The organism is Ruegeria sp. CDSA077, assembly GCF_059612265.1.
Map to the genome: position 1 here is coordinate 1 of NZ_JBXWQG010000014.1, position 55,798 is coordinate 55,798.

Annotated in this window: 57 protein-coding genes and 1 pseudogene (1 of these 58 cut by a window edge); 27 read left to right on the plus strand and 31 right to left on the minus strand. The window is 54.4% G+C overall.

Going from position 1 to position 55,798, the window contains the following annotated elements:
* Window positions 1–183: 183 nt before the first annotated feature.
* A complete protein-coding gene (locus AC2FLE_RS18550; protein ID WP_496698877.1) occupies window positions 184–1,488 on the minus strand; it encodes a tetratricopeptide repeat protein in 1,305 nt (434 codons plus the stop codon).
* A 135-nt stretch (window positions 1,489–1,623) separates the two neighbouring features.
* On the opposite strand from AC2FLE_RS18550, the gene AC2FLE_RS18555 reads away from it, so the two are divergent.
* The 5 genes from AC2FLE_RS18555 (at window position 1,624) to AC2FLE_RS18575 (ending at window position 7,423) form a co-directional block, all read left to right on the plus strand.
* Window positions 1,624–1,902: a hypothetical protein gene (locus tag AC2FLE_RS18555; protein ID WP_142639695.1), complete on the plus strand. Its 279-nt coding sequence runs from the start codon at window positions 1,624–1,626 to the stop codon at window positions 1,900–1,902.
* A 1-nt stretch (window position 1,903) separates the two neighbouring features.
* Window positions 1,904–3,541, plus strand: a complete 1,638-nt coding sequence (locus AC2FLE_RS18560) for a sulfatase-like hydrolase/transferase (RefSeq protein ID WP_281973730.1) — start codon at window positions 1,904–1,906, stop codon at window positions 3,539–3,541.
* 102 nt (window positions 3,542–3,643) lie between these two features.
* Window positions 3,644–5,311 (plus strand): sulfatase-like hydrolase/transferase, encoded by a 1,668-nt coding sequence (locus AC2FLE_RS18565; RefSeq protein WP_496698879.1) that lies wholly within the window; start codon window positions 3,644–3,646, stop codon window positions 5,309–5,311.
* A gap of 44 nt (window positions 5,312–5,355) precedes the next feature.
* Window positions 5,356–6,600 (plus strand): DUF3179 domain-containing (seleno)protein, encoded by a 1,245-nt coding sequence (locus AC2FLE_RS18570; RefSeq protein WP_496698881.1) that lies wholly within the window; start codon window positions 5,356–5,358, stop codon window positions 6,598–6,600.
* A 70-nt stretch (window positions 6,601–6,670) separates the two neighbouring features.
* Entirely contained in the window at window positions 6,671–7,423 is a 753-nt protein-coding gene (locus AC2FLE_RS18575; RefSeq protein ID WP_496698882.1) for an outer membrane protein, read from the plus strand.
* Window positions 7,424–7,818: 395 nt separating this feature from the next.
* Here AC2FLE_RS18575 and AC2FLE_RS18580 read toward each other — a convergent pair whose 3' ends face one another.
* From AC2FLE_RS18580 to AC2FLE_RS18605, 6 genes are all read right to left on the minus strand, one after another.
* Complete coding sequence (locus tag AC2FLE_RS18580) at window positions 7,819–8,292, minus strand: GNAT family N-acetyltransferase (RefSeq protein WP_010443838.1); 474 nt, start codon at window positions 8,290–8,292, stop codon at window positions 7,819–7,821.
* A 76-nt stretch (window positions 8,293–8,368) separates the two neighbouring features.
* Entirely contained in the window at window positions 8,369–8,740 is a 372-nt protein-coding gene (locus tag AC2FLE_RS18585) for a VOC family protein (RefSeq protein ID WP_496698885.1), read from the minus strand.
* Window positions 8,741–8,788: 48 nt separating this feature from the next.
* Window positions 8,789–9,445, minus strand: a complete 657-nt coding sequence (locus AC2FLE_RS18590) for a methyltransferase domain-containing protein (protein ID WP_496698887.1) — start codon at window positions 9,443–9,445, stop codon at window positions 8,789–8,791.
* A gap of 50 nt (window positions 9,446–9,495) precedes the next feature.
* Entirely contained in the window at window positions 9,496–9,915 is a 420-nt protein-coding gene (locus AC2FLE_RS18595) for a DUF6326 family protein (RefSeq protein ID WP_496698888.1), read from the minus strand.
* A gap of 62 nt (window positions 9,916–9,977) precedes the next feature.
* Complete coding sequence (locus AC2FLE_RS18600) at window positions 9,978–10,634, minus strand: DUF2306 domain-containing protein (RefSeq protein ID WP_496698890.1); 657 nt, start codon at window positions 10,632–10,634, stop codon at window positions 9,978–9,980.
* Between the two features lie 34 nt (window positions 10,635–10,668).
* Window positions 10,669–11,289, minus strand: coding sequence for a class I SAM-dependent DNA methyltransferase (locus AC2FLE_RS18605; RefSeq protein ID WP_496698892.1), 621 nt, complete (start codon window positions 11,287–11,289; stop codon window positions 10,669–10,671).
* 189 nt (window positions 11,290–11,478) lie between these two features.
* Here AC2FLE_RS18605 and AC2FLE_RS18610 point away from each other — a divergent pair, with 189 nt between their 5' ends.
* Window positions 11,479–12,393 (plus strand): LysR family transcriptional regulator, encoded by a 915-nt coding sequence (locus AC2FLE_RS18610; protein WP_171329874.1) that lies wholly within the window; start codon window positions 11,479–11,481, stop codon window positions 12,391–12,393.
* A gap of 211 nt (window positions 12,394–12,604) precedes the next feature.
* On the opposite strand, the gene AC2FLE_RS18615 is transcribed toward AC2FLE_RS18610, so the two are convergent.
* Window positions 12,605–13,237 carry a tyrosine-type recombinase/integrase gene (locus AC2FLE_RS18615; protein ID WP_496698894.1) on the minus strand — a complete coding sequence of 211 codons (633 nt, stop codon included), beginning with the start codon at window positions 13,235–13,237 and terminating at the stop codon, window positions 12,605–12,607.
* A gap of 364 nt (window positions 13,238–13,601) precedes the next feature.
* Between AC2FLE_RS18615 and AC2FLE_RS18620 the strand changes: the two genes are divergently transcribed.
* Window positions 13,602–15,290 (plus strand): adenylate/guanylate cyclase domain-containing protein, encoded by a 1,689-nt coding sequence (locus AC2FLE_RS18620; RefSeq protein WP_496686430.1) that lies wholly within the window; start codon window positions 13,602–13,604, stop codon window positions 15,288–15,290.
* 71 nt (window positions 15,291–15,361) lie between these two features.
* On the opposite strand, the gene AC2FLE_RS18625 is transcribed toward AC2FLE_RS18620, so the two are convergent.
* Window positions 15,362–15,775: a cupin domain-containing protein gene (locus AC2FLE_RS18625; RefSeq protein WP_010443737.1), complete on the minus strand. Its 414-nt coding sequence runs from the start codon at window positions 15,773–15,775 to the stop codon at window positions 15,362–15,364.
* Window positions 15,776–16,148: 373 nt separating this feature from the next.
* Complete coding sequence (locus AC2FLE_RS18630) at window positions 16,149–17,033, minus strand: LysR family transcriptional regulator (protein WP_496698896.1); 885 nt, start codon at window positions 17,031–17,033, stop codon at window positions 16,149–16,151.
* A gap of 108 nt (window positions 17,034–17,141) precedes the next feature.
* Between AC2FLE_RS18630 and gstA the strand changes: the two genes are divergently transcribed.
* From gstA to AC2FLE_RS18650, 4 genes are read left to right on the plus strand one after another with little or no spacing between them, the layout of a single operon-like run.
* A complete protein-coding gene (gene gstA / locus AC2FLE_RS18635; RefSeq protein ID WP_496698897.1) occupies window positions 17,142–17,753 on the plus strand; it encodes a glutathione transferase GstA in 612 nt (203 codons plus the stop codon).
* Window positions 17,750–18,130 (plus strand): nuclear transport factor 2 family protein, encoded by a 381-nt coding sequence (locus AC2FLE_RS18640; RefSeq protein WP_496698898.1) that lies wholly within the window; start codon window positions 17,750–17,752, stop codon window positions 18,128–18,130. Before gstA ends, AC2FLE_RS18640 begins: the two co-directional genes overlap by 4 nt.
* A gap of 3 nt (window positions 18,131–18,133) precedes the next feature.
* A complete protein-coding gene (locus AC2FLE_RS18645; protein WP_496698900.1) occupies window positions 18,134–18,355 on the plus strand; it encodes a tautomerase family protein in 222 nt (73 codons plus the stop codon).
* Window positions 18,352–19,311 (plus strand): NAD(P)H-dependent flavin oxidoreductase, encoded by a 960-nt coding sequence (locus tag AC2FLE_RS18650; protein WP_496698902.1) that lies wholly within the window; start codon window positions 18,352–18,354, stop codon window positions 19,309–19,311. The genes AC2FLE_RS18645 and AC2FLE_RS18650 overlap by 4 nt, the downstream gene beginning before the upstream one ends.
* A 177-nt stretch (window positions 19,312–19,488) precedes the next feature.
* Here AC2FLE_RS18650 and AC2FLE_RS18655 read toward each other — a convergent pair whose 3' ends face one another.
* Entirely contained in the window at window positions 19,489–21,009 is a 1,521-nt protein-coding gene (locus AC2FLE_RS18655; RefSeq protein WP_496698903.1) for an SNIPE associated domain-containing protein, read from the minus strand.
* A 238-nt stretch (window positions 21,010–21,247) separates the two neighbouring features.
* On the opposite strand from AC2FLE_RS18655, the gene AC2FLE_RS18660 reads away from it, so the two are divergent.
* From AC2FLE_RS18660 to AC2FLE_RS18680, 5 genes are read left to right on the plus strand one after another with little or no spacing between them, the layout of a single operon-like run.
* Entirely contained in the window at window positions 21,248–22,123 is an 876-nt protein-coding gene (locus AC2FLE_RS18660; RefSeq protein WP_496698904.1) for a radical SAM protein, read from the plus strand.
* A complete protein-coding gene (locus AC2FLE_RS18665; RefSeq protein WP_496698906.1) occupies window positions 22,120–22,902 on the plus strand; it encodes a class I SAM-dependent methyltransferase in 783 nt (260 codons plus the stop codon). Before AC2FLE_RS18660 ends, AC2FLE_RS18665 begins: the two co-directional genes overlap by 4 nt.
* Window positions 22,902–23,795: a glycosyltransferase family 2 protein gene (locus AC2FLE_RS18670; protein WP_496698908.1), complete on the plus strand. Its 894-nt coding sequence runs from the start codon at window positions 22,902–22,904 to the stop codon at window positions 23,793–23,795. Before AC2FLE_RS18665 ends, AC2FLE_RS18670 begins: the two co-directional genes overlap by 1 nt.
* A complete protein-coding gene (locus AC2FLE_RS18675) occupies window positions 23,788–24,630 on the plus strand; it encodes a glycosyltransferase (protein WP_496698910.1) in 843 nt (280 codons plus the stop codon). The genes AC2FLE_RS18670 and AC2FLE_RS18675 overlap by 8 nt, the downstream gene beginning before the upstream one ends.
* The gene (locus AC2FLE_RS18680; RefSeq protein WP_496698912.1) at window positions 24,572–25,660 is read left to right on the plus strand and encodes a radical SAM protein; all 1,089 of its coding nucleotides are present in this window, start codon (window positions 24,572–24,574) and stop codon (window positions 25,658–25,660) included. Before AC2FLE_RS18675 ends, AC2FLE_RS18680 begins: the two co-directional genes overlap by 59 nt.
* A 325-nt stretch (window positions 25,661–25,985) precedes the next feature.
* Here the strand turns inward: AC2FLE_RS18680 and AC2FLE_RS18685 are convergent, their stop codons facing one another.
* Entirely contained in the window at window positions 25,986–26,417 is a 432-nt protein-coding gene (locus AC2FLE_RS18685; protein ID WP_496698914.1) for a RidA family protein, read from the minus strand.
* An 85-nt stretch (window positions 26,418–26,502) separates the two neighbouring features.
* Here AC2FLE_RS18685 and AC2FLE_RS18690 point away from each other — a divergent pair, with 85 nt between their 5' ends.
* On the plus strand, window positions 26,503–27,222 hold the full coding sequence (locus AC2FLE_RS18690) for a helix-turn-helix transcriptional regulator (protein WP_496698916.1): 720 nt from the start codon (window positions 26,503–26,505) through the stop codon (window positions 27,220–27,222).
* Window positions 27,223–27,318: 96 nt separating this feature from the next.
* Here AC2FLE_RS18690 and AC2FLE_RS18695 read toward each other — a convergent pair whose 3' ends face one another.
* A complete protein-coding gene (locus AC2FLE_RS18695; protein ID WP_496698918.1) occupies window positions 27,319–27,750 on the minus strand; it encodes a helix-turn-helix domain-containing protein in 432 nt (143 codons plus the stop codon).
* Between the two features lie 81 nt (window positions 27,751–27,831).
* Between AC2FLE_RS18695 and AC2FLE_RS18700 the strand changes: the two genes are divergently transcribed.
* Complete coding sequence (locus AC2FLE_RS18700) at window positions 27,832–28,323, plus strand: DUF2938 domain-containing protein (protein ID WP_496698920.1); 492 nt, start codon at window positions 27,832–27,834, stop codon at window positions 28,321–28,323.
* Between the two features lie 217 nt (window positions 28,324–28,540).
* On the opposite strand, the gene AC2FLE_RS18705 is transcribed toward AC2FLE_RS18700, so the two are convergent.
* Both AC2FLE_RS18705 and AC2FLE_RS18710 read right to left on the minus strand, forming a co-directional pair.
* A complete protein-coding gene (locus tag AC2FLE_RS18705) occupies window positions 28,541–29,296 on the minus strand; it encodes a hydrolase (RefSeq protein WP_496698922.1) in 756 nt (251 codons plus the stop codon).
* A gap of 26 nt (window positions 29,297–29,322) precedes the next feature.
* A complete protein-coding gene (locus AC2FLE_RS18710; RefSeq protein ID WP_496698924.1) occupies window positions 29,323–29,754 on the minus strand; it encodes a VOC family protein in 432 nt (143 codons plus the stop codon).
* A gap of 85 nt (window positions 29,755–29,839) precedes the next feature.
* Between AC2FLE_RS18710 and AC2FLE_RS18715 the strand changes: the two genes are divergently transcribed.
* Both AC2FLE_RS18715 and AC2FLE_RS18720 read left to right on the plus strand, forming a co-directional pair.
* Window positions 29,840–30,736: a LysR family transcriptional regulator gene (locus AC2FLE_RS18715; protein ID WP_496698926.1), complete on the plus strand. Its 897-nt coding sequence runs from the start codon at window positions 29,840–29,842 to the stop codon at window positions 30,734–30,736.
* A gap of 469 nt (window positions 30,737–31,205) precedes the next feature.
* Window positions 31,206–31,601, plus strand: coding sequence for a hypothetical protein (locus AC2FLE_RS18720; RefSeq protein WP_496698928.1), 396 nt, complete (start codon window positions 31,206–31,208; stop codon window positions 31,599–31,601).
* A gap of 295 nt (window positions 31,602–31,896) precedes the next feature.
* Here the strand turns inward: AC2FLE_RS18720 and AC2FLE_RS18725 are convergent.
* The 3 genes and pseudogenes from AC2FLE_RS18725 to AC2FLE_RS18735 form a co-directional block, all read right to left on the minus strand.
* Window positions 31,897–33,036 (minus strand): annotated as a pseudogene (locus AC2FLE_RS18725) (DUF3604 domain-containing protein).
* Window positions 33,037–33,138: 102 nt separating this feature from the next.
* Window positions 33,139–33,903 carry a hypothetical protein gene (locus AC2FLE_RS18730; RefSeq protein WP_496698929.1) on the minus strand — a complete coding sequence of 255 codons (765 nt, stop codon included), beginning with the start codon at window positions 33,901–33,903 and terminating at the stop codon, window positions 33,139–33,141.
* Window positions 33,900–34,772 (minus strand): hypothetical protein, encoded by an 873-nt coding sequence (locus tag AC2FLE_RS18735; RefSeq protein WP_496692139.1) that lies wholly within the window; start codon window positions 34,770–34,772, stop codon window positions 33,900–33,902. Before AC2FLE_RS18735 ends, AC2FLE_RS18730 begins: the two co-directional genes overlap by 4 nt.
* 369 nt (window positions 34,773–35,141) lie before the next feature.
* Here AC2FLE_RS18735 and AC2FLE_RS18740 point away from each other — a divergent pair, with 369 nt between their 5' ends.
* From AC2FLE_RS18740 to rpsU, 4 genes are all read left to right on the plus strand, one after another.
* Window positions 35,142–35,978, plus strand: coding sequence for an amino acid ABC transporter substrate-binding protein (locus AC2FLE_RS18740; protein WP_496698931.1), 837 nt, complete (start codon window positions 35,142–35,144; stop codon window positions 35,976–35,978).
* 190 nt (window positions 35,979–36,168) lie between these two features.
* Window positions 36,169–37,497: a DUF3300 domain-containing protein gene (locus AC2FLE_RS18745; protein ID WP_496698933.1), complete on the plus strand. Its 1,329-nt coding sequence runs from the start codon at window positions 36,169–36,171 to the stop codon at window positions 37,495–37,497.
* Between the two features lies 1 nt (window position 37,498).
* Window positions 37,499–38,395, plus strand: a complete 897-nt coding sequence (locus AC2FLE_RS18750; protein ID WP_496698935.1) for a DUF2950 family protein — start codon at window positions 37,499–37,501, stop codon at window positions 38,393–38,395.
* Between the two features lie 480 nt (window positions 38,396–38,875).
* On the plus strand, window positions 38,876–39,076 hold the full coding sequence (rpsU, locus tag AC2FLE_RS18755) for a 30S ribosomal protein S21 (RefSeq protein WP_040700433.1): 201 nt from the start codon (window positions 38,876–38,878) through the stop codon (window positions 39,074–39,076).
* Between the two features lie 206 nt (window positions 39,077–39,282).
* Here rpsU and AC2FLE_RS18760 read toward each other — a convergent pair whose 3' ends face one another.
* Together AC2FLE_RS18760 and AC2FLE_RS18765 are read right to left on the minus strand one after the other, a co-directional pair.
* A complete protein-coding gene (locus AC2FLE_RS18760) occupies window positions 39,283–39,936 on the minus strand; it encodes a DUF2461 domain-containing protein (protein WP_496698937.1) in 654 nt (217 codons plus the stop codon).
* Window positions 39,937–40,130: 194 nt separating this feature from the next.
* Window positions 40,131–40,301, minus strand: a complete 171-nt coding sequence (locus AC2FLE_RS18765) for a hypothetical protein (RefSeq protein WP_496698939.1) — start codon at window positions 40,299–40,301, stop codon at window positions 40,131–40,133.
* A 49-nt stretch (window positions 40,302–40,350) separates the two neighbouring features.
* Between AC2FLE_RS18765 and AC2FLE_RS18770 the strand changes: the two genes are divergently transcribed.
* Window positions 40,351–41,106 (plus strand): SDR family oxidoreductase, encoded by a 756-nt coding sequence (locus tag AC2FLE_RS18770; RefSeq protein ID WP_496698981.1) that lies wholly within the window; start codon window positions 40,351–40,353, stop codon window positions 41,104–41,106.
* 622 nt (window positions 41,107–41,728) lie between these two features.
* Here the strand turns inward: AC2FLE_RS18770 and AC2FLE_RS18775 are convergent.
* The 6 genes from AC2FLE_RS18775 to AC2FLE_RS18800 form a co-directional block, all read right to left on the minus strand.
* Window positions 41,729–42,907 (minus strand): acyl-CoA dehydrogenase family protein, encoded by a 1,179-nt coding sequence (locus AC2FLE_RS18775; RefSeq protein ID WP_142638596.1) that lies wholly within the window; start codon window positions 42,905–42,907, stop codon window positions 41,729–41,731.
* Between the two features lie 121 nt (window positions 42,908–43,028).
* On the minus strand, window positions 43,029–44,120 hold the full coding sequence (locus AC2FLE_RS18780; RefSeq protein ID WP_496698941.1) for an AraC family transcriptional regulator: 1,092 nt from the start codon (window positions 44,118–44,120) through the stop codon (window positions 43,029–43,031).
* A gap of 128 nt (window positions 44,121–44,248) precedes the next feature.
* On the minus strand, window positions 44,249–45,433 hold the full coding sequence (locus AC2FLE_RS18785; protein ID WP_142638594.1) for an acetyl-CoA C-acyltransferase: 1,185 nt from the start codon (window positions 45,431–45,433) through the stop codon (window positions 44,249–44,251).
* Window positions 45,430–47,550, minus strand: a complete 2,121-nt coding sequence (locus tag AC2FLE_RS18790; protein WP_496698943.1) for a 3-hydroxyacyl-CoA dehydrogenase NAD-binding domain-containing protein — start codon at window positions 47,548–47,550, stop codon at window positions 45,430–45,432. The genes AC2FLE_RS18785 and AC2FLE_RS18790 overlap by 4 nt, the downstream gene beginning before the upstream one ends.
* Before the next feature lie 11 nt (window positions 47,551–47,561).
* Window positions 47,562–48,248 carry a dimethylsulfonioproprionate lyase family protein gene (locus tag AC2FLE_RS18795; protein ID WP_058277181.1) on the minus strand — a complete coding sequence of 229 codons (687 nt, stop codon included), beginning with the start codon at window positions 48,246–48,248 and terminating at the stop codon, window positions 47,562–47,564.
* Window positions 48,245–49,870, minus strand: a complete 1,626-nt coding sequence (locus AC2FLE_RS18800; protein ID WP_496674466.1) for a fatty acid--CoA ligase — start codon at window positions 49,868–49,870, stop codon at window positions 48,245–48,247. The genes AC2FLE_RS18795 and AC2FLE_RS18800 overlap by 4 nt, the downstream gene beginning before the upstream one ends.
* 216 nt (window positions 49,871–50,086) lie before the next feature.
* On the opposite strand from AC2FLE_RS18800, the gene AC2FLE_RS18805 reads away from it, so the two are divergent.
* Entirely contained in the window at window positions 50,087–51,010 is a 924-nt protein-coding gene (locus tag AC2FLE_RS18805; protein WP_058277183.1) for a LysR substrate-binding domain-containing protein, read from the plus strand.
* A 33-nt stretch (window positions 51,011–51,043) separates the two neighbouring features.
* On the opposite strand, the gene AC2FLE_RS18810 is transcribed toward AC2FLE_RS18805, so the two are convergent.
* From AC2FLE_RS18810 to AC2FLE_RS18820, 3 genes are all read right to left on the minus strand, one after another.
* Window positions 51,044–52,102: a quaternary amine ABC transporter ATP-binding protein gene (locus tag AC2FLE_RS18810; RefSeq protein WP_058274115.1), complete on the minus strand. Its 1,059-nt coding sequence runs from the start codon at window positions 52,100–52,102 to the stop codon at window positions 51,044–51,046.
* 12 nt (window positions 52,103–52,114) lie between these two features.
* Window positions 52,115–53,143, minus strand: coding sequence for an ABC transporter permease (locus AC2FLE_RS18815; RefSeq protein ID WP_058274114.1), 1,029 nt, complete (start codon window positions 53,141–53,143; stop codon window positions 52,115–52,117).
* Between the two features lie 67 nt (window positions 53,144–53,210).
* On the minus strand, window positions 53,211–54,182 hold the full coding sequence (locus tag AC2FLE_RS18820; RefSeq protein ID WP_142638587.1) for an ABC transporter substrate-binding protein: 972 nt from the start codon (window positions 54,180–54,182) through the stop codon (window positions 53,211–53,213).
* A 484-nt stretch (window positions 54,183–54,666) separates the two neighbouring features.
* Here AC2FLE_RS18820 and AC2FLE_RS18825 point away from each other — a divergent pair, with 484 nt between their 5' ends.
* Window positions 54,667–55,128, plus strand: coding sequence for a hypothetical protein (locus AC2FLE_RS18825; RefSeq protein WP_496698946.1), 462 nt, complete (start codon window positions 54,667–54,669; stop codon window positions 55,126–55,128).
* Here AC2FLE_RS18825 and AC2FLE_RS18830 read toward each other — a convergent pair.
* Both AC2FLE_RS18830 and AC2FLE_RS18835 read right to left on the minus strand, forming a co-directional pair.
* Complete coding sequence (locus tag AC2FLE_RS18830; RefSeq protein WP_496698948.1) at window positions 55,112–55,312, minus strand: hypothetical protein; 201 nt, start codon at window positions 55,310–55,312, stop codon at window positions 55,112–55,114. The genes AC2FLE_RS18825 and AC2FLE_RS18830 overlap by 17 nt on opposite strands.
* A 114-nt stretch (window positions 55,313–55,426) precedes the next feature.
* Window positions 55,427–55,798 carry the 3' portion of a glyoxalase superfamily protein gene (locus AC2FLE_RS18835; RefSeq protein ID WP_496698950.1) on the minus strand. The gene runs 60 nt beyond the window's last position, so only the last 372 of its 432 coding nucleotides appear in the window; its start codon lies beyond the right edge, outside the window — the gene reads right to left on this strand; its stop codon occupies window positions 55,427–55,429.

Genomic DNA, 55,798 nt, shown 5'->3' on the forward strand with positions numbered 1-55,798 from the left:
ATCCCGCTGGATGCGGCACGATAGTGCTTGGAGGCCACTAAATGACTATTACCGATACACCTGCGCAGTCCGAGGGCGGCGCAAACAAACTCTACTTCGCGGCATGGCGCTGGCATTTTTACGCTGGTCTTTATGTCATTCCAATCTGAGAAAATTGATTGTGACACATCCTACTGCGTAGAATCAGGGCCTGACGGTTCCTGACCAACCCGCAGCCTTCATTGCACTGATCAGCTCTTGAACTGGCTGCGGGTCTACAAACACTCGAGCCTTCAGTGCTTCGAGAGGGAAGCTTGGCCAAGTGTCCGAAAACACTTTTGCAAGTCGCTGTGCCTCTGCTTGTTCTCCGTTCCTCCAGTGGGCTGCCATAAGGTAAGCTGCGGAAATTGGTCCGAACGGCCCACCGCGCGATATTGTTTCATCAAACGTCCGGATTGCGGCAGCATAGTCTCCCGTATGGAACTGAGCCGCACCCAATGCATTGTCAAATACAAGTCCCCCTCCTTGTGGGGCCAGGACTCTATATCGCGCTGATTGAGACAAAACTCGTTCAAAATCAGATGTATAAAGGGAAATCAAGGCATCGAATTCAGCAACATGTGAATCATCGGGTGCCAAACCTACGGCCCGTTGGGATAATCGAACTGCGCTATCGTAATTGCCCACCCCAAATTCAAACCAGGCTCGCGCTGAAAGCGGCCATGCTGCATCCGGAGCCAATTCCAAAGCATAAGCACTATTCTTGTCGGCCGCGTGCAAAAACTCATCAGAACCGGGATCGCCAGATTTCATGATGGCGAACATGGTTTCGACCTGAGAAGCGCCAGCATACCCCCCGTAATAAAACGGATCTCGTTCAATTGCTGTTTGGAATATTAACAACGCAGGTTGAAGGCGTGCCAAATCTGTAACCGGAAAAATCAGATCCCGGCCTGCGTTGCTTAGGTTCATTGCTTCGACGCGGGCTGGCGACACGTCGTAGATCGCAGTTTTGCCAGTTTTTGGAGCAACAGATTGCGAACTGCGGCCGATCAGAACACCGACTAGAATACCGGCTACTAGAAGTGAAAGCGAAATAACGACTGCGTAAGCCTGTTGCCTTCCGCGTAATGGTTGTCTGCTTCGATTGGAGCCCGGCAAAAACTCGGGTGCGTAACTTCCGACAGGCAATGAGATTACCAATTTGTCAGCAATCCCATTACTTTCATAATAAGCTTGGAGTTTTCGCCGAACACGTCCCGCATCCACGCGTACGACGCCTTCGCGTTTCAATAGCTCATCCGCGTCGTATCCATAAACATCCATCGCAATGGTTTTGGCGCGTATCTCGTTGGAACGACCCTCGAGCGATTCCATCACAACATAAGACAGAAAAGACCGCATGCGGGCGGACCCTTTGAATTCATCTGACTTCTGAACCCTATCCAACGCATCGCGCACCTGCTCGGCCGAGAACTGTTGAGTGTCATTCTGTTCCTGATCGTCCATGCTGACGGTCAAAGAACTATCCTTTCGCAATAAGGGTTTGTCGCCATGGTGCTACGGTAGCATGCGGCTTTATACGTTCAATACATATTCTGTTGGATGCATGCTTGGCAAACGAATGCCTGAAGGGCGCTGCCAATGACGGATGATGAGTTCTTTGAATCCCAATTTCCCGAAGCGGGTCGCCTGCTGCAGGACCTGCGGGCAAAAGACCAAGAGTTTGATCGAATTTGCCGCGACTACAAAGAGGTCTTCGCCGAACTGGCGGTGCCGCCAAGGTCGCAGTCTGTTCTTCAGATGCGCTATCTCGCCGATCTGGCAGAAAGCCTTTCGGACCTGCGCAGCAGTATTGACGGACGGTTGCAGGCGCATGGCCTTGATTCGGAATCGGTACGGAACAAAGATTTGGAGGTTTGACATGAGACTTAGATACATTTTGCCTGCGTTGTTGATTGGTGCCGGCTCCGCGCTTGCTCAGGAAACCCCGATTGTTCATGACGGCGAGTTCGAATTCCTTCGCGCGCAGTTTGGTGAGGCATGGGATGCGCAAGACGTTGAAGTCGACGCCAAGCTGACCGAAATTCGTGCGGCCAATGGCGGCAAGCCTCCTAATTTCCTCTACATCTTGATCGATGATGTAAGCTTTGGTCAGATGGGTGACCGCAAGATGAATTACGTCATGGGGATCGAGACACCCAGCATCAATCAGTTGGCTACCGAAGGCATGTCGCTGATGCGCATGTATACCGAACCCTCTTGTACTCCCACACGTACCGCCATGCTGACAGGGCGCCACCCAATACGCGCCGGTGTCGAAGAGGTCAAAGTGGCTTTGGTTGGAGAAGGTCTTCCGACCAGCGAAGTGACACTGCCGGAGATACTGAAACAAGTCGGCTACAATACGGCGCATATCGGCAAATGGCACCAAGGTGACATTGAGCAATCGTACCCACACAATCAGGGATTCGACTGGGCCGCATTTCCACTACACCAGCAAGTGCAGCTGAGCCTCATGATCCCCGAGGCAATGAGGTCCAACGCCATGCTCGGCTACGTGCCCGAGGGGCAGAACAATCAGTTCCTGCTGGATGAGCGCTTCAAGCCATATGGTCTTGTCACCGGTGTCGAGGCCGAAGCCGGTGGGCCCGCCCTGGAAGTAGACATGTCAGCCGGTGAGGTTTGGACGCAGGCCAAATATGAAGAGATGAACGAACGATATCAACGGCAGGCGCTGGAGCAACTCGAACGTGTAGCCTCCGAGGATGCGCCGTTCTTCTTGCAATACTGGCCGCTGTACCCGTTGAACTTCGTCTACCCGGATCAGGCAATTTCACGAAATGGCGGGTTTCATGCAGACAAGCTGCAACTGCTTGATGGATGGATTGGAGATCTCTTGGCCAAGCTTGAAGAAACCGGCACGGCAGACAACACAATTGTTGTTCTGATGGCAGATAATGGTCTGATGTATCACTATGAAGGCTCATCCGGCCTGAACCAACTAATCTATCGCGGAGGCAAAACTCAGCATCTTGAAGGCGGAGTAAGAACCGATGCATTCATTCGCTGGCCCGGTGTGATCGAACCCAACAGTGCAGCTGGCGACATCGTTCATGTTTCAGATATCTTCACCACAATGGCGCGAATTGCCGGAGCCACCGCCTTTATCCCAAGGGACCGTGTGATAGACGGCATTGACCAGACGGCGTTACTGTTGAACGGCGAGGGGAACGGTCGGCGCGACTATGTCTATGTCTACGAAGGTCCTGTCTTGCGCTCGGTCGTTAAACAAGAATTCAAGATGCACCTTCCTGCCCCTGGTCAACCCGGCGCGGCTGCTCCAACCTATAACATCTATCGGGACCCTCGTGAGGAACACCCGTTGGTTGGCTACTCGCTTTGGGCCGGTGCATCTTTTCAGGATATGATAAAGCGCCACCAGAAGATGATCGCCAAATATCCACATTCAGAGATCGGCAAAGGTACCCCCTATGAGGGCATCGAAAACCTGCGTCCGGAAACTGAACTGACCCGTGATGTATTCATGAGCTGGCAGTGACGTCGCAAATTTAAGTAAATATTTGAATATAACGATGTTACAAGTGGTTAACGCATCTAAGATCAAACACCGAAGCTCGGCTTCAAACCTGGGGGAGACGGAATGAAACTACAATGGCTTCTGGTTTTTTGTGCAGGCGTTACGGCACCACCTTTGCAAGCGCAGGAAGACCCAATCCAACACGATGCTGAGTTTTATGTTTTGCAGGCACAACACGCGGATAAATGGGTGCAAGATGACATCGCTGTTGATGAGGCTCTGGCGGCTTTTCGAGATAGGAACAAGGGGCAACCCCCAAACATAGTCAGTGTCTTGATCGATGATCTTGGCTTCGGAGATATGGGAATACCCGAGTTGAATGCCGTCCGGGGCTATGAGACGCCCAACATCAATGATTTCTCTGATGAAGCGATGCGTATGGTTCGGATGTATACCGAACCGTCCTGCACCCCGACCCGCGTTGCCCAAATGACCGGGCGGCTACCCGTCCGTATGGGAATGGGCAACACACAGGTTGATATCGCCGGGGAAGGCCTTCCAGGGGAAGAGGCTACACTGGCGGAAGTACTAAAACAGGCTGGATACTCTACCAGCCACGTTGGCAAATGGCACATGGGGGATATTTCAGAAAGCTGGGCGATGAATCAGGGGTTCGATTATGCCCAGCATGCAATCCACCAACAGGGGCAACTAACGATCTTCCATGATGACGCGATCAAGGAACAGGTTTCGGTGGCTATTCGGGACTACGATGATAAGTACACCATCGACCAGTGGTTCCGTCCTGATGCCTCGGCCATGATGACCGTTATTGAAGGCGAAGCTGGCGGCCCGATCCGCGAAATCCGAATGGAACCTGGCGAGCGCTGGAACGCCGCAAAGTATGACGAGATGAACCAAGCCTTCCAGGACAAGACCATGGACGAATTGGAGCGTTTGGCTGGCGATGAAGAACCATTCTTCCTGCAATACTGGCCAATGATTCCGCTAGACAACACACGAACCGGCAGAACGGGTCCTAAAAGCGCTAACGGCGGACTTTATGTCGACAAGATGCAGTTGCTGGATCAATGGCTTGGTGATCTGTTCACCAGAATTGACGAGCTCGGCTTAGCTGAGAATACAATCGTTATAGTAATGGGCGACAACGGTCATTTCACCAAGTACTCACCGCAATCAGGGTTCACTCCGATGATCTTTCGTGGCGGTAAAGCCGATACCACCGAGGGCGGTGTACGGGTTGATGCATTTATCCGGTGGCCCGGCATGATCACAGCAGATGGCCTTCTCAACAGCATCATCCACATCTCCGATCTCTATACAACGATGGCTCGCTTCGCCGGTGCCGATCAGTTTGTCCCACGCGATCGCTTGATTGACGGCGTGGATCAATCTGCTGCATTGCTTTTCGACGACGAAGCAAAATCGCGCCGCGACCACGTGATCATCTATTCAGACAAAAAACCCGAAGCCGTCGTCAAAGATCAACTCAAACTCATCTTGCCGCCACCTGGCAAAAACCCCATCGCCGCCGAATTCTTTGACCTATATCGCGACACTCGCGAAGAATTTTCAGTCTCAACCGAGGTTGGCGCCTGGGGTGGACAGGAGTTTGTGCGAATTCTGGGCCGACACATGGCCCGTAAAGAGAAATATCCAGATAGTCCGCCGGCCTATGGCGTGCCCTATGAAGGGATTGAAAACACGCGCCCAGAATCGCGACAAGCGGTTGAGGCGTTCCTGATCAAACGCCAAGCCCCGCAGCAATAACACCGATAACGGCAGCGACGCACCAAAGCCTTTAGGATCATCACATGATTGGACTACTTTTCTTTGCACTGGGTTTGATCACATCCCTTGGGATCGGCTTTGTCTATTTCAGAGACCTTGGCGACGTCTCTCAAATGCTGCTGAAGGTAAAGCGCGAGAATATGGTGCGCTTTATCCGCAATGAATATCGCCTGATCGGTATCGGACTTGGCGGGTTTGCAGCGGCAACACTTGCGCATTTCCTTTTGGGCGGTGGCCCTTTCTGGCTTTGGCTCATAGCGGCTGTGCTTACTCTTCTTCTTTATGGGTTTCCCTACGTTTGGGTGCATTTGGGTCTAAGGAACCAGCTCAATGACGCACAGTACTTTCCAATTGAAGAAGCCCGCAAATATGTCGGACCAACTGCGCCCGTCATAGTCATCGAAAACAACGGCCAAGCCCGCGCGCACCCGGATGCGCAGATTATGCGCCCTCATCTGGCCGGGAATGTAGATGGCTTGGGTGGTGAAGACGTGGTCATGACCTATTGTGCTATGGCCAATTTGGGTCAGGGTTACATTCCGCGAATAGAAGGACGACGGTTGAATCTCGAGGTTTTGGCCCAGCATGGCAATAACCTAATCCTGCGCGATAACGACACGGGCGAGCCGATCCAGCACATCTATGGTTTCCGCGAGGCGGACCGCGACCCTAACTCCGACGGTCCTGCCTGCCCTCTTCGACCCGAAGCGCAAATGGAGCCCTGGCCAACCTTTCGAATGACGTTCCGCGGGTTTCAGAAGGCCTATCCTGACGGTGAGGTATTTCTGAACAAGCCATCCCCGAACCCATTTTTGCGCCTGCTGGATATGATGACCGAGATCACGTTTGGCTGGGGCATCGGACGCCAGCATCAGGAAGACGCGCCCGTGATGGACAACATGGATCGTTCAGACGATCGGTTACCAAATAAAACCTACGTTTGGGGAATTACGATCGGTAAGGATGCGGTTTGCTGGACTGATGATTTCATCGTCGAGAACGAGTGGATCGTGAATGCCAATGTCGGCGGACGAGATGTCGTGGTCAGCTTGGATCCAAAGTATGAAAGCCTAGGCGTTTGGTACAACGACTTTGGTCAACCTGTGAGCCAATGCGATTTTTGGGGCCATTCAGATCAGGGTCAGCTAAAACGTGTCGAAACCCTGCGCGCAGGCACATTCTGGCATGTCTGGTCCGAGTTCTTCCCGAACACAGATATTAATCGTGTCGGCAGCGGTTCGATGGCAACCGAAGGAGCTGTAGAATGAGGCCCATAGCCAAACAACCACAAACCAAAGACCATTTATTCAAACTTGATTGTTTGACGGGAGGGACAGAATGATTTCGTCAATTTGGGTGAAAAGCTACGCTTGCGGAGTAGCTTTTTTTGCATCTGTGGCCACAGCGGCTTCGGCACAACAATCAGATTGGTCATATGAGGCCACAATCTACCTGTTCATGCCGGAAACAGAGACTACATTGGACACACCTTTGGGCACTCTGGACGGTACGCTCAGCTTTTCGGATGCGTTGGAAAACCTCGATTTTGCCTTTATGAGTGCGTTCTCGGCCACCAACGGACGTTGGCTGATACTTGCAGATTACAACTACACAGACTTATCTTTCAGTAACAGCGCTCCTGGACCTGTCGGCTCGGGTCTGGAGACATCATTTACCACACAATACCTGAGTGGCTATGTTGGCTACAGAGTGTATGAAGCGCCAACTATCACCGTTGACGTCGCCGGGGGTTTCCGGTGGTTCAGCACCGAAACGGAATTTACCCTTCTACCCGGCGCGGCACCGGGGCGCACAACAACGGCAGACGATAGCTGGACCGACCCTGTCATCGGCGCCAGAGCACGGGTACAGTTCTCGGATAAGTGGTCGGGCTCCGGTTTTGTCGACTACGGAGGCTTCCGCAGCGACAGTGAAACCTGGCAGATTCTGCTGACGGCAGATTACGCAATCAACGACAGGTGGCTGATCCGCGGTGGTTATCGCTATATCTCATTCGATCATGAAATCGACGGCAACGATTTTACATTTGATCAGTCGGGGCCTGTGCTAGGCGCGACTTATCGGTTCTAAAATTTTTTGTTGGCGAACCCGAGACAAGGTTGTGATGTTACGAACGTCGTTTGATTGGCGCGATTCAATTGTAAAAAGGTTTAGAGAATCAAATTCGCATGTGTCCTCAGATTTGTTTTCGTGCCTGGCCCCAGATCTTGACCCCCGGCATCGATAGCTGGTTGGAGTTTGTTGTAGCCTTCGAAACCTAGCAATGAATGAGACAAGTCTGAGGTAGAGATGCCACTTTCGACCGCGGAGTGAGAATTCACCTAGACTAGCCTTCGCAATCGCAGCGAATGTCTGAAATGCGGGCTGCTAACGCAGTATTTCAAAGGGCTGATGGATGTCGGCTAAGGGCCGCGAGTTACAACACACTCTGGAGCTGGCGATGTACCAGAAATCGGACAATGCTGTCACTCTGTCGCAAGTTGAAATTTGAGGAAGGTCGCCCCGTCATAGTCGACTTCGCCAACCCGCCAAGCACCAAGTCTGTCGAGTGCCCGCAGGTTCGTGCGTGACGGTGGTAAAAGGAAGGTCACATACGGGATGCGTTCATCGGAAATTGCAAAGTCGATCGCCTTTCGCGAGATGCGCGGCCCGAGGCCAAACGTGTCGGGCCGCAAGACCAGTCCGAAATCCCACTCGGCTCCTTCTTTTTGAAATCCACCCCAGCCGACATATCGGTCATCGGACAAGAATGCCCAATGTCCAAGTCCGTCACGGTGCCAACACTCTTCCTTTTTGGCGACAAACCGCGCCACTGTCTCGGCATTCCAAGTAAATCTCAGAAGCGGCATATGCTCGGCGACACGAGGGTCGGACATGTGCGCTAAGATTTCGGTTGGGTCGATTTCCGACAATCGGACGAATTTTATTTCAGATCTCATTGCGGCGTCTTTCGATGTGCTCGTCTCTCATTGTCCGCTGGACGCGATATTTCAACAGCCAACTCTTTGCCTGCTGTCACGCTGGGACATACGCATTCAGTTTGTTGCCATCCAGATCCCGGAAATACCCTCCGTAGAAACCATGATCTCCGCGTGTGCCGGGGGGTCCCTCATCTGTTCCGCCAAGTTCGAGGCACTTTGCGTGAAGCGTATCGACGGCTTTTCTGTTGGTCATTTTCAAAGCGACCATCACCCCGTTTCCAACGCTTGCCGGTGCCCCATTGAATGGACAAGCAAGGCATAACGCAGGCTCGGCCCTTGAGCGGCCCCATGCGGCCATATCGCCCTGTTTCCAAAGACGGTTTGCGCCCACGCTCGAAAACAAGGCGTCGTAGAATTTCAGCGCGGCCTCGAAGTTGTTGGTTCCGAGGGTAACATATCCAATCATGCTTGATCTCCGTAATTCTGTGGTCGTCATTTTCAACTTTAAGCCCGGCTACAAAGACCCCTGGGTTGCTGCGCCAGACCGCCTAGCAAGTAAGGTCGAGGCCGGACCATGGCTCGGAATTGCCCGCACTTCAAAATTTTCGAAACGCTCGATTGCCTGCATCAATCGGGAGCGGGACATAAATCGGCCGGTCCCGCGAAACAAAAGCGCCTGGCGCATGAGGCTGCCGGCAAGACCACGGGCAGGCTCATCCGCGCAAAACGCGAGACAAAGCGCGCCGCCGGCTCGAACAACCCTGCAAAGCTCACTCAAAGCCAGGTGGGGATCGGGGACGGTTTCCAAAGCCCAAGCACACGTCACAAGATCGAACGTGCCATCTTCAAACGGCAGGGACTCCAACCGTCCTTGTATCTTCGGCACAGGAATGTCGGCACAGCGTGCAAGCATCGCTGCGGACGGGTCGAGAAGGGTCATCAAATTCGGCGGCATGCCCTCGGCGATCAGTCTACGTGCCAGGTTGCCGGTGCCGCAGCCAGCATCCAAAAGCCTCGAATTCGGCGTCGCAAGTGCACGCACCAGACCTTCCAGGGCGGCCTGCGCCTCGCCGCCTGCATGACGCAGCCAGCGATGATGAAGTTTGTCGTAGCGAGGTGCGAGCTTGTCATAAATATCAAACGCATCGTCTAAAGGCGTTTCTTCCAACATCTATTTGGTCCTATTATTCATTCATCGTGTCCGCGGTGCGCGCACGTTTTTTACGGAGAACTTGCGTCGGATTGCGGCGCGGTGTGTTCGTCCTCGGGCCACGTCCATGCGGTCCAGAGAATTGCGATTAGAGCCACGATCTCGATGACGAGGTGGAAGGTGTCATCCATGTCGGTGGGGGCCGAGGAAAGGAGCGTACCGGTTGTGACGATCGCTGCAAGAAAGGTGACAGGGCGACCAATCCTGCGGGTTAGCAGGAGCGAATAGAGCACCATCGCAATCGGCACTTGGACGAGGAAACCGCCCAAAAGCATCAGCCCTTCGGTGATCTCGATGCCGTTGTAATGGCCTGTCAGCAGCATCTCGATATGGGACGCGAGGACAAACTGGTGAATATCGCGAAAGATGATGTTGAGCAGTATGAACAGCCACAGGGCCGACAGAAGAATACGGGGATCGAGCCGTCTCATTTTGGCGTCTTCTTTCTGTGTTTCTGGAGTTTGCCGGTATCAGGTCGGGAGCACGACCGGGTTCAGATCACCGCGCCGGATGTGCGCGTTGCAAAGGCGCGGCGGATAAGGAGTTCCGCAATCGCAAGGTTGATGGCCCACGCCCCAACCATCAGGAGGTCTCGCGAAAACCCCTGCAGTTCGGTGTCAAAGAGGGCCATTGCGACCAGAAAGAGCGCGGTTTGCGTTGAGGCCCCTTGGCCGATGGCATAGGCGCGCAGCATCGCGGCGCGGTGCGCGGCGACGTTTCGCGACCGGATCGCGACGATGGCCCATGCGATGAGGGTGACCATCGCGAGGCCGAGCGTGACCCTTGCCCCGTAAAGCACTGGTCCCTGCAGGGCATCGGGAAATGCGTAGGACACGGTCATCCAGAGCCCGGTTAGTGCGCTGATGCATCCCGCTGCCGCCACAATCCGCCCGAGGGTCCTGTGCAGGGCCGGGCGGTAGCGCCTCAGGCTCGGGAGGAATTGCACAGCCCCCACAAGGCAGAAAACTGAACTGCCGAGGATATGCAATGTGATCGGGAGGGGATCGAACACCGCACGCGGGTTCGGCGGGATGATCGCCCGAGCGCCGAGAAGTTCCGGAAGCCGGACCAGCCCTACGACTGCCGGAATGAAAGAGTAGAGGAACACGAGGGCAAGGAACGCCCATTCGCGACGGCTTATAAAGTGCATGCTTCGGTCTCTCAGAATAAGGCGTCGGTCTGCCTCAGGCGGGCTTGCGCGCGACGATAAAGGGGCTCAGTCGGTTCTTTCCGAAGTACCGCGTCTGCTCGATTTCGAACCCGGCGCGGATCAGGTGTCGGGTCAATTCAGCGCGACTCAAGATGATCACATTAGGCGCGATCCGCGCGGCCATGAGCACGCGAACCATGGCTCGCATCCAACGCGGCGCGTCCTTCAGACAAACCGTCTTTGATATGAAGTGACCGCCGGGTTTCATTTGGTGGAATGCTGCATCCAGTACGGTGGGTATGTCGTCCACCAGGTGAAGCAAGCTGAACGCGCAAATGGCGTCGAACGGTTGGCTAGGAATGTGTTGCGCCGCCTCCGCCTGAAGAAATTCTGGTGTTCCCGCGGCATCGCCACCTGATCGTGACCGGGCGATCCGGATCATCTCGGCAGAGAGGTCGGTTGCGGTCACATGAGCGACGACAGGCGCGATCTTCCTGGCTGTGCCGCCTGTGCCGCAGCCGATTTCAAGAACGCGATCGGTCGATCGAAGAAGCGCAGTGACGCATTCCAGCTTTTCTTCGTAGGCGGTGACATCGGCAATAGGTTTCTTGGCGTACTTGGGCGCATGCCGGTCCCAGAAGGCTTGGGCAGTCATGTCGGTTTCCTTTGCGCGTTGCACTTCAGGTTTGAAGCGGCGCGGATGCGCCAGTCGTAAGAAACTGCGGAATGCATTGTGTCGCTTTCGATTGCAGAGACCGGGCCGATCTCGTTTCGCATCCGGTATCATCCATGCGCTCATAAAGGGTCGATTGCTTAAATTCGTCCACCTGCTATACGCTCATGAATGAACTGGCAGGCCGTTTCCTTCGATTGGAACCAGGTACGCGCCTTCCTCGCGACAGCGGAGGAAGGCTCGTTCAGCGGCGCGGCGCGCGTGCTGAAGACAACGCAGCCGACGATAGGGCGGCAGATCGGTGCGTTGGAGGAGGCACTTGGCGTCACGTTGGTAGAACGCAGCGTCCGTGGTCTTACCTTGACGGAAGCAGGGCGCGACCTGATTGATCACATGCGCACGATGGGCGAGGCTGCGACGCTCATCTCGATGGTGGCCGACGGTAAATCTCAGGATGTCACCGGAGAGGTCACGGTCACGGGAACGGACCTCTTGTCAGCAGCGATCCTGCCGGGCGTGCTCAAGCCGTTGAGACAGATGGCGCCGGGCATCCGCGTCCGCATTCTCGCGTCGAGTGAGATGCAGAATTTGACGCAGCGCGAGGCAGACATCGCGATACGCCACGTCCGCCCAGATCAGCCGGACCTGATCGCACGGCACTTGGGCGACTTTCGCGCCACTCTCTATGCCGCGACCGACTATCTCGATCGTGCAAGCCGCCCACGGACACCGCGCGATGTGGCTGCACTCGATTTCGTCGGCAATGCCGACCCCGAGAGGCTAATGGCCCCACTGCACAACATGGGCGTGCCCGTTCGCGCAGAGAGCTTCGTGATGTCGAGCGAGAGCGGTGTCGTCGCATGGGAATTGGTGAAAGCGGGCTACGGCGTCTCTATGCAGCCCGAAACGTTGGGCGAGGCTGAATCTGGCATAGAGAAGGTCTTGCCGGATTTCCCTTCGCTTGAGTTTCCAATCTGGCTGGTCACCCATCGGGAGTTACAGACCAGCCGTCGTATCCGGATCGTATTCGACCTGCTGGCCCGGGGTCTGTCAGACGTTGCGAAGCGCCGAAGTGGTGGCGATTAACAGGTGCAAAAGCGCCGAACCCGGAGCAAGTAAGGTCGCGTGGCAATAGTTGAAGCTGCGCTTGCACGAGTTCGTTTTGTCCGATGAGTGTACGTTAATGTTGGAAATGCTGCGCAATCGATCAACTTCCGCTTTGGGGAAGCTGCAATGCGGCAACTTATCTCGCGATGAACGGCTGGTTTGGGCCGCCCGCGAGAGCGGCCCGTTGACTTTAGATCTCTATCGCTTCGGCGATTGCTAGGGCATCCTCGAGTTCGACGCCGAGATACCGGACTGTACTGTCCATCTTAGTATGGCCAAGCAGAAGCTGAACAGCGCGTAGGTTTCCGGTCTTCTTGTAGATCTGAGTGACCTTGGTTCTCCTCATGGAATGGGTGCCGTAGGCGCTTGCTTCGAGGCCGATCGACGTGACCCAATCGCGGACAATCCGTGCATATTGGCGTGTCGAGATGTACAGGCGTTCATGAAATCGGCCGGGCCAAAGGTACTCCGAACCGACCATCAGCTCATCTTCCATCCACTTCTCAACAGAGGCACGTGTGCCCTCTGATATCTCAAAGCGCACGGGTTTCTGCGTCTTGCTTTGAAGGACCGAAGCCCGTTCCTTAATCTGACCCGATGACATGACATCGGCGACCTTCATCTTCACCAGATCGCAGCCGCGAAGCTTACTGTCGATTGCCATGTTGAAGAGCGCAAGATCGCGATGATTTTCGGCAAGCTCGAGGCGAACTCGGATTGCCCAGACATGTTTTGGTTTCAGCGGTCGCTTCTGGCCGACGATGCGTCCTTTGTTCCAGGCTGGGCGAAGAGCACGAACGGCAGGTAAGTTTGGTGTTTCCATGGTTGATCCTCCGATCCGCCATGCCCGCCCACAACGACAACCCGACGTTGACTGGAAAATTTTATCACAGCATGCCGCGCTGCCTCCAAGGTCCGCGATGAGCCCAAAGCGGAATTGCTTTGCCACGAACATTGGCAGCTAAAGAAACGCAAGTAACTAACTCCGCGGATATGAAGGTGACCGTTTGCTGAATGCGCGACAGGTATTTGAGCATTACCTTTTTAGTTGTGCGTGTATGCCTGTACCTGTGCTTTCTATTCATTAAGGCTTTTCAAAATCTGACGAATGGGCTGACAGAAGCAACCCACCGAGCTAACTTCATTGCAAAGAGGAGGGGTGAATGGGAAGACGTCTCACGACGGTATTGGCCGCCGACATTGTGGGCTATTCCGGGCTGATGGATCAGGACCGTACTGGCACAGTCGCTGCATTAAAGACCTTCCGCGAGGACACGTTTCTCCCGATCGTGGAAGATACCAATGGTTCACTGATCAAAAGCATGGGCGACGGCTGGATCGTCGAGTTTCAATCACCATCTGAAGCAGCAGCTTGCGCGATTGCAGTTCAGTCCGCCCTCAAACCTGACCACATCAAACTGCGCATCGGGGTTCACACAGGGGAAGTGGTAACCGATGGCGATGACATTTTCGGCGACGGCATCAATGTTGCGGCGCGTCTGGAGGCTCTCGCGAAGCCGGGACAAGTGCTCTTTTCGGATACGTCACATAACAGCCTTGACCGTAACGATGCGGGATTATTCGACGGCGGAGAGCAAACCGAACTGAAAAACATCACGCGGCATGTTGGAATCTGGTGTTGGCCAAAGGGTACGAAAGCCAATCTCGCGATCAAAGCGGATGTGAGGCCGGGAATCGCAGTGCTCCCATTCGACAATATGTCGGGTGATCCGGAGCAGGAGTTCTTTGCCGATGGCATAACGGAAGACATCATAACTGAGCTATCTCGGTTTCGTTGGTTGATGGTCGTCGCACGAAATTCTTCTTTTGCTTATAAGGGGAAAAGCACGGACATCCGCGACGTGGGCCGCGACTTAGGGGTTCGGTATGTACTGGAAGGCTCCGTTCGGCGTTCCGGGCAGCGCGTCCGCATCACGGGACAGCTCATAGATACCGAAAATGGGAGCCATTTGTGGGCGGACCGCTTTGACGGTGTGCTCGACGACATCTTTGATCTTCAAGATCAAGTCACCGAAGACGTAGTTACAGCTATTGAACCATCGGTGCGGCACGCTGAAACAAATCGTGCGCGTGCAAAACCCACCAAGGACTTACAGGCATACGAGCTCTACCTCCGAGCTTTATCACATTTCCACTTGCTGACTGACCAAGACAACATAGAGGCAATACGACTGACAAAACTGGCTTTGGATCGAGATCCGGAATACGCCTCCGCAGCGGGCTTGCTAGCATGGCTTCATATCCAACGTCTTGTGCAAGGTTTGGAACCTGTAGATCAGGGACCCAAGTCAGCTGTCGCGGCCGCAGAGCAGGTGCTGCGGAGCGATCGCGCGGACGGCATTGCAAAGGCTTATGCCGCACATTCGATCTCTATGCTGGCACAAGACCTGTCCCGCGCGCGGACAGCCTTTAAGGAAGCATTGTCGGAAAATCCCAACGCGGCGACGGTCCACATGCTCGCCGCTGCAAATCTTTATTTGCTGAATCGCCCTGACAAGGCGCTGGAACATGCAGTCCGGTCTGTCGAACTCAGCCCGGGTGATCCATTGCGGCACGCCGCTTTCATGGGACAGGGTGCCGCCTTGTTTCACTTGGGACGTTATGAGGAAGCCGCGCAGGCCTGTCGCGAAGCCTTGTCTGTGCGTGCAACCTTCCTGATGAGCCACCTGATGCTGATTGCCTCGCTCGCTGAGCTCGATGACATAGATGCGGCAAAAACAGCGGCTGTCAAATTGAACGAAATCGCTCCGAATGCGGCTTCGATAACCGAGACAACACGTTTACCATTATTCTCTATTCCAACCTGCGCTGATCGCTGGCGCAGCGGGTGGAAAAAAGCAGGGTTGCAAGTGTGAAGACAAACGGCACCCCCCCGGTTCCGACAACCATGCATTCGGTAAAGGATATTTCGCCTTTGTCTTGAAAATCAGTTGCTGACCAAAACTCTGCCTGGCTGGCCCTCCTCATGGACACGGAACACCAAAATGGTTGCCCCTTCGTCCCCTGACCGAGCGGTGTGCACTTTTTTCAACGGAACGATGCCTACGTCACCTGAAAAAGCTTCTTGTTCGCCTTCGCCGTCTAGGATGAGGGTGACGCTGCCCTGCAGAATGTAGGCAAATTCTTCACCGGGATGCCAATGCATTGGTAAAGTGAGGTTTGGTGGTAGGGCAACATGGCTCACGACAACCTCCAAGCCCTCAGTGCTTTTGAGCGACTCGGTTAGCAAGTCCTGAATAAGCGGTTTTTGCAAAGTCGCTGGATCCCGCACATCGTGCGACATAGCCGCAGCGGCACCAGTCACGACAATCAAAAAAGCAAATATGATTGGTTTCCACATCTAATCCCCTCCTACTTTTAGAAGATGATGGCATTGGGACCTTTTCGAAATCAATGCTGGTGTGCACGCGGTTAACTGCGGCGTTCCAAATTGTTGTGTCAAAGGCTGTTCCAGGGTCCGCAAAGTTCGCGGAGCGCTTCTTAGTGGACGGTGCGGCGAGTGGCGGCTTAGTCCTGCGATCTGTGAATTCGAACCAGACCAGATTTTGCGCTTGCAGCGAATGACCGCAAAGCGGGCTGCGACCGCAGAATCTTGCCTGGGTGCTCAGTGTCCGGAATGGGCCGACCCCGTCATCTGGAGAAGCGCCTTTTACCTCAATATGATAGCGGATCACCTCAGCTGTAGAGGAACAGCTGTCGTCGACAATTCCTGCTTAAGGCCGACTTGGCAGCCCGATTTTGTTCCAGAGCTCATCGGCAACAACGCCTATTGCCTGGTCCCGGCGCCTCATCTTGAAGATCATAGTCCGGCGAAACGGGAACCCTTCCAGGTTCAGGGAGAGTAACGTCCCGGACCGCCTCTCTTCCTCTGTCATATGGTCGGGCAAGCCGCCCCAGCCGAGGCCGGCGAGGATCACTTTCTTCTTGGCTGCGAGGTCTGAAACCGTCCATTTCAGCCCACCCGGCAGCAAGTCCCGGCTCTGTTCATGCGCAGCGCCGCCTGTGCCGGCAGCAACCACCTGCACATGGCTTTGCATTTCGGATGCGGACAATGCGCGGGAACCGGCGGGCAGGCCCAAGCCGGGGCTGGCCACTGGCCGGATCGTGACCTCAGCAATCGGCTCTGCCTCAACTTCGTCCAGTGGCACCCCATCAAGAGACGCGACTGCGATATCTGCCTTACCCTCCATCAGCCGGGCAATCGGGCCGCCCATCATTTCCATCCGCAGCCGAAGGTGGGTGGCAAGGTGGCGCCGCCCTGTATGCGCAAGCGCGGGCAGCAAGGGGTCCAGATCCACTGTTGCGCTGACAGCTATTGTCAGTTCCGGCTCTTCGCGGGCGCGCAGCCGGGACGCAGTGGTGCGCAGCCCCTGCATCTGCCGCAGCACCCGGGACGCTTCGCGGTAGAAAATTTCGCCTGCAGGGGTGAGCGAGGGACGGTAGGCTTCGCGGCTGAACAACTCCAGCTCCAGCTCCTCTTCCAGCTGACGGATTGTGTGGCTGATGGCGGACTGCGATTTGTGCAACCGCTCGGCTGCGCCGCGAAACGTGCCGGTTGCGACAATGGCATCCAGGGCAATGAGCTGGTCGTGTTTCATGGGCTTCCAACATGATCGAATTTATTAATCATTATACTGAGAACACAATATTATCAATCAATCATGCCAGCAGGTAGTCATTGGACATCACCAACACAGGAGACTGTCATGAAACTCTACTACAAACCCGGAGCTTGCCCGCTGGCAAGCCATATAGCCCTGCATGAAACTGGCCGCCCGTTTGAAATCGAAGCTGTCGATACCGCTGCAGGTCTGACCGAAGGCGGTGCGGACTACCGCGCGATCAACCCCAAGGGTTATGTTCCGGCCCTGGGCCTGGAAGACGGCGGCGTTCTGACCGAGGGGGCGGCTATATTGCAGTATATCGCAGACAGCAGCCCTGAAGCAGATTTAGCGCCGGTGGCAGGCACACTGGCTCGCGCCCGGATGCAGGAACATCTCAACTGGATCGGGACCGAGCTGCACAAGGCATTTGGCCCGCTGTTCCGCGAGGGTACGCCTGAGGCCGGGAAAGATGCGGCGCGCGCCGCTGTTGCGGACAAGTTCGATTTCATTGAGACGCATCTGGAGGATGGCCGCGAGTGGCTGGTCGCGGATCAGTTCTCGGTGGCGGATGCCTATCTGTTCGTGGTCTCGAACTGGGCCAATTTTACAGGTATCGACCTGGCCCGCTGGCCCAATCTGGCCGCCTTTGTGAACCGCAGTGCTGCTCGCCCGTCGGCACAGGCAGCGATGCGCGCCGAGGGGCTGATTCAATGACGCCCTCCGACCACAAACAGGTCGGCGATCTGATGGGGGCCTATTTCGAGGGCCTTCATCAGGCCGACAGCACCATGCTGCGCGAGGTCTTCCACCCGCAGCTGGCCTATGTCTGCGCCACCGAGGACGATGAGTTGTATCTGGATCTTGAGACCTACATGAACCGCGTGGACGGGCGCGAGCCGCCCGCCAAACGCAGTGACCCGCGGGATGAGGAAATCCTGGAGATTGCCATTGTCAGCGACCGGCTGGCCCGCGTCAGCGCCCGGATGACCATGATGGGCCGAGATTTCCATGACCTCCTGACCCTGGTCCGATACGGAGCCGAATGGCGCATCGTTGCGAAGGTGTTTTCCTATGTGCCGCGAAAGGACTGACTGATGCCCTATGTGAATATCAAGGTGACCCGCGAAGGCGGGCCGGATAGCAAAGGCCCGAGCGCAGAGCAGAAAGCGCAGCTGATTGCCGGGGTCACCAGCCTTTTGCAGGACATTCTGGGTAAGAACCCGGCGACGACCTTTGTCGTGATCGACGAAGTCGCGCTGGAGGATTGGGGTATCGGCGGTGTGCCGGTGCAGGAATACCGGAAGCAGGCGCAATGAAGACGCGGCTGACAGAGGCGCTTGGGATCACTTTTCCGGTGATCCAGGCGCCAATGGCATTTGCTGCGGGCGGCGCGCTGGCCCGCGCCGTCTCCGGCGCCGGAGGGCTGGGTATGATCGGAGGCGCTTACGGAGATGCCGAGTGGATCGAACAGCAGTTCAGCATAGCTGCGGGAGCTCGCGCGGGCTGCGGGCTGATCACCTGGAAACTGGCGGAACAGCCGCACCTGCTTGACCAGGTGCTGGCGCATGATCCTGCGGCGGTTTTTCTGTCTTTCGGCAACCCGGAGCAGTTTGCGTCTGCGATCCGAGATGCCGACGTGCTGCTGATCTGCCAGGTACAGACCCTGCGTGATGCTCGGCAGGCGCTGGACTGCGGCGCGGACATCATTGTTGCGCAAGGAGCGGACGCCGGCGGCCATGGCGAGGCGCGCGGCACCTTTGCGCTCGTTCCCGAGATCGCGGACGAGATCGCACGCCAGAACAGCCAGGCACTTTTGTGTGCCGCAGGCGGTGTCACCGACGGGCGCGGTCTGGCCGCGGCCCTGATGCTTGGGGCGGACGGGGCGGTGATTGGCACCCGGTTCTGGGCCTCGCACGAGGCGCTGGTGCATCCGCACATTCTGGACCGCGCACTGCGGGCAACCGGGGACGACACAATCCGCACCCAAGTGGTTGACATGGTCCGCGGTTTTGATTGGCCCAGCCGCTACAACGGCCGTGTTCTGCGCAACCCGTTCATTCAGAAATGGCACGGCTCAGAAGACGCCTTGAAGCTGGAAGCGGGCGTTGAAGCGGCAAAATGGGCGGCAGCTCAGGATGCCGGAGATCCTGATGTTGCAACTGCCTTCGCAGGCGAGGGCATCGGTCTGATTAGCTCTGCGGCACCTGCCGGCGATATTCTGGCGAAGCTCATGGCGGATGCGCAGCGGTGTCTGGCTGGGGCGGTTGCATAACGCGGTGATCCGGGAAGAGCCAGAAACACTTGAGCTGGAGTAGGCGATGGCATGTTTACCGCCGCCTACTTTGTTGCGTCCTGTACGAAGGTCCGGTTCGGGGAAGAACGTTGGTCAACTTGCCGGGTCTACGAATGTCGGCTCAGGGCCGATGCCAGATTTGGCTGAGTCGGCGAACTAAATCTCAACAGGCAGTTCTCTTGCATCATTTTCAGCGAGACGCTCAGCAAGTTCCTTTCGCTTCGCCAAGGTTTCATAGAATTCTTGCGCTTCGATGTCGGTGTGAAAATCTGCGTCAGGGGCCAAACGCTGCACAGCTTCTTCGACCTCAGCTAGGGTCACTCGAAAGAACTCCTTGCGCATATTCGCTGCGTTAATCCGTTGTTCGGCAAACTCAGTGTGCAAGGCCGCTTCGAGTGCAGGTGCCTCTTCGGAGTATATCATCGCATGTGTGTCGAACAAAAACGGCACTGACGCATCGCCCAGCTCACGTACGCGGTCAGAGGGGTCCAGCCTTCTTGTTAGGCCAATCTTTACAACATCTTCCCCAAACGAACCGATGTTGGAAATGACGTAAACAAAACCGCTTTTAGTCTTTTCAGCCATGGCTTGCGCTCGTTCGGTTTTTGCATGGGCTTCAGCCAAAAGTTGCTCCAACTCTTGGACTTTTGCGCGGTGGGCGTCCGAGGTAACGACGCCAAGCTCAGCCCGTGCTTTTTCCAAAAGCTGTTGATAGCGCTCTTCTTCTTTTTGTGCTGCCTTGGCTTCTTGAAGAAGGCGTTTTTCTTCTCGTTCGAGGCGGGACGCCTCTGCGCGTTCATCGCGTTCGATTTTTAATTGTTCTCGATATTCGTGCGTAAGCCGAAGTTCCCGCAACTTAGCTCTTAAGTAATCCTCAGAGATTATGACGTTGTTAGACGCATTCAGTTTGTCGATAGCGTCGCGCGCACGGACAATCCGCTTCTCCATCGCTTGCACGTTGTTCCAGCGTGTATTTGCTATTGCGGCCTCGCATTCATTGTTAAAGGCTCGCAAGGTAATGCGAACAGCGCGATTTATCATCGTTTCGCCTTTCTTCGCGCTACCATCAACGGTCCACTCTTTGGTGCCAAAGACCGCCGTCTTACGTTTGACCATGTCTTTTTGGTCATTGCGGGCATCCTTAATCGCTGTTTTGAATCCTTCACTGTCACCAAAGTCAAAATGGGGTTCGTAGACACCCAGCTCAGCCAATGCCAACCTTTCATCGAATATCGCTAGTTCGCTTTTCAAGCGGTCGTAGGTGGACCGCTTTTGCTTATAGTCTTCGCGTAGTTCACGAATGTTATCCTGCATTGCACGGGCTTCGCCATTAAGTTTGGAGACCTTAGACTGGGTTTCATCAACTTGGCTTTGACCAAGAGCCTTTAGCCGTTCTACTTCGGCTTCCAAATCAACTATCGCGGCATAGCGTTCCAATGCTTTGTTATGCTCGGTCCGAACCGTCTCAGCCATTTCCTCGGCCTCTGCCTGTGCTGCGTTCAACCGCGCGTCGCAGTCCTCTTTGAGCTTTGCAATTTCGTGCTCTGCCTTTTGGGCATTCGCTAGTTCTTTCTTCTTGGCGCGGCGTAATCGAAAGTAGAAGAACGGTGACAAAAGCGCCAAGATCAAAATGAGTATGACAAATGCGACGGGGGCAAAACTCTGTGCTTGTTCCATGATCTCATGGAAACATTCTCGCTTTGATCATGCAACCAGAGATAGTTAGAGGGGCGCTCCCGTTCTTACAATTCGTCGCCATGGGCCTCTTGCCGTGAATGTCCCCTTTTGCGGGCTGCAACGCAGCATTCATAGGATTTGGGCAAGGGCTGCTTTGGGCCGCTGTATTCTAAGGCGCAAGCTTGTCGACTGGTCTGCGACGGGATACTCTTTAGCGTAGTTTTGGCGGTATGTTGACGTGGAACCATTTAAAAAAATTAGTCTTCCTATTGAGACCTATGGACTCGAAGTCCGAGCGGCAGAAGCATGCAATCGGACCTGTACGGGCTGCTCCCAAAGCAGTCCTTACCTGCGGCCAGAATTTCCAGATTTGCATGAACTAGATCAATCACTTTCATCGGCTCTCAAAGTGGTCTCACCTGGACGCATAACTGTTTTGGGCGGTGAACCACTACTGAACGAGAATATTGAAGCAGTACTCAAGGTCGTCCGCTCAAAAGCAATGCGCTCCAAAATTCACGTAACTACAAATGGTCTTCTCCTTGAGAAAGTGGATGATACCTTTTGGCAGCTGGTAGACCGTGTCGAGATATCAATTTATCCGTCAACTAGGTCCGTTTTGGAAAGGCGGTTGCCTCGCCTCAAAATGAAGGCGAAGAGTTTCGACGTAGAGCTCGACCTGTTGGAAATAGATTCATTTCGCCACATGAACCTAACAGAGGCTATAAGCAGCAGCGCAATTGTTCATAGGATCTACAAATCCTGCAGCCTCAAGTTGCATTGTCATACGATTTTTAGGGGCCGGTTCTACCTTTGCGCTCCTGCCGCTAACCTTTCCAGAGCACTCGAAAGTCGGACTGGCACGAAAGTCGACTTTGTCTCCGATGGCGTTGACTTGATAGGCAATCGACATCTGAAGAAGCAGCTATTGGAATACCTTAAATCGGAGAGCCCGTTGGGAACCTGTTCGTACTGCCTAGGTTCGGCGGGCATCGATTTTCCCCATCAAATGATGAAAGGTGATGATGCCCACAATCTTGAGCTTGCATTCCGAGATGACTTGCTCGACGCGAGTTGCATGGAGCAATCCTTCCTAAACGGTTTAGATCGATGAAAGGCTCGATCGAAGACTTTTACGATCCGGTTTTGTTCGATGAAAACGTAGGTGACGCTGATAGAGATGATGTCGTCACGGGCTACCTGAGGTTTGTAGGAGGAACGCCAACAACAGTCCTAGACATCGGAGCTGGTACCGGTCGGATCACACTCAAGCTCATAGAGGAACAGCACAGTGTAGTATCTGTAGATCGTTCGGAGCGAATGATCGAGGCACTCCGGGAGAAAGCAAAACGTCTATCCTTTGATCCAAGTCGTCTTACAGTCTTGTGCAATGAGTTCGGCCCAAACCGGATGAACCGGCGTTGTCGGGTGGCAATCGCGCCCGACGACTTTTTGTTGCATTTGCTCACCGTTGACGAACTCAATAAGTTCTTTTTGGATGTTTGCTCTTGGTTGGAGCCTAAAGCCAGACTTGCAACCAATATCCGGCCTCGAGAAATTTCGGCGATCACTTTGAAAGGTGATCCCATGCCACTAAAAACTTTCGGAATACAAGAAATGAGGAACGGGTTTTGCAGCGTGCAGTATTCTGAACAGATTTGTCCTGCGACACGAATCCTTCAAACAAGCTTTGAGTACAAAAAAAGTGATAGCGAGGGCACTGTCAAAGCCACCTGGCTGCGAAAACTCAACCAAAGACTCCATACCCATGAAGAGATTTGCTCCGCAGCTGAAGCTGCAGGCTTTGAATTGGAATCAGGCAAGACCACACCGGACAAAGAGAATATACAAGGCGTGGCAAGTGGTTGGTACTATTTCGCAAAGGTGGAGTAATGCATGAAGCGAAAAAGTCAGTCAGCCTCATAATTCCGACATATAATGGTGCAGAGCGCGTTAATAGACTCCTTGCACGAGTTCAAGAAATACAACCGGTGGAACTTCTTGAAGTACTGATCTGTGATGATGGGTCTTGCGAGGAGCTGGCACCAAGGCAACTCTTCTTTGAGAGCGGACCACGCATTCGTTATCTAAAGCATAGCCGAGACGGTGCACGAAGAGGGCGTGCGCGGAACTTGGGCATTCGCGAGGCACACGGCGACATATTTCTTTTCATAGATGACGATTGCCTGATTGGACCCAAGACATTAGCCGCTCACGTTTCGATACACACTGCGCCCAGGGGATGCGTTGGTTTGGGGTACCGAACAAGGCAAAGAATGAGTAATGGGGAACTGCTTACCACGCTTGATTTTCGCCGAAAGATTCTGGGTCGAAACGGCGCTCTCGCCTCTCAATGTAAGGCCCCTTGGAAGTACGGCTTCACTTGCAACCTTTCGGTTTCGGGTCAAGCTCGAAACGTCGAGTTTGCTTCTGAATTTAGGGGTTGGGGCTACGAAGACCTTGAATACTGTTATCGCGTCCACAAGCTTGGAATCCCATTTCATGGTGTTCCTAGAGGGACAATTTGGCATATCGATGAGCACACAGAGGATCCATTTCGGCTAAGAGACTTGATTGGAAAGTCTGATTTTACATCTGCAGTTTTGAATGCCACCAGGTTTGAAGCAATGCACAAAAATGACCAAGAAATAGTACGTTTCGTCCTTAGGGAGTTGGAGGGGCTCGAGGTGGTGGGTGACAGATGCTTGTCAACTGATACACCGATGCCGCCGAAGGAAATCCTCAGTTGGGCGAAAGAACAGTTGGACGGGATGATGAATGAGTAAAACCGTAAAGTCATGTGACCGTGGGGCGGTCCCGGACATTGAAGTCCTAATCGTCTCCGGTCGAGGTCAAAGCGCAGCAGAACACGCGCTTGCGGTAGTCGGCGGTCAGGACTATCGCGGCTGGGTCCATTCTCTGTTGATTTGTGATGACTGGCATTGGCAAGGTGAGCCTCCTCAAAAACATGAGCTTCGGTCATATCGACGTATCAGTGTATTGGATGCGGATGGCGTATCTAACCAAGCGACGATGGAACGCGTGGCGCGCCTCAGGAACTTAGCACTTTCCTTGTCATCAGGACGGCTGCTTTGCTTTCTGGATGACGATAACAGATGGGCACCAAACCACCTCTCCAGCCTCGCAGATGCTATTGAGTCACAAGGCGTCGACGCAGCCCACTCCTGGCGGCGGATCCAAGACAAACAAGGAAATAGATGGGGTGGAAACAGCTTCCCTTGGGGCAATGAACCCAAAAGGCAAGGAGAGATCTTTGAACGCCTCAAGGAAGCCAACGTGATCACCCGAGGCTCGGATGTATTTCGAGATACGCTAGAGTTCCAAGACGAGGGCCAGAGGGTCGGCTTGGTCGATATGGGTTCGTGGCTTTTTCAAAGACATGTGTTTGATAGCATTCGGTTTGAAAACACCTACACTGAATGGGAACTGTTTAACCTAGTCTCAGAGGACGACAAACTATCGCAAGAAATCGTGGATCGAGGGTTTTCGACAGTTTGCACTGGTGAACCCACTTTGACGTATCGATTAGGGGGATTTTCAAATGGCGGAGACGAAAGCCTACGGGACAGATTTCAAAGGGGTGAAGCGCTCCAACCGTGAGTTATCACTGGCTGAGTGGCGTGAGGGAAAATTGGAACTCCAAAGCCTCCCAAGGGCCATTTTTATTGAACTAACACAAGGCTGTAATCTCAAGTGCCCTATGTGTCGGCCCACCATCATCGGCATTCACGAAAGAAAGATGTCTGACGAAGTCTTCGACCGAGTTCGTAATGAGCTGTTTCCGACAGCGGAGCTTGTAGACCTAAGAGGCTGGGGAGAGAGCCTGCTACTCCCAGAAATCGGCGAGCGAATTGACGAGGTTGTGCAACACAATGCCAGAGTCCGCTTTGTTTCAAATCTGTCGTTTAAGCGTGACAAGGTTCTGGACCAACTGATCGATGCCGACGCAATACTCGACGTTTCGCTCGACTCCGCGGCCTCCGATGTACTTAGTTCCGTGAGAGGGGGAGCGAGGTTAGATCTTATCCAGCGAAACCTGAAGCGCTTGCTAAAAAGCCAGCACATGCGCAGAAATGTCACTATTCTGGCTACAGTACAAAGAGCAACCGTCTCCGGAATCCCAGATCTCATTGATTTTGCATCAACAGTGGGGGTGTCGCGGCTTCGGCTTTCCCCAGTAACCTGTGATGAGAACTCTGATATGGATATCTCTCAACATGCAGATGAGGTCGACCGGGCCTTATCGCTTGCTCGGGAGCGATCTAGATCCAACGGTGTACAGATCGAAGTCGGTGCAAAAGTGGGAAGCGTCTCAGGCGAAATGGGAGGTAGTTCTTGTATCCACCCGTGGGGTTATTGCTATGTCTCCTACGAGGGGAATATAGGATTTTGTGATCACCTGATCGGCGACGGCGACAAGGAATATCTCGTTGGAAACATTATGACGGACCATTTCGCTAATATCTGGAATAATCGGGCATGGACGTCTCTTAGAGCAGAACATCTCTTGGGTCGCCGCCGCCCCGCCGCCCCTTTGTTTGCTCATTGCGCATGGTGCTACAAAAATAAGTATGTTGACTTCGAGGACATGTTTGCGCCGGAACTGGAGAGTAGTCGCGTCATTCTGTGACAGGTTTAGACATCTTTCTACGCAGCATGAGCTGTGATGGGCACGTATTTTCTGGCTCCGCCTTCCAGCTTTGTTCTAAGTTTCCATCGGCAGCGAAAGTCGGCAATACGGGCTGCAAGCGCAGCATTCTGAGCTTACGGTCAAGGTCCGGATTGGGCCGCCTTTATCTGAGCAGGACAAATTTGCCGAAAAGGTGCCGTGATCGCTCCTACCTCAGCATGAGCCCATCGTAACCGATGCTGCGCAGTTTGGAACGTCGGCTTCCACTTCGCAAACCAGGTAGTGTTTGTGATTACGGCGGCAAGTCGCCGCCGCAATCGAGCGCTCAATCCAAAAGCACGACGGCCTCGACCTCGAAAAGCATTGGATCGATGGCGAGCTTTGGAACGGGGATCAGGGTTTGCGCGGGCAGTGTATCGCCAAACATCCGCAGCACATTTTCGGTCAGCACACCTAACTTCGACATATCGTGGTCGACCACGAACACGGTCAACTTGACGACGTGACGAGGGAGAGCGCCGAGCGCGTCGAGGACCGCAGCCAGATTGGCATAGGCCTGCTCAACCTGATTGGCGAACTCCGGCGATAGATTACCGGTTTGATCCTGTCCGCCTTGACCTGAGACAAAGGCAAGCCGCCCAGCAGCAGGAGAGATTACTGCGGTGCTGTAGCCGTTTGGCGTGGGATCATTCAGATGCGGCGGATTGACGATGATCGGCAGTGCGCGATGGGTTGTATTCTGATCTGGGGACGTCATGTTCATTCTCCTTGCTGAGTGGTCCGGGATCGACTTAGAACCCTATGGTGACAAAATTTGTCACCAATTTTGCTAAGTTGAATAAATGAACATCCGTCTCCGTCATGATGCCATCGTGCGCACCCTTCGCCGTAACGGAATTGCAACGGTCGATGAATTGGCCGGTCAGGTCGGTGCGTCCAGACGAACGGTATTGCGCGACATCGGGGCGTTGCGTGACCAGGGCTTTGTCATCCATTCCGAATGTGGGCGCGGCGGGGGCGTGCAACTTGATCCGCAATCCGTGCAGGCCACCGCCCGTCTTTCGGTCACAGAGGTGTTTGCGCTTCTCGTCAGTGTCGCAGCCATGCGCGCGGCGCGCAGCCTTCCCTTCTCGGGCCTCGCTGACTCGGGACTTGCTAAGATCGAGAAGGCCCTGCCGTCGGACAAGGTGCGCGATCTGCGCAGGTTCCTTGACTGCCTGCATGTCGGACAACTTCCGCCCAAACAGGACATCTCGGACATGGGCACGATTGACCTCGCGCTTTTGCCTGCCTTCGAGACCGCATTTCTGCAACGGCAAAACCTGCGCTTCGGCTACCGGGACGCCAAGGGCACAGAGACGAGTCGCGAAGTCGAACCGCAAGCTATGCTCATCCTGCCGCCGCTCTGGTATCTCGTAGCCTGGGATTCCAGCCGTGAAGATTTCCGGCATTTTCGTATGGATCGGATTAATGGGCCAGAGATTGTCGAGGGATCATCGTTCCGGAGACGGCATGTTCCGTTCGAGGACGATGTCTGCCCATTCAGCGAATTACCGCGCTGAACACCAGGAACGCGTGAAGTCCGGTCGGCAGGGATCCCATTATCTTGACCCGTCAACAGCCCAAAAATGGTGGATCGGGGTCCACGCTCAATCCCTTTACCCTTTGTTGGGATTCTTTTTGGAACGTTTCGCATCGACCTGCTTCTTCGTCAGTGCAACACGGATGATGCGCTGAAACCGCGGGCACTCCAGATGATTTTCGGCGGTGCAATTCATGACATGGCGAAGGCCATCCCGTAAGGCCGTCAGCTCCTTGATCCTCACGTCAATTGCATCGGCCTTTGCCGCCAGAACCTTGCGATCCAGATCGGGCCTGCCTTCTGAACCTATCGTTTCTTTGATCTCGCCGAGTGAAAACCCGGCGGTTTGCGCCAGTGAAATGAGGGAAATTCGCGTCTTCACCTCATCCTCATAGAGACGCTTCAATCCCCTTCGGCCCGCCGACCGGATGAGGCCAACTTCTTCATAATCGCGGAGCTTTGACGGTGAAAACCCGCTCACGCGAGAGAGTTCGGAAATGTCGAGCATGATCTTGACCTCAAGTGGGCTTGAAGTTGCATGTTGCCCCTCCACTGCAAAACATCAACAGAAACTAAGGTCGATACTTCCATGACAACAGGAATTTTCTTCAGCGCGGTTCTGATCGGTATAATAGCGACAGCCTTCATGGATGTGGTCGCCCTTTCCCAGAAGCTGATCTTCTCTCAGCAATCGCTCAACTATGCGATGGTGGGCCGTTGGCTCGGTCATGTGGCACAGGGACGGCTCGTTCATCGGCCCATCATGGCCAGCGACCCTGTACCGGCGGAGCGTTTGTTGGGCTGGAGCGCACATTATCTGACGGGCGTCGTGTTTGCGCTGTTTTTTTTGGCCGTGGTCGGTCGGGGCTGGCTTAAAGCGCCGAGCCTGCTGCCTGCGATTGCGTTTGGAATACTGACAGTGCTGGCGCCTTTTCTGATCCTTCAGCCGGGCATGGGAGCGGGGCTGGCGGCACGGTTGACGCCCGACCCGAATACTGCACGGCTCAAGAGCCTCTTTGCACATCTCTGCTTTGGAATTGGGCTTTGGATCGCGGCAAACTGCATATCCAGCTTGTTGTAACTTTTCGCGAAGAGCGTACCGAAAGCTGTCATAAGCGCCACGGGGCGCTTATGACTGCCTTGTTGCGTATCCCGTAAACTGCAAAGCTTGGTTTTGGATGTCCGCTTCGGGCTGTCGCTGGTCGCTATCCATGGCGCAGAGGATGGCAGCGAATAGACGCAGATGATCTTGATCACGGCAAAGAAGGTCAGGGGCCGATGTCCTGACCTTCTGAGGATTACCAGGTTGAGTTTGGGTCAACCTTGAACAGGTGCTCCATGAACACTCGGGTGACCGCTTGCAGTTTGTCCGTGCGGGCGTGGTCGCGTTGCAGTTCTGCTGGAACGACGTTCCAGGTGATCGGCTCAACGCCGGCTTCGATCATACGACGCATACCGTTTTCATGGCTTAACTGGGAGATTGAACCGACGGCGTCTTCGGGTACATAAACATCATAGCCAGATTTCTCGGCTTCAATAGCAGGGTATGCCAAGCATACGTCGGTCCACAGGCCACCCATGATCAGCTTCTTCCGCCCGGTTGCCTCAACAGCGGCAACAAACTCGGGCTCTTCCCAAGCGTTCACATTGGTCCGATCAATGAACACAGCGTTTGGAGCCAGTTCCTTAAGTTCCTCGATCATCGGATCATAGCCATTCAAGCCGACGGCTACGTGGCTGAAGATGATCGGGATGTCATAAATAACCGCGGTCTTGATCAGACCATTGGTGTTGTTGATCAGCTCTTCGTGATCGATATTCCTTACCCCAGCCAAAATCGGCGGTTGGTAGTCGATAAGGATCAGCGCCGAGTTGCTTGGTGACAGAAACGGGTCCTCATCCGCGGCCCGCACCGGTGTACCCTGGTAGCCTTCCGGGTAGGTGGCGACGCCATCCACAGTTTTGATCACCGGGGTTTCTGCAAGTACTGGCAGCGCGGTGGCAGCGATGGTCAGACTCAGGGCCGTTGCAAGGCGCTTGAGAGAGAAGGTCATGAGAGTTGCTCCTTTGGATGTAGGGGTTAGGCGTGGACGTGCTCGGCAATCAGCTGCGCAACTGACGGTCCTGGGCCGACAAGCTCCAGCACGTTGCGATCCGGATCGCGGATGAAGATGGTTTTGGTGCCGCGGAATTCACGGCGGCCGGTGATGGCGATGCCGTTTTCGGTGACAAAGGCTTCGGTCGCCTGGGCATCTTTCACCTTGACGGCCAGGTGGGTGATGCCGGGGTATTTCTCAGCCTCGTCCATCAGAACGTTTTCACCAGCCTTTGCTGTGGCGGGTCCAAGCAAATTGATGTTGATCCCGGACGGGTGCAGCATCACCAGCGGATGGCCGTTGTCATAACCACCGTCAGCGATCAGTTCGAACCCCAACAGTTCGTAAAACGAAACAGACGCATCCCGGTTGCTGATGCGAATACCGATGTGATCGAAGTTTCTAATATCCAACATGGCTGAGCCTTTCCTTTACTTGCACCAAAGTTAACTTTGCCTGTATCAAACATTAATACTTCATCTGGAACGGCATTTATTACAAATGGATCACAATAAAGACCTTTTTGATGGCATGGTTCTGTTCTGCGCAGTGGTGGCGCAAGAAAGCATGAGCGCGGCGGCCAAAATGCTGGGACACACCCCCAGCCATGTCAGCAAGGAAATTGCCCGGCTTGAAACGCGCCTTGGTACGCGGCTTTTAAACCGGACAACACGACGGCTTAGCCTGACTGAATCCGGCCGCATCTACTATGAAAACGCCCGCCGAATTGTAGAAGATGCCCATGCCATGCAAGACCGGTTGCATTCGATAGGCGACCGCCCCTTTGGGGAATTGCGGATGAGCGTTCCTGTGGTCTTTGCCCACGGCTGGCTGAATCAATGGTTGCCCGAGTTTCTTGACCGCTACCCTGACGTTAACCTGCATCTGGACATATCTGAACGCCATTCCGATATAATCGGAGAAGGTATAGATTTGCTGGTTCGGATTGGGACCCTGCCGTCGTCTGATCTGATAGCCCGAGAGATACTGCGCACGCGGGGTCTTACAGTGGCATCCCCTTCCTATCTGAAACGCAATGGCACCCCGCATCACCCTAACGACCTGAAAGATCACGAACTGATCGATTTCTCGTTTCACGGGATCACGCAAAGCTGGGCATATGCAGGGCCGGATGGAGAGGTGGTCACCGTACCAATTTCACCAAGGATACGATGTGACGATGCACACACCGAAAAAGTACTTGCCCTTGCAGGTCGCGGAATTACCCGATTGCCGGAAATTTCATGTCAGACCGAACTGGACGCCGGAACGCTGGTTCCCATACTCACGGCGTTCGAAAACCCACCGCTTGGCATTCATGTGATCTATGCCAGCCGTGAAAACCTGCCGGCAAAAACGCGTGCCATGATCGATTTCTTGGTCGACAAGATCCGTTGAAATCGCGCCCCTTGCTGACTTCACGAAGCGAATTGACGTTTGTAGCTGACATCTTGAACCCAGTACAAAACATTGGCTCGGTCGCCGCGAAAGTTCACTTTGTTGCGCGATGGGTGAGTTCGTAATCATATTTTGTTTGCAGCAACAGCGAAGGGCCGAAAAGCGGGCTGCGGTCACAGCATTGTTGTGGGTTGCCAGATGTCTCCTTTGTCCGCGACCTGTGAGTTGGCCTAACTCCCAATTTCGCGTATGCGGCGAATGGCGGGTTCTACGGGCCGTGCTGCAGCATTCGAGCAGTGCAGCGGACGGCAGGTTTGGGCCGTCCCCGTGTCAGTTATTTGCGGGGCAGGGGGCTTTGCTGCACCGGCACCGAGGTCAGCATCGAGCCCTTCGCAACAAATGCTGCGAACGGAACGAATGGCTGCTATGACGAGTTGGCTAGGAAGCAGTATGAGGTTTACCAAACTCAATGTTCGAAAAGGTTCTGTGTCTTTGGGCGTGGGGATCACCTGAAACACCTATGCAGCGATTAGGTGCATTCTTGATGATGTTGGTGTCTGTTTTTGCCGCCGCAATCACTTTGGGTGCTGTTTCTCAGGCTCTCGACAACACTTGGACCGTCTCAGGAGTAGCCGCAAGTGTATTTGGTGTCGGAGTGATGTCACTCTTACTCCCCACCGGGCTGGCACACGGTCTTGCGGCGGCTTTTCCTCTGATTTTTGATCGTTGGAAGCATAAGCGAAACATGCGATTGGGAGACTATGTGATGCTACAGCTGGATGGACTTAAGTTCTTTTATTCGCTTTTAGGTTGGGCTAGCTCAATTGGATTGGTCGCACTTATTGCGTATCTGCTAGTGTCCTAGGTCGCATAGCCCGTCTCGTTTCGTCAAACACTGCAGCCATTTGAGGGTTTGTTCCAAATGACCGCAAAGTCCGCCCTACAGACCTTTAATCGCCTCCATATCTCGCTTGTGCGGCGAATGGCCGGTTTGGTGAAGCCGCGGTGCAGCGTAGCCGAACCGAATAAAGGTCAGCTTAGGGCCGTCCTCGTGATCAGCTACTATCGAGGCAGGGGGCTTTGCTGCAACGGCCCCGAGGTCGGCTTCGAGCCCAAAGCGGACCAAGTAAATTCTGATTTCAGCCTTATAACAGTCGTCCCTAAGGTGTGTGCCAGATTGGCGATGTGTATGCCCTCTCTTGTATCGACCGTGGGGCTTCGTCAGGGATCTCGGTTCCGAGCACTTTGGCATCTTATGTTGTCCAACGTGGCGCTGGTATTGCCAACACTCTGGCATAGTAGAAAGAGCTTTGTTCCGGATCGTAATCGGGGTCTTCCCAACACCCCGATAGAACTGCCTGACCAATATCGTTTGTCCAAGTAGCACTCTCAACGTCAACCGTGTCGCCAACGGACCCGTCACACTTCGCGTTCACTAGTTCGCGCCCGCCGCAAGATAAATCGTAAACACGTTCCGAAGTTGTCCCGTCGCTATTTAGCCACCCTTTGACGATTTGAATGCGGTCTAGATTGGCTCCATCGGGGTCACGTAGAGCACGAACGAGGAACCGTGGAGAACGACCGTCATTTTCTGCTTGCAAATCTGGCCCCATCGGGACGCCTCCTTCATATCTATACGCGGCAAAATCAGCACGCGGCAGGTCCGTATCTTCAAAATCGTATCCGGCAAAAACGCGAATGCGCATGCGCGGACCTGTGGTTGCGTAGACTTCTTTCTCAGCAAGAGCGTGCCAAATGGCCTCGCGTGTGTTTTCTCTTGCCCAAACTGCCGCCATTCCCGACGCCGAAGTTTGCCATGCATATTGGGCAACCTTCTCGTCCCCACCGATGCCGCCCACGACTTCTTCGAAGCGGACCGGATCCGCAGTGGATTCAACGGCAGCGTTAAGTTGTTGCCCAAACTCAGTCATGAGAAGCGTGGCGTCTTTCGCTGCCAACAGCGGCGCGAGACCCAAGTTCTCAGCGTGATCGGCAACCACCAAAAAGTCCAATGGTCTGCGCAGCCTAGCTTCGACACCTGTGCTGGATATCACCACCTCGTCCTTGGCAAAGCGGTACGCTTCATCAGGGCCTAGCACATTGCCGATCATACCGGCATCTGCAGAGTAGGACGTATGCAAATGAGTGTCGCCAAGAAAGACCTGATTGGGGAAGCTCTGCCGTGGATAAGGTGAATACTGCCTGTCGCCGCGTTGAGTGCTCGGGATGTCCTCGGCATGGGCGCAAAAAGCAAGCAAAATGGTAAGAACAGATGCAAAACGGATCATTTTCGACCTCATCTATTGCACGAATGATGCTACGTTAAATGCATATTTCTACGACTCGTTCTTGTTCTTCGAAATAATTAGATTCTATCTACCGCACTAAGCCGTTGGCTAGGTTCAGCGGGGCGGAGGTGGAAGCACCTTCTTCGACTGGAGTACCTGAAGGATGTCAATAATTGCCTCAGTACTCGTTTCGATTGAACCTCGGAAGAACAGTCCGACGCCACCTTCCCCTAACTCCCGTGTGCCACCGGCGTCGTAAGTTGGCGAGAGAGAGACAAGTTCGGGAGGTAGTTCTGGGCATACCGGGTTTCTTTGAAGTATTGCGTTCGCGGTCTCGATGAATACCAGCCGAATCTTTTCGATATTGCCATTTGCATCGGACGACTCGGTGAGTTGATCCGGAGCAAGTCTCAGGTCATCCAAACGGAAAAAAAGGCAGTCATCTTTGAATTCGGCCGAAGCGGAAGCACCCACCGTCAAACCACCAGCGAAAGTGTTCTCGCCGCGTATAGATCCACCGTCGCTGCGGTTTTCGCATCGGAAAAGCTCTGCTTCGATCCTCCCACTTAACGAAATCACTGTATCGTCGGCACGGGCCGTTGCTTCGGTCACGCCGATCAATGCGTTGCAGACATCTACAAACGCGGCTCGTTTGAGTTCCTCTACAAGTATTTCTTTTGCCCGGCGAAGGTCTATGACACTTTCGATTGAGATCCTTGTCGCGTTCACATCTTTTAGTCTCAATGCCAGATCAACGGGAAACTCACGATCTCCTAGCTTGACGTCCCCGTTTGCTTCGAAGGTAACCTCTTCAGCCAACAGCGCGGTTCCGAAAAGCCCGGCAGTAGCTAGTATCAGAAGAAAGATCCGATCCATCATCCCGCACCCCCAACAATACCGCGAGATTGCATAACCGCCAGGAGTTCCATCATCGTCATCGCACTGGTGTCGATTGAGCCGCTCAACGCAACACCGATGCCACCGTCACCAATTTCTCGTGTACCGCCGGCGTCGAAAACCGGATTCAACGAAGAAAGCTCCGAAGGCATCTCCGGACAAATCACATTCTCTTCGGTGAACTCCTTTGCCTTGGTGAGAACGACCTCCTCGACTCGCTCCGTGAGGCCAATTAGATTAACCAACCCGCCGACAAACCCGGTAGGTTGAAGCACGACGTCGGCAAGATCAAAGTGAACGCATTGATCTTGAACATTGGCGCGTGCCGCTGCGGCGATCCCAACAGTCGTCGAGATAAAGCGTACTCCACGCCCGTTGGTCCCCTCGGATTCTTCGTTTCGACAACGATAAAGCTCGACGTCCACTGAGCCTACGAGTTCAATGAGATCACCGCTGGCGCGGGCGTCGTCGAGTTCAAAGTCAACATTCAAAGAGCAACTTTGTTCCAGAGTACCCGACAGAAGCGCGGGCGCTTGGACTTGGATTTCTCGCAGATCTAAGAGCCCCCGGAAACCTAGGCGCGTTGACGTCACACTGCTGATGCCCGCGTTAAATGTGTAAGGTAGGTTTTTCCCACGAGCGGGAATCTTGTTTGAGATGCTAAATTGAACTTCCCCGGCGTAGTCGCTTGGCGACGCATTCTGTGCACTGGGTCGAGCGTTCAACTCGGACTTCAAAAGTTCTGGGTTCGTGGTTGCGCAGGATGCGAAGAACAGCAAACACACAAAGGCAAAAGGTACGGTTTTACGCGCCCCAAGTTCCGCCAAACTCCATTGTAGTTCTATTCCCATTACCCTTCGCTCAACCTCACCGTTGAATATCAACCCTAACGTACAGCGTCACGGCGAAGGTCAACAGTTTGCACCACGAAAATATACTGGTGCGGTGTTGTGTTGTCGCAACGACTTGCAGTTGACGCGGGTCCTTTGAAACTTCGAGCATAAGCTCCGCCCACAAGACTTTTCTCTCGCGTTAAGCACTGAGCAGGAGCAGATGCATTCGGGCATCTGCCAATATTGCGAGGGTATACTTTCGATTCGTCACCATGCCTGCACCTCTCATCAACAAAACGACTCCTAGGCGTCACAATGTGTTTTACTCTCGACACAAGGTGCTTTTCACCTCCACAAGGGTGTTAAGCCACTAAAGAGGGAAAAACCATGCGCTTGCTTTCTATACTTATTGTGACGGTTCTATTCACAACCGGCGCGGTTGCCCAAACAATCGACAGGATAACAAAAAACAACGAAATCCGATTTGGTTTTCGAACAGATGCTGCTCCGTTGTCTTACATTAACGACCAAGGTCGCCCATTTGGTCTGTCGCCGTTGATTTGCGATCATGTAGCGAAGGTAATTGCGCAGAAACTGGAATTGAAGGATTTGAATGTTCAGTTCATTCCGGTCGACTCTAAGGATCGTTTCGACAAAGTAGCTTCCGGAGAGGTGGATATGCTCTGCGGGGCAGCGTCGATTACACTTTCCCGACGCGAAATTGTTGATTTCTCAATTCCAACTTATGTCGATGGCACGTCCATATTGTTACCAATCGAGGCTGAGGGCACCATGGGTGCACTCGCGGGAAAGAAGGTTGGAATGAGAAGCAGCACAACAACAGAAGCGTCCGTTCTGAATTCATTTGAAGCTGCAGGTATCGACGCAGAAATGGTGCGGTTCGCTTCACACCCAGACGGTATCAAAGCACTTCGAGACGGTGAAATTGACGCCTATTTTGCAGATCAGTCGATTTTGCTGGTCAACTACATTGCTGCAGGACTAAAGGGCAAATTCAAACTATCCCAGGAAATACTGACGATAGAAAAGCAAGGATTGGCCATTGCGAGGGGTGACGAAAACTTTCGACTCGTTGTCGATAGTATTCTGTCAGAAATGTATGCTCAGGGCACAATGGAAGAGATATTTCGTCTCGCTTTGCCGGGGGTGGAGCCGAGCGAAGCACTAAAAGCTCTGTATGTTTTCGCCCCCATTAATCCCTGAAGCTTGTCGCGCAAAACAGTTTTGTCGGGAGTTAATCGCCCTGCGCAATAGAAGCTGGCCTTGTAAGCAAATTGACGGCTCAAGCCAGCTTGACCAATGACCGTGTTTTACTAAATGATCCTCCATTTGGCAGGCCAGTTGCCAGAATCACGGTCTTAGGCGATCCTTCGATAAATTGAAGGATCGCAATATGTTTAGATATATAATATTTGCTCTCAGTTTAAGCGCATCTAACGCCCTGTTCGCACAAGAGGCGTCCGATACTGTTGCAACGGAAGTTACGTCTGAAACTTCATCCGACCTTCTATCTGATGCTGAGTTGCAAACTTTGGTCGCCCCGGTGGCTCTTTTTCCCGACACTCTACTCATACAGATATTTGTTGCGGCCACTCAGCCACTGGAGATTGTTAAGGCAGAACGGTATTTGTTGGATAACGCCGACCGCGACCCCGTAGAGATCGAGCCGGAAATCGAAGCTATGGGCTGGGATCCGTCTGTAAGTGTATTGGCCACGGCGTTCCCCGAAGTCGTCGGTCAAATGGCCACCCACATCGATTGGACCGAGACAGTCGGCACCGCCATGCTGGCCCAGTCCGACGATGTGCTGGATGCGGTGCAGGTAATGCGGGATCAGGCAATTGACAGCGGAGCTCTTGTTTCCGGGCCCGAGCAAACTGTCGAGGTATCTGATGAAGAAACGGTTGTAATTACTCCGACACAACCCGAAACAGTGTACGTCCCGCAATATGATCCCGAGACTGTCTATACCGGCCCGTCGACCGGGGACGTAGTGGGCGCGGCCTTGCTGACATTTGGCACCGTGGCGCTGATCGACGAGATTTTCGACGATGACGACGACTGGTATGACTATTGGGGGTGCCGGAATTGCGGCGGATGGGGCGGTGGCCCGATATACAGAAACCCGGACATCGACATAGACGTCGACGGCAACGTCAATATCGGTAACGATATAGATCTTGGTGACCGAACTGATATCGGATGGAAACCCGATCCTGACCGAAAAATGGAAGCCCGGGACAAGATCGCTGATCACAAAAGGCCGGAAGGTGGTCGCGGCGACCTGCCTGTCAACCGCCCCGAGGGTCGCACGGACGAACTCCGCGCAAAACTGAGCCGTGAATCCGGTGCTGCAGATATTAGCAGGGGAGGCGCGGCAGCAGTTGCAGCCGGTGCAGGGGCGGGGGCTATCGCGAGCGGTGCTCTGGCCAATCGAGGTAGTGGGAGCAATTCCTTGCCGCAGGTTAATCGCGGTAACGTAGATCGGGACAAGGCTGCTGCCAAGCAGCAGGCCATCGATCGGACTAAACGGCCAGATGCGGCGAAGAAGCCTGTCAAAAAGAAACCGCAAGCAGCTAAGAAACCTCAAGTAAAAAAGGCCACGGCTCAGCAAAAAACCGCTGCGTCCAAAGGTAAGGCTATGAAGAAAAAATCTTCAGGCGGCAAAGCTCACAAGGCGTCCAAACGGGGACATGCTGCCAAAGGCAAGGGGAGGCGGTAACATGCGTAAATCGGTTTTTTCTATTTTAGTGATCGCAGTGGCTACTGGACCGGCGTTTTCCGACGGTGCCCTGTTCGAAACTCCGCAAACCGCACTGGACGCTTTTGTCGAAGCGTTAAGGGCCGATGATCAGAACAAGCTGCTCGAGATTTTCGGACCAGAGGCAGAAGATCTAATCGGAACGGGTGATCCGGTGGAAGATCAGCAAAGAAGGCAGGAAGTGCTTGGCATGTATGCTGAGGGATACCGCTTTCAGCCCGAGGATGATGGGGTTTTTCTTCTGCTTGGCGAAGATAGTTGGCCCTTTCCGATCCCAATTCTGCAAGCTGAGAATGGTTGGAAGTTTGATTTAGAAGCCGGGGTAGAGGAGCTTTCCGCCCGTGAAATCGGACTGAATGAATTGGAAGTAATCGAAACGCTTGAGGCCTATGTTGATCTTCAGGCGGCGTTTCGTCTTGTGGACCACAATGGCGATGGCGTCATGGAATTTGCCCAAACGATCATATCGGATCCCGGCGCACGAAACGGCCTCTTCTGGCCAGAAGAAGACAGTTTTGTCGGTGAAGCCCTTGCCCGCGCCACCGCCTCGGGGTGGAGCGACGGTGCGGATGATTTCGAACCCGAACCTTTCCTCGGTTACTACTTCGCAATTTTGCAGGGGCAGGGACCAAATGCTCCGGGTGGTGCCTATTCCTATTTTGTCGGCGATCGGTTCGTGGCAGGTCACGCCTTGCTTGCGGTGCCTGCGGACTACGGAGAAACGGGTATCCATTCTTTTCTCGTGGGTGAAAACGGCACCGTGTTCGAGGCGGACTTTGGGCCGGATACGCTTGAAATAACTGCTGAGATATCGACCTATGATCCCGGCCCAAATTGGTCACCAGCCGAGGAAAATTAGATTGGCGGCGACGCTTAGTTGCAGGGCTTTGGTTTAACCGATTTTTTGCCGTGTGCAGGTGTAGATTGAATGCAATTTTCGACTTAAGTGGCACTGGTTCGGGAAGGATCGATTTTGGGAAATCTAATTAATCGATGAAATAACTGCCCTTGATTCAATTTGACCCAACTTGCCCGCAATGGTTTGACCGAACGGCCGCTTTGTCCGGGTTCTGTGAGTCCGCTTGTGTTGAGATATTGCTGTCGTAGCGAATGACCGCAAAGTGGGCTGCAACTGCAGCATCGTGACGGCATGTCGAGTGACCGGTAAGGGCCGTGTGCGAATTCGATGTCATCTAGCCTAAATGGCCGATGCAGTGAGCATGACGATTACCTCAGGCCAACCTGCACTCGTTATCCTGTACAATCTAGGGCAAGATTGCTATTTGACCTATTCCTGCAACCATAGCAAACTTCAGACTAGAAAGGTGGTGTAAACCACATGCAGGTTAGTGTTCGCGACAACAATGTCGATCAGGCCCTTCGGGTTCTTAAGAAAAAGCTCCAGAAGGAAGGCGTTTTCCGTGAAATGAAGCTCAAGCAACATTTCGAGAAGCCATCCGAGAAAAACGCACGCCAGAAAGCTGAAGCGATCCGGCGCGCTAGAAAGCTGGCACGTAAGAAGTTGGAACGCGAAGGATGATGTAATCATTCCTCGACGCTGAAAAACAGCCCCCGTTGTCCGATGGCAGCGGGGGTATTACGTTTCAATGGGCTATTTGACATGAGAGCGCTACAAATTAGCTTCATGCGGCACGCGTTTTGCATAGCCGAGAACGCAGACTGTGTTCACGGATGAAGCGCCATCCCACGAAAACACCCCACTCGCATAATCCTTTCTGCGCAGAGTCAGTCGAAGTAGTGCACCAGCGGGCGGGCGGCGCGGAAGATCTCAATCAGCAGATCGATTACCTCGTCGTCGAGCAGCAGAGCGTCTGGCAAATCTTTGCGGCATCCCAAGCCAGCCATCTTCAGATAGGGCGCGGCGGGGTCGTTACTTGCAAAGCCTTCCGGCAAAGTACCCAACGCCTTTCGCGTGACAATTCCGTCCGGGAAAATCTTCTTAAACTCAGAGTCGTCCAAGATGGCTGTCAGGCCGCTCGGATCATCGATCAAACGCGTCCGCATTCGGACGAGCGCGTCCTTGGAGGGTTTGAAAAGTGCAGCTCCTGCGTAGCAATTTTCTGGCTCGATGTGGAGATAGTATCCGAAGCTTTCTTCGGGATTACTAGCATTGGCAAAAACATCCACGTCCGAGCGGTATAGAGCACGCCCGATGCGGTCTCGTGGTTCCTGAAAGAATTTGGTGTAGCTTCGCTTCGGTTTGATCCCCGCCTCAGCCACGAAAGGATCAAAGCGATCAGCATAGTCGTACAGTGTCATTGCGATACCAGCAAAATTGCGCAAGGCGTCGTCGCGATCTTCGCGGTGCTCGTCCATCCAGGCTTTGCGGTTGTTCATTCCGAGATCCGCAAGGAACGCAAATGTTTCTGGCTCTACCACGGGCGCAACTCCTGTTTCGCAGTTGCCAAGAGGCTTGACTGCATTCCCACCGCACTCTTGTACAGCCACCACTTACGTGTTGTCTGTAACGTTCGGTCCTGCACAACGAAAATGCTGCACCAACGATGAACGTCTGGTTTGGGGAAGTTGAGCCACGGCTAGGGACAGGGCCATCAATGTTGGCTCTGGGCCTTTCACGTAGGCTCAATCGTTAGATATTGCGCTAACACCAGCATTGAGCCCGATAAAAAGGTTGCTGCAAAACAGATAAACAATAGCTCCCGTTTGAGACCAACCAGCCGATCCGCTTCTTGCGCTTTCGGCTCAAGTAACTCAACACCCGCTAGAACCGGGTCGCGCTTCACTCGCATCATTCCTTAGGTGATCCGCATGCAATTTCAGAAAGGCATGACCATGGAACTAGAGAATAAAACCATCATCATTACCGGCGCGAGCAGCGGGATCGGCGCTGCTGCCACACTTCTGTTTGCTTCGGAAGGGGCGAATGTTGTGTTGGGTGCCCGCCGGGAAGCTCAGCTAAACACACTTGTCGGGCAGATTACCCAGAGCAATGGGCGCGCTGTTTGCCTTGCGGGCGACGTGACGGACGAAACATATTCCAGGGACCTTGTTGATCTGGCGAAACGGCAATTTGGCGGCCTTGATGGCGCATTCAACAATGCGGGAATTATGGGCGAGATGGGTCCAGTTCCCGAAATGGATTCACGCAACTGGCAATCCGTGCTTGCAACAAACCTGACCAGTGCCTTTTTTGCGGCCAAAGCGCAGATTCCGGCAATAGAGGAAAGCGGTGGCGGGTCTATTGTATTCACCGGAACTTTCGTCGGTTTCAGCAATGGGGGTATGCCCGGCATGGGCGCCTATGCCGCATCAAAGGCTGGACTGATTGGACTCGTACAATCTTTGGCATCCGATCATGCGGCCAAGGGCGTCCGTATCAACACTATTTTGCCGGGTGGTACTAAAACCGACATGGCCGGCGATGATCCTGCGACGCACGACTTCATTGCCAGCCTGCATCCCCTGAAACGCATGGCAGAGCCAAAGGAGATTGCCCAATCTGCTATGTTCTTGCTGTCAGACCGGGCAAGTTTCGTGACGGGATCTCCAGTTGCTGTCGACGGTGGTATGGCGACCCGCCTGCTTTAGATATCTGCCGTTGGTTGCTTCGTAACCAACGGCGGTTACCTTCCATGCAACATATTGCGCCTGCCCTTCTAAATCCCGGTGAACGTCGTTTAATCACTCACTTCGAGGCGGATGTAACCGAAACAACAAACGGGCTGAGAATTTCGAGGGTGGCGTATCTCTCTGAATTCCGGGGCCCACAACCCGAAGGGCTCACTGAAGAGAACAAGACAGGCTCCACAGCACCGATTGTTGCCACTGGCGGGTGCGCGGTGAGTGGCGATGAGCCGAAATAGACAGTGATCGCATGGCAAAATTACGTTGCCAATGGGCCGACCACGTCTCAGTGATTAGCGGGGCAGGGGGCTTTGTTGCAACGGCACCGAGGTCAGCTCCGAGCCCTAACCTTCCGTTGATCACACTCCGGTCTTTCGCACATGCAGCGGGTCGCGAACCGTGTAAACCGGACATTGCCTGCATGGGTCGCATATGACTGTGATGCGGACAAAGTGTGAATTCGCTGCGTTTGCACCAAGGTCTGCAATCTCGAGTAACCGGCCGCACGTGTGCGGCCGATCTTTCGATTTTACCGATCTGTGAGGAGATTTTCAGGTTGGTTCCGCTTCACCGGGGGGTGGAACGTTCAGCCGGTTTCACCAAATCCTTTCGGTACTGGCAAATCAGGCAAGGTTGCCGCTCGTTTTTGCAGGGCCCGCCCGATAACTACACGGCTGATTTCGGTTGTCCCGTCCACAATCCGCAGCATTTGTGCGAGGCGGGACAAACGATCCAGACCATAAGGCTGCAGCAGACCCATACCGCCCAACACTTGCGTACAGGTGTTCGCAACCTTCACTGCGGCATCTGGCACAAACCGTTTGGCATGAGCGGCCATCAGAGGGCCTTCGGGTGTGCCAAGGGATTCTGCCGCCTTTCGATAAAGCAGCTTGGAGGCTTCAAGATCGGTCGCAACCTCACCCAGCATCCACTGGATTCCGTCCAGATCGAGGTTCTTGCCGCCAAACATCTTGCGGTTCTTGGAATAGGACAGAGCCGTATCCAATGCGGCTTGCATCAATCCACAGCATCCTGACGCAATCGACACACGGGCGATATCGATCGCCATGAGCGAGCCTTGCAAGCCCTGACCGATCGGCAGGATGATGTTGTCTTCGCTCACCACCACCTTGTCCATGTACATCTCGGCCAGAGGCAAGAAGCTGTAGGACGGGGTATCATAGAGCGGTCCAAAGCTGAGGCCCGGCGCGTCGGCGGGAATGGCGATCATCGCCATATCCTTGTGGCCGGGTGCGTCACTGGTTTTGACCACGGTGAAATAGACATCAGCCTCACCGGCCAAGCTGACCCATGCCTTCGCACCGCTGATCGTCCAAGTGCCGTCATCATTGATCTGGGCGCGCGAATACATGTTTGTGGCATCCGAGCCGGATTGCGGTTCAGTCAGTGCAAAGTTCGCCAGTTTGCGCCCCGAAGTCAGATCCCGCGCCCATTTTTCCTTGAACGCATCCGTGCCATAACCGCAGCCCGCGAAGGTGCAGATGTTATGCATCGACAGGGCAAAGGCATAGGCACCATCGCCCAACCCCAGTTGTTCATAGACCTGAATGCCCTCTGCCAGTGGCAAGCCCTGACCACCAAACTCCTCGGGGGCGTAGAGCCCCGTCAGGCCAGCGGCCCCGGCCTTGTCAGACGCATCACGGGGCCACTTCTTTGCGGCGTTCCAGGCGTCCACATTGGGCAGGATGACCTGCTCGGCGTGGTCGCGTGCGGCTTGGAGTATGGTGGCGAGTTTGTCTGACATTGGTCGGTCCTTTCAGGGGCGATCATTCTCATATGACGCCATAACCCCGCAGCCACGGATGGCCGGATTGATGGGCTGTAAAGGCGAAAATTTAGATAAGAATGCTTTGTTGCAACAAGATTTAGCGATCGGGCTTGCTAAGCTCTATCTCTTGCGCTGACAGATCATTGTCCAAAAGTGACAAAAACGGCGCCTTACGTTTTTTCCTGCGGTAGGAGCTTGGCCTGCTGCCGGTCCAACGCTGAAAGGCCCGATGAAAGTTGGCAGCCGAGGAAAAGCCCACATCCTGCGCAATTGCCTCAACGCTTTTGCGCCCCGCCTGCAGGTCGCGGATCGCGGTGTCGCGGCGCAGGGCGTCTTTTATGGCCTGAAACGACGTGCCATCCGCCTGCAACCTGCGGATCAGGGTGCGCGGGGTCATGTGCATTGCGGATGCTGTCTGGGTCAGGGTGGCCGCGCCCCATCCCGCTTGGCCCAGATAGGTGCGCACGCGCAGCGATTGGGTGTGTTCACGCGACGAGGTGAAAATCCAGTCCCGCGGCGCGTTTTGCAAAAACCGGTCAAGGTCAGCGGTGCTGCGCGTCTGCACGGGACCCAGTGCATTCGGATCGAACGAGATTGCGGTGGCGGGCTGGCCAAACCGCAGCGATGCAGGAAAGATGATCGCGTAATCCTGATCAAAGTCCGGGCGATCAAACGCGAAATCAACGGCTTTAACCGGAACCTCATGCCCTGCCAGCCAAGACATGAGCCCGTGGGCAAGTTTGAGGATCAGCATGTGGCCAAACCGTTGCACAGGCGCATCTGTTTGCGGGTTCAGGCTCAGTGTGAGGGCGCTGTCAGTGTCATCCAGATCAAACTGATAGTCATCCAGCAGCAAATTCCAGAAGGTCGAAAACCGGTAAAGTGCAGATGGCAAGGATGTGGCTTCGCGCACTGTCGTCAGAAGGTGTTGCAGGGCACGCGGTCGCACGGGCCTGCTCCAAAGCCCCATCATCTCATCGCCGGTCTCAACTGCAGCAAGTTGATAGAGGCAAACGATCTGATCCAGCGTGACGCGACCATTCGGCGAGCGCGTATCCGCGTTCAGACCGGACCGGCTCAGCAGCGAAGCCATCTGCGCCTCTGGGCACAGGGCACGCAGCGCCGCCAGCCAGTCATCGACAAACTGGCTGGAAACCGTGGAAAGGATCGTTGGCGCGACATTGGTCATAACGCCTCAGGAGGTATCACCAATTCCGGTCGACATGAAACGCAGGCTTGCAGATGGCGACCCTCGCAGATGACAGAATGTCAATGTCTCAACCAGATAACGCTCTGCTTGAACTAATTTCAGTGGGGTCAGGCGACTTCGAACAGTGCTGCGGCGCCCATGCCTCCGCCGACACACATGGAGGTCACCACGTATTTCACGCCACGACGCCTCCCCTCAATCAGAGCATGCCCGACTTGTCTCGCACCTGTCATGCCGTAGGGGTGGCCAATCGATATTGCACCGCCGTTCACGTTGTAGATTTCGGGATCGATCCCAAGATGGTCACGGCAATACAGAACCTGGCAGGCAAAGGCTTCGTTAAGCTCCCAAAGGCCGATGTCTTCGATGCGAAGACCTGCATTCTTCAGCAGCTTTGGAATTGCAAAGATCGGGCCGACCCCCATCTCTTCCGGTGCGTTTCCTGCAACAGCCATGCCGCGATAGATACCTAGCGGTGTGAGGCCCTGCTGCTCAGCCACTTTGCCTTCCATGAGCACACAAGCCGAGGCCCCGTCAGAGAGTTGGCTTGCGTTTCCGGCAGTAATCACGCCTCCTTCGACAACTGGGTTCAATGCCCCGAGAGTTTCGGCCGTCGTGCCCGGCCGGTTGCCTTCGTCTTTTGACAAGGTCACCTCGTCCAGGGTTTCCTCTCCGGTTTCGCGGTTCTTGACCCGCTTTATCGCAGTGATCGGAACGATCTCGTCATCAAAGGCGCCAGCGGCCTGAGCCCGGGCCGTCCGACCTTGGGAAAGTGCAGCGTATTCATCCTGGGCGTCACGACTGATCCCATATACCTGCGCCACATTTTCCGCCGTCATCAGCATCGGCATATAGGCATGTTCAGATTGGGCGATAACGTTTGGATCTTTCTCATCGCCCGCCCATTTCAGATAGGCATTCTGCAGGATGGAAATATTTTCCTGCCCGCCTGCCACCGAGACATTCTGACCATCCACAATGACCTGCTTTGCGGCCGTCGCAATGGCCATCAATCCCGATGAACATTGCCTGTCGATCGTCTGTCCTGCCACCGTATTGGGAAGGCCCGCCGCCAGCGCCGACAAACGCGCGACATTCATGCCTGCGGTTCCCGCCGTAAGGACCGATCCGATGACGACATCTTCGATCGAACCGGGGTCCACGCCTGCACGTTCAACAGCGTGTTGAATGGCGTGCCCCATCATGGTAGGGGATTTGATGTTGTTCAGCGCACCTTTGAAGGCAGCCCCAATAGGGGTTCGTGCGGTTGAGACGACAACGGCTGCTCTCATGATTTTTCCTTTTTGGCATCAAAATGCGCGGCAAGTGTTACGCACGAGGTTGCGAGTTCTTCCAGCAAAGGCGCAGGCGTGAACCACATCTCACCATAGGCACCAAGCGACTGCCGATAGTGGTTCATGCGTTCCAGAATCTGGCTTAATCCAAACTCGTCGGCATAGTGCATTGGGCCGCCGCGCCAGTTCGGAAAGCCATAGCCGTTGGTCCAGATCAGGTCGCAATCACCCGGGCGCGTTGCAATGCCCTCTTCAAGGATCAAGAAGCCCTCGTTGATCAGGGGAAACAGACACCGTTCAAGGATTTCCTGATCGTCGATGTCCCTGCGCTTCACACCATGCAGGTCCGCCAGATCGGAACTGATTTGAACTATCTCAGGGTCTTCGACCCGTGTCCGTCCCTCGTAGACATAGCTTCCACGCCCGGTTTTCTGACCCAGTCGGCCCAGTTCAAACAACCTGTCCTGCACAGCCTGGTATGTCGGGTCATGCGCGATTTCACTACGCCGTTCCTGACGCACGCGTGCGCCCACATCGACTCCGGCCAGATCTGCCATCGCATGAATGCCCATGGCCATGCCGAAGCCTTCAAGGACGTCATCCACCTGTTTCGGCGTCACCCCCTCAAGAAGCAGACGAGATCCTTCGCGGAAGTATGGTTCCAGCATCCGGTTTCCAACAAAGCCGTAGCACACGCCAACCGTGACAGGGAGCTTCCGGATCTTCTTTGCGACCGTGATTGCCGTTGCAATGACATCGGGAGCGGTCTTGGCGCCGCGCACCACCTCCAGCAAGCGCATGACATTGGCCGGGCTGAAGAAATGGAGACCAATCACATCCTCCGGGCGGGACGTGACCGCGGCGATTTCATCAAGATCCAATGTCGATGTGTTTGAGGCCAGTATCGCGCCAGGTTTGGCGTGCTGGTCTAGGCTCGCGAAAATTTGGTGTTTGACATTCATGCTTTCAAACGCCGCTTCAATGATCAGGTCAGCCTTCGCAAGGTCTGCATAGCTGAGCGTCCCGGTGGCGTTGGCGGCGATTGCCTCTGCCCGATCGGCACTGAGCCGCCCTTTTTGAGCCGCACGCTGGAAATGCTCCCGGACCTTTTCCAGCCCCTGTTCCAGCGCAGTTTGTGTGGTTTCCAGAAGCGTGACCGGATATCCCGCCTGCAGAAAGGCGATGGCAATGCCGCGCCCCATCGTTCCGGCACCGATCACGGCGACCGATGAAATGCTACGTGGTTGGTCAGCACGGGTAACGCCGGGAACCTTGGTGCATTCACGCTCTGCGAAGAACAGATGCCGCCCCGCGCGCGATTGAGGTGTGTCGAGCAGTTCAGCGAAACCTACCTTCTCTTGTGCCAACCCCTCGGCCAGCGGCAATTCGCACGCGGCCTCGATGGATACCAAGCAGCGTTCAGGGGCGACAAGGTTTTTGGACGTGTGCGCTATCTGGTCTCGGAAACCCGTCAGATATCCCTTCGGATCAGGGTGTGTGACGGTCATATCCATGCAACCGCGTTTCGGATCGCCCTCATGGCTGACACGGGTGGCGAAACCCAAAACATGCGCGCGAAAATCCTGGTCGTTCTCAAATAGTGCGTCGACCAGCCCACAAGACAGGGCATATTCGCCTTTCACGGGATCACCCGAGAGGATCATTTGCGTTGCCGCTTCCAGCCCGGCAATCCGGGGTAGTCGCTGGGTGCCTCCGGCACCAGGCAGCAGCCCCAGTTTGATCTCAGGTAGGCCCATCACGGCATCCGGCGTGGCGACACGGTAATCACAGGCAAGCGCGATCTCCAGCGCACCACCCATCGCGGGACCTGCTATCGCGACGATAATGGGTTTCTTGCTGGTTTCAATCGTTTCACACAGGTCTGGCAAGTCCGGCTTGTCCCAAACTGCCCCGGTACGGAACTCGACGATGTCAGCGCCGCCGCAAAAGAGCGGCAGAGCCGAACATAGAACGATGGCTTTGACCTGTTCATCGGCGTCCAACTCGTGGATGGCCGAGGAAAGCGCCAGTCGCATCTTGAGACCAAGAGCGTTCACTGGCGGGGCATTCAGCTCAATGAAAGCGACACCCTCGGTATGTTTAATGGAAATCATGTTTGGAAACCTCAATTGGACTGTTTGGCAAGATCTTGTTCGATCTCTGCCCAATCGTCGAAGTGGATTACATTGCAGGGTGAATTCACGTTCTCGAGCCAGACAAAGACGGAGATGAATGGCTGGTCATAGACCCGGGTGGCGTGGGGATCGCCCGCCGCGTTCCAGATAAGTGATCCAGCCGGATAATCCTGCCAGTCACGGGTGCCAAACCGCCAACCAGATTTCTCGGAAAGGTTCAGGTACAGTTCTGGCGCGTCGTGGTTGTGGTCGCGATACAGCGTCCTTGGTCCCAGCATGAAAATGCCAAGGTTGAAATCGAGATGGTGATATCCACATGCATCCGGCCCGATCAGCAGAGTATGCAGGTTGCACCTTGTGTATCCCTCTCCCAAATCGGCACCGGGGGGATAGAATTGGGCGTTGTCTTCGCGCCAGATCAGATCATCCTTGGCCGCTTTCAGACAGCCTGCGATTTCCTGCAATTCCGGGGCTGCAATCCCGGCGACAGCGTTCTTCAGAACCTCATCATGCCGGGTTCCTTGGGGAGGTAAGTCAATGAGCTTCTCATCGGACAGATCCATGGCTGCCAGCTTGTCCAACGTCAGATCAACGCCGCGCGTGGCAGCTCTGTGAGCCTGCAGATAGGTGACAATCGATTGAATAAGCGCCTGAATACGACGTTGTTTGTCTGTCATGATTTTAGGTCCGAGCGCGTTGAAATATCTTGCCGCACGAGTTTCTTGTCGAGCTTGCCGACGCTGGTTTTAGGTAGGCGGTCGACAAAGATTAATTCGTCTGGAACTGCCCATTTTGAGATCTCGCCTGCGTCAACCCACGACTGGATTTCTTCCATGACTCTCAAGCGCACAAGATCCGGGTCGGCATCCTTTGCGGCTTGAGCGACCAACACTGGCCTTTCGCCCCATTTCGCGTGCGGCAGCCCGATTGCTGCGACGTCCTCAACGCCGCTGCAAGACGATGCTATGTTTTCCAGTGCCAGTGAGGATATCCATTCGCCGCCGGTCTTAATCACATCCTTGAGGCGGTCAGTAATCTGCAACGATCCATTCTCGCGGATATACCCAACATCCCCGGTATGCAGATACCCACCGTCCCAAAGCTCATCCGAGGCTTGCGCATTATCCAGATAGCCTTGTGTCAACCAGGGAGCCCGAGCAACAACTTCGCCGGTTGTTTCGCCGTCATGTGGGACGTCCTGCATATCCGGTGTCACAACACGAAGGTCGACAAGAGGGCCGGGAAAGCCGGTTTGCGCCTGCATCTCGGGGTCATTGCTGGACAAATCGGCCACCGTCAGAAACGGACAGGTTTCGGACATCCCATAGGCCGCATGTAAGGATATGCCTGCCGCCGCGGCGCGGTCCTGCAGGCCTCGCGGCAAAGCGGCCCCGCCAATGATCACTTTCCATCTGTCCAGGTCAATTTGTGGGCAGCCCGGATGGTCGAGCACCATTGACAGAACCGTGGGCACGCAGTGTGAAAAGGTGACGTTTTCGTCTGCAATCAATCGCAAGATTGTGTCAGGGTCATATCGACCGGGATAGACCTGACGCAGCCCCAGCATCGTTGCGGCATATGGAAATCCCCAGCCGTGGACGTGAAACAAGGGCGTCAGCGGCATGTAGACGTCGCCGCGATGAAATCCGGCATTCCCGGGCCATGCGCCGAAACCTGCGATCAAGCTCAATGTGTGAAGGACCAACTGCCGATGTGAATAGCTCACCCCCTTGGGATTGCCGGTGGTCCCGGTTGTATAAAACAAGGTTGCCGTTTGGTTTTCATCGAAGTCCGGGAAGTCAAAGCTGCCTGGGGCTTTGCCTATCCACTCTTCATATCCTTCTCCGTCTCCAATCGGCACGATGGTGATGTCCCGATCAAAGCCCGATTTGATACCCTCAATGAGCGGCATGAAATCGCGGTGCACGATGATCAGATCCGGTTGTCCATGGTTGATCGTATAAAGAACCTGAGCAGGAGACAGACGCACGTTGATCGTGAAAAGGGACCCGCCCATCATCGGGATCGCGAAAAAACACTCAAGATAACGGTGCGTATCCCAATCCATGACACCAACGCGCATACCCTCATGTATCCCGCTCGCCTTTAAAGAATTGGCAAGTTGGCGCACGCGTTTGCCCAAGTCCGCATAGCTCAACCGCATTTCGGTGCCGCTGACGATCTCTTGGCTGGCTGACGCGAGCTGGGATCCGGCCAGCAAGTGTTTAATCAGCAACGGATAGCCATATGCATTTGGCGAGGGTGAAAGTGGTGGCATGAAGGTGGAATCCCATAACATCTCTATCTGCTAATCTGGCATTTCTCACCCCGTGGAAGAATTGAAAGAAATTTCCTTTCATCAAGAAATTCTAACCGATCACATCGCACCGCGAATTGCGTGCTACCCCCTGACAGGTTATGAAAAAGAGTATCAATACCCTGCTATGTTCGCGCCCGTCGTCGGATAACTCTGCTTGAGGGTAAGCAGAATTGATTTCATCGAGGAGATGCAGCAATGACCACTCACATGCCCACGCTGGTTTCACTGCGCGCTTTTGAGGCGGTGGCGCGTCACAAGAGTTTCCGAAAGGCCGCTGACGAGATTTGTGTGACGCATGCGGCAGTCAGCCACCAGGTCAAAGCATTAGAAACAACAATCGGTGTTAAACTACTGGAACGCACAAGCCGTTCGGTCGAGCTAACACCGGCTGGCGAGCAATATTACCCGCCAATACGCGAACACATTCAGGGAATCATCAAAGCCACTCGGCGCATCCAGACACCTGAGGAACCGGACGTGTTGCTCGTTCAGTCCTACGCAAGTTTCAATACAATGTGGTTACAGCCCAGATTGGCAGACTTTCTTCAGGATAATCCGGACACACGCGTGCGCATCGTCTCTACTTTTGAAGACGGTGATTATGACATGCACCGGTTCGATGTGGGCGTGTTCAACGCGCCACCATTTGACAAACGGTTTGACTATAGCCCCTTGTTCGAAACGGATATCTACCCGGTATGTGCTCCGGAGGCCTTGAAAACCGCAAGCGGTGGAATGCCGCTGGAAGAGCTAAGAAATTTCCTGTTGCTGAGTGTCCCAAACACATGGAATGAGCCGGATGACTGGGACTGCTGGTTGGATGCGGCGGGCTTAGATCGCGAAACGATGAAATTTGGCTCTGTTTTCGACAATTACCCGCTGGTCCGTGAAGCTGTTCTAAAAAATCACGGTATCAGCGTCGCAAGAGCACCGTTTTGCACGCGTGACCTTGAAAGGGAGCGCCTGGTCAAACCGTTTGATATTTCGGTGCCCGAGCCAGGCAGCTGGTATCTGGCGACGCAAAAAGAACGTGCACCCAACCCAAAGCTCGATACGTTTGTTGACTGGCTGTTCGAACAGATCGAAGCCGACCCAACCATGCGGCTATTTCGGGCCTGATCTGATGAATTCCAGCTTTGTCGTCAGCGCGCGTCAGGACTGACGTGCGCCTGCTTCGGATGCGACGCGAGGGACGAGTGCGCGAACCAGTTCAGTCATATCCAGTGAGCCGACTGTCTTCTCCCCATCCTTGACAACATAGGCGTGTGACGTATCCCCGCCGGACCGCGCTATCATGCTTTCGAGCGTGTCGTTCACGTCCACTTCGCCATGGGCATCTTCTGGCACTTGGCCACCGTCCAGCGGGGTCATGATCGAGCGGACCCGCAGAACCCGTGCTCGGTTGATGTCGCTCACGAAGTCTTCGATGTAAGGATCGTTGGGGTTCAACAGAATATGCTGCGGCTCGCCCTGCTGCACGACAAAGCCGTCTTTAAGGATCACAAGGTGATCGGCCAGCTTCAACGCCTCATCTAGATCGTGAGTGATGAAGATGATGGTCTTGTGCAGCTCTTTTTGCAGCTCGAGCAGCAGGTCCTGCATGTCTGTTCGGATCAGTGGGTCAAGAGCCGAGAAAGCCTCGTCCATCAGCATGATCGGTGTGTTCGCGGTCAGCGCCCGGGCAATGCCCACACGCTGTTGCATCCCACCGGACAATTGCGCTGGATAATGGTTCTCGAACCCGCTCAGACCCACGCGATCCAGCCACTTGGCGGCTTCACGGTCGCAAGTCGCCTCGTCCTCGCCGCGCACCGAGAGCGGCATGCCTGCGTTCTTCAGCACGGTTTTGTGCGGCAAAAGCGCGAACTTCTGGAACACCATCGACATCTTTTCCTGTCGAGCATGGCGCAACCCGTCCTCGGACAGTTGCATCACGTCCTCACCCTGCACGATGATCTCGCCCGCAGTGGGTTCGATCAACCGGTTCAGGTGGCGGATCAGAGTAGATTTCCCAGAGCCGGACAGGCCCATGACCACTGTGATTTCCCCCGCCTGCATATCGACGTTGATGTTGTTGAGCCCCAACACGTGCCCGTGCTGCGCCAGCAATTCTTCCTTGCCCATGCCTCCTTTGGCATGCTGCAACACGTCCTTGTCGCGGGCGCCAAAGATTTTATAGAGCCCGGACAGGCGGACCATTGGTTGTGTCATTGAACCGGCTCCTTAATGTTTGACTTGGGTCTTATCGACCCGTGTGAGAGCTGCCTTGGATACGCGGTCAAGGATCACGGCCAGCAGAACAATGCCGATGCCCGCGACGATGCCCACACCCAGTTCAAGGTTTCGGATACCGCGCAACACGTTCACGCCAAGGCCAGGGGCCGAAACAAGAGAGGCGATCACGACCATGGCAAGGCTCATCATGATGGTCTGGTTGATTCCGGCCATGATATTGGGCAGCGCTAAAGGGAGTTGCACCCGCATCAGTTTCTGGCGGTCCTTCATGCCAAAGGCATTGGCCGCCTCGATCACATCCCTGTCGACAAGCCGGATGCCAAGGTCGGTCAAACGGATCACCGGCACAATCGCGTAAAGGATGATCGCAATCCCGTACAGTTTGGATTCCGTGACCGAGAACAAGAAAATCAGAGGGATCAGGTACACGAATGTCGGCAGGGTCTGCAGCAGGTCGAGCAACGGAACGACGCCTTTTTGCAATCGGTCGGATTTCGACATGGCAATTCCAATTGGCACACCGAACAGCACCGAAATCGTCGTACACACAAAGACGATCGACAGGGTTTGCATCGCCACATCGTAGTGGTCTACGAGGGCCAGCATCATAATCGAGGCGGCCACGAAGATCGTCACAGGGCGCGAACGTGACGCGTACCAGGAAATCGCCACCAGAAGCGGTACCATGATGAACCATGGCGTCGCTTCAAACAGCCAAAGTGCGCCATCCAATATCCAGCTCAATGGCTGCGTGATCGGGTCCAGAACGGTTTTCAGGACCGGTTTGGCTGCCAGAAACCCTTCTTCGATCCCGTTGGTTACATCGCGCGACTGCCATATGCGGTTGCAGCTTTCGTGCAGATTATCAAACGAGGGAATTGGAATGAGCGGCTCAGAGGCCTCTTCTCCTCCTGCTTGCGCCGCAAGATCAGCCAGCGAAAGAGGCGCTTTGTCATCGGACGTGCCACACCATTCGCTCAAACCCAATGCGCTGAATAACTTGTCATAGAAGGCCATTTTTCCCACTTTCCGATCTACTTCAGTGCGTTAGGGGCATCGCTGAGGATGCCCCTGTCCATGCAGTTTACTGCAGCAAGGCGGAAAGCTTGTCGCGCGCAGCATCGTTAAGCCACGCCCCCCAGACATCCTTGTAGGTTGTTAGGAAATGCACCGCGCCTTCATCGTAGGAGGCATTGTTGTCTTCAACCCATGCCAGCGTTTCGCCCATCTGAGCGTTGGTGAAGGATAGATTTGTCATCAGGTCAGACACTGCTGCGTTTTCGGCCATGAATTCTTTCGACAGAACTGTAACGACTTCACTGCGGGGGAAGGCGCTCATTTCTGGCGTCGCGCATTCCGCTGTGATGTTGCAGGCGTGCTTTTCAGGGTCATGGGGGCCCATATCGACCAGGGTCATCGGGTATTTGCCCAGTACCGATGTTGGTGCCCAATAAAAGCCGAACCATGGCTCTTTGTTTTCGTAGGCGGCAGCGATCGAAGCCGCAAGGGTTTCGCCTGATCCATGCACGAAGTTTTCAATGCCTGCATCAATCAGCCCGCCTGCCTTCATCAGGTTGGTGCTGACATTTAGACAGGTCCATCCCTCGGGGCAGTTGTGAAAGCGATTTCCGACGAGTTCGGGGTTGGCTGCGATGCCTTCAATTGTTGCCAGTTCCGGATGCTCTTCCACAAGGTAGTTCGGAACAAAGAACCCTTCGACACCGCCATCTGACAAAACTTCGGTCACAGGAATGATCGCACCTGAAGCAACCAGCCCTTGGTAAGCCGGCGCGCCGTTTGTCCAGATTTCAGTCAGAATATCGGGCTCTCCGGTCTCGGATACGGATGCCAGCGCAGGGTTGCTCGAGAGCGGAACCGTGGTCACTTCGCAACCATAGCCTTGCTCCATCAGAAACTTCGAGACCGCGGTCACAATTTGCGCTGACCCCCAATCGGCCTGCATCAGTGATACTTCACCGCATTCGTTTGCCTGGGCCGCCGAAGCGGTGATTGCCGCAGCAAATACGCACCCGAGACCCGCTGAAATCTTGAACATTTCTTTCCTCCTTGTCATCGGCGAAACAGGGGCAGAGAAACGCTCCAAGCCAAAATTCGCCTTGTTTGTAGTGATGATTTGTACCGACAGGCCTAATGGCAAAAAACTGAAAAGAATTTTGGATCATGTACAATTGTTTACAGGTGGAGAGTTGAAGCCAGGCTCGAATTTAGTGACCTCCGTTCCAACGAAAGCTTCTTAGATGTAAATCCATAGGTGGCTTATGCGTGTGTATTATTGCCTCTTCTCAGGAGTCGGCAGGAGGAGTGATCAAACCCGGGGACGTCCGTTCTGTGCTCATCACGCCCATTCGAACTAGCTGCAGCATCGGTAGATTGGGCTCGCACCGGACCTTCTCTGCGGCTTGCACCAACTTGCGGTTAGAGCCCAAAGCGACAGAGCTTCAGACCTAACATCAAACTTTTCGAAGGCTAAAACAACTGCTACTCCCTATTGAATGATTGTTTGGTTTCGAAGCTTCCTCTTGTTTATCTTGTCTTTAGGCTCAGTTGCGTTGGCCTGCAGTCCTGATCCGAATTTTGCTTACGATGACATTTTCTCGCAGGAGATTTTGCTGGTCACAGCCAACGTCAAGACATTTGAAATTGAATCTTCCGACTATGAGCTGTGCTGGAATGCGAGGTATTCCGATGCTCAATACTTGTATGGAGTTGGTGCAGAACAGTTTTCCGTTAGAACATGCTTGGACAAGGAGTCGACAGGTGACGAGCTAGGTGCGGAGCCGGAAGCATTTGATATTTACGGCTTTGTAACAAACGCCAACGTTGTTTTGGGTTTGGTTCGCCCGCCTGAATACCCTTCGACACTAAGATATGCCATTCCGTCATGTTGGGGATGGTTACACTATAATTTGGACAAGTTCTCTAGTGAAGAACGAGACGAGTTTTTGCAAGAGCTCGAAGACCAAATCAAAAAAGCCGAATGACGGCTAAGTCCGCACAACAGACATCGACCACCACTTCTGATCGTTTGAACCATACAAAAACTGTCAGATGACGGCTTTGAGCCCAATCTGTACCTTCGGTATTTTTGCTGCGCGTGCTCGCAGCACGAAAATCGCCGTAAGAGGTCAGGTTCCGCTGCCGCAGGTCAGCGGCAAAATCTGCCATTCGTCGATTGCGCAGAATTTTTAATACGACATATTCGCAGGTTGCTAGACAAGACGGCCATCGGCTTCAATCGCGCCAACAGCCGCTGACAAATTTAAGAACCGGATTTCCCTGTCAGCATAAATTGATTTGAAGGTGTGCCTGCCCGTCACTTGTCCGTTCAACAGAATGTCCTTTGGGACCAATTACACCACGAATGCGCGAGCGGAAATTTGAGAAGCCTTCGGATGTGACAACGTCTACGGCTTCACCCAAGTGCAGCTCTAACCGGAACCATCCTGTTTTCATGATCGAAATAGAGATCACATGCCCCGTGAACGGTTGCGATAGATACGTTCCGCTGACCTTGTCCCCGATGGCCCATCCCTTGGTTGGTCCGTTTCCGATGGCTGCAAACATCGTGTTCCAATCGCGGAACCCGTGTTGGTGGGCGACCAACTCGAGGGACTTGGCATGGCCAATCGATGCCCCTTCCTCGGTCAATTT

Bases quoted from the DNA above. Each gene is read 5' to 3' on its own strand.
- AC2FLE_RS18810 (WP_058274115.1), bottom strand. From the start codon at position 52,102: ATGACACAACCAATGGTCCGCCTGTCCGGGCTCTATAAAATCTTTGGC.
- AC2FLE_RS18590 (WP_496698887.1), bottom strand. From the start codon at position 9,445: ATGTTGGAAGAAACGCCTTTAGACGATGCGTTTGATATTTATGACAAG.
- AC2FLE_RS18790 (WP_496698943.1), bottom strand. From the start codon at position 47,550: ATGATTTCCATTAAACATACCGAGGGTGTCGCTTTCATTGAGCTGAAT.
- AC2FLE_RS18605 (WP_496698892.1), bottom strand. From the start codon at position 11,289: ATGACTGCCCAAGCCTTCTGGGACCGGCATGCGCCCAAGTACGCCAAG.
- AC2FLE_RS18780 (WP_496698941.1), bottom strand. From the start codon at position 44,120: ATGACCAATGTCGCGCCAACGATCCTTTCCACGGTTTCCAGCCAGTTT.
- rpsU (WP_040700433.1), top strand. From the start codon at position 38,876: ATGCAGGTTAGTGTTCGCGACAACAATGTCGATCAGGCCCTTCGGGTT.
- gstA (WP_496698897.1), top strand. From the start codon at position 17,142: ATGAAACTCTACTACAAACCCGGAGCTTGCCCGCTGGCAAGCCATATA.
- AC2FLE_RS18705 (WP_496698922.1), bottom strand. From the start codon at position 29,296: ATGACCTTCTCTCTCAAGCGCCTTGCAACGGCCCTGAGTCTGACCATC.
- AC2FLE_RS18795 (WP_058277181.1), bottom strand. From the start codon at position 48,248: ATGACAGACAAACAACGTCGTATTCAGGCGCTTATTCAATCGATTGTC.
- AC2FLE_RS18720 (WP_496698928.1), top strand. From the start codon at position 31,206: ATGTTCGAAAAGGTTCTGTGTCTTTGGGCGTGGGGATCACCTGAAACA.
- AC2FLE_RS18750 (WP_496698935.1), top strand. From the start codon at position 37,499: ATGCGTAAATCGGTTTTTTCTATTTTAGTGATCGCAGTGGCTACTGGA.
- AC2FLE_RS18775 (WP_142638596.1), bottom strand. From the start codon at position 42,907: ATGTCAGACAAACTCGCCACCATACTCCAAGCCGCACGCGACCACGCC.
- AC2FLE_RS18690 (WP_496698916.1), top strand. From the start codon at position 26,503: ATGAACATCCGTCTCCGTCATGATGCCATCGTGCGCACCCTTCGCCGT.
- AC2FLE_RS18670 (WP_496698908.1), top strand. From the start codon at position 22,902: ATGCATGAAGCGAAAAAGTCAGTCAGCCTCATAATTCCGACATATAAT.
- AC2FLE_RS18550 (WP_496698877.1), bottom strand. From the start codon at position 1,488: ATGGACGATCAGGAACAGAATGACACTCAACAGTTCTCGGCCGAGCAG.
- AC2FLE_RS18570 (WP_496698881.1), top strand. From the start codon at position 5,356: ATGATTGGACTACTTTTCTTTGCACTGGGTTTGATCACATCCCTTGGG.
- AC2FLE_RS18555 (WP_142639695.1), top strand. From the start codon at position 1,624: ATGACGGATGATGAGTTCTTTGAATCCCAATTTCCCGAAGCGGGTCGC.
- AC2FLE_RS18625 (WP_010443737.1), bottom strand. From the start codon at position 15,775: ATGTGGAAACCAATCATATTTGCTTTTTTGATTGTCGTGACTGGTGCC.
- AC2FLE_RS18580 (WP_010443838.1), bottom strand. From the start codon at position 8,292: ATGAGATCTGAAATAAAATTCGTCCGATTGTCGGAAATCGACCCAACC.
- AC2FLE_RS18710 (WP_496698924.1), bottom strand. From the start codon at position 29,754: ATGTTGGATATTAGAAACTTCGATCACATCGGTATTCGCATCAGCAAC.
- AC2FLE_RS18730 (WP_496698929.1), bottom strand. From the start codon at position 33,903: ATGATGGATCGGATCTTTCTTCTGATACTAGCTACTGCCGGGCTTTTC.
- AC2FLE_RS18630 (WP_496698896.1), bottom strand. From the start codon at position 17,033: ATGAAACACGACCAGCTCATTGCCCTGGATGCCATTGTCGCAACCGGC.
- AC2FLE_RS18815 (WP_058274114.1), bottom strand. From the start codon at position 53,143: ATGGCCTTCTATGACAAGTTATTCAGCGCATTGGGTTTGAGCGAATGG.
- AC2FLE_RS18650 (WP_496698902.1), top strand. From the start codon at position 18,352: ATGAAGACGCGGCTGACAGAGGCGCTTGGGATCACTTTTCCGGTGATC.
- AC2FLE_RS18700 (WP_496698920.1), top strand. From the start codon at position 27,832: ATGACAACAGGAATTTTCTTCAGCGCGGTTCTGATCGGTATAATAGCG.
- AC2FLE_RS18610 (WP_171329874.1), top strand. From the start codon at position 11,479: ATGAACTGGCAGGCCGTTTCCTTCGATTGGAACCAGGTACGCGCCTTC.
- AC2FLE_RS18785 (WP_142638594.1), bottom strand. From the start codon at position 45,433: ATGAGAGCAGCCGTTGTCGTCTCAACCGCACGAACCCCTATTGGGGCT.
- AC2FLE_RS18680 (WP_496698912.1), top strand. From the start codon at position 24,572: ATGGCGGAGACGAAAGCCTACGGGACAGATTTCAAAGGGGTGAAGCGC.
- AC2FLE_RS18585 (WP_496698885.1), bottom strand. From the start codon at position 8,740: ATGATTGGATATGTTACCCTCGGAACCAACAACTTCGAGGCCGCGCTG.
- AC2FLE_RS18675 (WP_496698910.1), top strand. From the start codon at position 23,788: ATGAGTAAAACCGTAAAGTCATGTGACCGTGGGGCGGTCCCGGACATT.
- AC2FLE_RS18695 (WP_496698918.1), bottom strand. From the start codon at position 27,750: ATGCTCGACATTTCCGAACTCTCTCGCGTGAGCGGGTTTTCACCGTCA.
- AC2FLE_RS18640 (WP_496698898.1), top strand. From the start codon at position 17,750: ATGACGCCCTCCGACCACAAACAGGTCGGCGATCTGATGGGGGCCTAT.
- AC2FLE_RS18575 (WP_496698882.1), top strand. From the start codon at position 6,671: ATGATTTCGTCAATTTGGGTGAAAAGCTACGCTTGCGGAGTAGCTTTT.
- AC2FLE_RS18565 (WP_496698879.1), top strand. From the start codon at position 3,644: ATGAAACTACAATGGCTTCTGGTTTTTTGTGCAGGCGTTACGGCACCA.
- AC2FLE_RS18615 (WP_496698894.1), bottom strand. From the start codon at position 13,237: ATGGAAACACCAAACTTACCTGCCGTTCGTGCTCTTCGCCCAGCCTGG.
- AC2FLE_RS18805 (WP_058277183.1), top strand. From the start codon at position 50,087: ATGACCACTCACATGCCCACGCTGGTTTCACTGCGCGCTTTTGAGGCG.
- AC2FLE_RS18830 (WP_496698948.1), bottom strand. From the start codon at position 55,312: ATGGCAGATTTTGCCGCTGACCTGCGGCAGCGGAACCTGACCTCTTAC.
- AC2FLE_RS18745 (WP_496698933.1), top strand. From the start codon at position 36,169: ATGTTTAGATATATAATATTTGCTCTCAGTTTAAGCGCATCTAACGCC.
- AC2FLE_RS18645 (WP_496698900.1), top strand. From the start codon at position 18,134: ATGCCCTATGTGAATATCAAGGTGACCCGCGAAGGCGGGCCGGATAGC.
- AC2FLE_RS18655 (WP_496698903.1), bottom strand. From the start codon at position 21,009: ATGGAACAAGCACAGAGTTTTGCCCCCGTCGCATTTGTCATACTCATT.
- AC2FLE_RS18560 (WP_281973730.1), top strand. From the start codon at position 1,904: ATGAGACTTAGATACATTTTGCCTGCGTTGTTGATTGGTGCCGGCTCC.
- AC2FLE_RS18800 (WP_496674466.1), bottom strand. From the start codon at position 49,870: ATGTTATGGGATTCCACCTTCATGCCACCACTTTCACCCTCGCCAAAT.
- AC2FLE_RS18685 (WP_496698914.1), bottom strand. From the start codon at position 26,417: ATGACGTCCCCAGATCAGAATACAACCCATCGCGCACTGCCGATCATC.
- AC2FLE_RS18735 (WP_496692139.1), bottom strand. From the start codon at position 34,772: ATGGGAATAGAACTACAATGGAGTTTGGCGGAACTTGGGGCGCGTAAA.
- AC2FLE_RS18600 (WP_496698890.1), bottom strand. From the start codon at position 10,634: ATGCACTTTATAAGCCGTCGCGAATGGGCGTTCCTTGCCCTCGTGTTC.
- AC2FLE_RS18715 (WP_496698926.1), top strand. From the start codon at position 29,840: ATGGATCACAATAAAGACCTTTTTGATGGCATGGTTCTGTTCTGCGCA.
- AC2FLE_RS18820 (WP_142638587.1), bottom strand. From the start codon at position 54,182: ATGTTCAAGATTTCAGCGGGTCTCGGGTGCGTATTTGCTGCGGCAATC.
- AC2FLE_RS18740 (WP_496698931.1), top strand. From the start codon at position 35,142: ATGCGCTTGCTTTCTATACTTATTGTGACGGTTCTATTCACAACCGGC.
- AC2FLE_RS18770 (WP_496698981.1), top strand. From the start codon at position 40,351: ATGGAACTAGAGAATAAAACCATCATCATTACCGGCGCGAGCAGCGGG.
- AC2FLE_RS18665 (WP_496698906.1), top strand. From the start codon at position 22,120: ATGAAAGGCTCGATCGAAGACTTTTACGATCCGGTTTTGTTCGATGAA.
- AC2FLE_RS18595 (WP_496698888.1), bottom strand. From the start codon at position 9,915: ATGAGACGGCTCGATCCCCGTATTCTTCTGTCGGCCCTGTGGCTGTTC.